This is a genomic window from Ruegeria sp. D4 (genome assembly GCF_056534475.1).
Map to the genome: position 1 here is coordinate 1 of NZ_JBQFPJ010000025.1, position 54,022 is coordinate 54,022.

Below are 54,022 nucleotides of genomic sequence, written 5' to 3' on the forward strand. Positions count from 1 at the left end.
TTAGATTTCCTGCTGCCGACTAAACCAGATTGAAATCATCAGAGAAGTAGATAGGAGGTCAAATGTACAAGAACATCCTGATCCCGGTTGCTCTGGACCAAGAATACGACACACAAGCGTCGTTTGAAGCCGCGCGCCAATTGGCTGATGCGGACGCTGTATTCACTGTGATACACGTCCAAGAGCCAATTCCGGCGTATGTAGGGTCTCAGATTCCCAGCGAAGTACTTGCCAATACGCGGCATGAAATCCTGGAAAACCTGCATCAAACAGCTTCTGAAATTCCAGGCGCGGAAACTCGGCTTATCTCTGGGCATGCGGGCAGGGCTATTGTCGACTTCGCAAATGAGAGCGACGCGGATTGCATCGTCTTGGCCTCGCACAAGCCTGGTTTTGAGGACATATTTCTAGGTTCCACTGCGAACAGAGTCGTGCATCACGCCAGGTGCTCGGTTCACGTAATTCGCTGAACCAAACCTTGCGGTGCGAGATCTTGATCGAATGACCGCGAATGTCGATACGGGCATGACATTGCATAAAGCCGATGCATCGCAGCCGGACGGCACTGTGTTCATCAATGTCCACAAGCAGCGTGAAGATGCCAAGGCTGCCTCATTGGCATTTCAGATACGAGGCTTTGAGGTTGGCAAAAATCGCCACGGCGAGACAACAACTGTCCCCTGGGCCGTCCCTTTTGAAGCGAGTAGCTCGCTGATCGAGCATACGCCCACTAAAGCTGCCAAGGCCAGGAAAGAGCCGGTTTCGGCTCAGCGTGCCAAGGATCTGTTCCGCGTGCTCTTAGAGCTTTGCAAGCAGGATGGCGATAAATGGCACAAGCCTAAGACCCTGGGCCAAATGTCTGGCGAGTCATTCAACGGTATTCGCGGCAACGCCGATACGATGCGAAAGAAGGTTCGTGAAGCCTTGGATACCCTCCTGGCAGAAGGCAAAATCGAAGAGTGCAGGGAAGGCGTGCGCCTGTGCGTTGCTGGCGAAATCTTGGTGGGCGCCGGAAAGGCTCCGCGTTTTATATCCCGGTAGAGGCTTGCAGGTGACCTGCTCAGCAGGAAGCAAACAGTTTTCTTGTCGATCAAACGATCATTGTGTGAGTGAGGAGTTTTCATCTTAGCTTTCCTTTTGGCAATACGGGAAAGCTAAATTGGCTGGCTGGCTCGAATCCGAAGTCAGAGTTTCGACTTTTTCAAGCTCCAGAATTTGGTCGTCATGAAACTGCCCCTGATGTGGTTCTCGTGTTCACATAAGCAGGATTCTCGTTGCAGCAACAAGAATGTTGTCCATGGTTCCCGAGATGCTAATCAGCGATGTTCCAGGAAGGCGTAGCCTTCACTCAGGCAACGGTTAAAAGAAAACTGTGAGGCAAAGAAGCGCCAGACTCCAATGGACATAGAGCCGGTCACTGAATAACCTTGTTGCAGTCCCGGTGCAGTCCCGGGCAATCAACCAATGAGGTGCAAAAACGGCTACTCCGTCAACACATTGCTTTTCTTGAAGAAAAGTGGTGCCCGGGGGCGGAATCGAACCACCGACACGAGGATTTTCAATCCACTGCTCTACCCCTGAGCTACCCGGGCACGGGAACGACTTTCGTCGTTGGGTGGAGGCCTTCTATGACTTGCACCACGCAGTGTCCAGAGGCTTTTTGAGATTTTTTCAATGCGGCCTTGGCGGCTCGGAATTCTCCCCGGAGACATCTGCCTCTTCGTCCTCTTCCCGCTGGGAAGCGACCGCATAGGAGCCGTTCAGCCACTTGGCCAGATCGATGTCGGCACAGCGCTTTGAACAGAAGGGACGGAACCTGGTCACGGTGTCTTCACCACAGATCGGACAGCTCATTTCAGCACCTCGGACAGGGGAATGCGTCCGCGTTTGCGTTGCAACTCATAGTGGCCCAGAGGCGTCCAGCCCGCCAGAGTGGTCTCGATGCCGTCGGCTTTGAATGCAGCGCGCAGAGCCCCTTCGAAGCCTCTGCGATCCTTCTTGGGCATGGGGGCGAGATCCAGCGTGATCTGCCCACCCAGACCGCGCACGCGCAATGCGCGCGCCAGTGTCTTGGCACAGGCGAAATTGGCTTTTGTTCCGGCTGCAAGCGACGTGTCGGCCCCGGTATTCACATCCACCGCCACCAACGCGCGTGTCGGTTGAATGTAAAGATGACCACCACCGGGAAGTGGTTCGGAAATACCGCGCGCTACATCCAGCGCGTCAAGCACACCATGGGTTTCGAAGCTTCCGGACTGGGTTACAACCTCGGCCGGATCAGTCCAGTCGCGCCATGCCAGAACGTGTGGGCTGTCGCCTTCCAGCAGCAACTCCGGCTCGGTCCCGGGGTCGTTCATGACCTGGTCGGCATTGGCCAGCATGGCGCTGATGTCTGCGGCGATTTCGTTGGCGTTCTCGCCCTGGCAACACGAGCGCAGGATGAGGCCGTAGTCACTGCCGTCCATGCTTTCATGCGCGATCTCCAGAAGCCGATCGCGCTCATCCTCGTCCCGGATCGAGCGCGAGATGTTCAAGCCCGGCGCATCGGGCGTGATGATCGCATAGCGGCTTTTGAACAGGACGCGGTCCGTAACCGGCAGCGCCTTACCCGGTTCCGCATACCCTGTGACCTGCACCAGCATCGATGTGCCGGGGGCCAGACCTTTGACCTGACGCAGAAACGCGGGGCCGTCGGGCGTGGTCAGGAACATTCCGCCCTGCCCTTTGACCGGGCGGTCGGCACGTGCGCGGTAAATCGTACCCGGCACGGGGGCGTCTGCGGCAATCAGGAAATCGTCCAGCTTGCCGTCTACCATCAGTGCGGCAGCCTCGCGGTCGTCGATGTGATCCAGAACGATGGTACGACCCTTCATGATACCTCACGATACAGGGGATAGCCGATGCCTTGCAAAAGAGCGGCGGTTTCGGAAAGGGGCAGGCCGACGATACCGGTGAAAGAGCCGGAAATCCACGGGATGAACGCCCCGGCAGGACCCTGAATGGCGTAAGCGCCAGCTTTGCCCTTCCAGTCTCCGGTCGCCAGATAGGCGTTGATTTCAATGTCAGACAAACGCTTGACCTTGACTTGGGAAACCACGTCACGCTGCAGGATCCGCTCTCCGCGCCGCACGGCGACCGAGGTGATCACGCGATGGCGCCGACCGGACAGGGCGTGCAGAAATTCAGCCGCCTGCCCCACATCCTCGGGTTTGCCCAGAATGCGGCGGCCCAGCGCCACGGTGGTGTCCGCGCACAGGGTGACGTCATCGCTATCCGATTGAACTGCCTGCACTTTTGCGCGAGTGATGCGGCTGCAATAGGGAATCGGCAATTCGCCCTTCAGGGGCGTTTCGTCGATATCGGGCGCGCGGATGGCATCGGGCTGCACGCCAAGCTGGGCCAACAGGTCCAGCCGTCTTGGGCTGCCCGATCCGAGAATAAACGCCATTGCGGCAGGCGTTATTTGAAGCGGTAGTTGATCCGACCCTTGGTCAGATCATAAGGGGTCATCTCGACCTGAACCTTGTCGCCGGCTAGAACACGGATGCGGTTCTTGCGCATCTTCCCTGCCGTATGTGCGATGATTTCATGGCCGTTTTCCAGCTCGACCCGAAACGTCGCATTAGGCAGGAGTTCCTTCACGACACCGGGAAATTCGAGCGTATCTTCCTTGGCCATGTTGTCTCCATCATTACGTTGCACCTGCAGAATCTACAGGGATGTGCGCTTAAATGAGCCTATTTCGGCCTTATTTCAAGGGCGGAATCATCTAAAGGCTGGATATTGTGACCGATTCGGCGCGGGGTGGCTGTTCGTCCCAGTGGGTTCTGTTCAGAACATGGCCATCGGCGCGAACCTCGGCAATGGCGGACAGATCGATATCCGCATAGGTCCAACCCGGTTGGTTCAGGGTGCCTTCGGCCAGCACTCCGGTCTGGGGAAAGCCCTTGTCGGGCGGGCCGAATATGCCACCTGTGCCGGTGTTCATGTCTACCGCCTCGGACCAATCGTTACGCCCAACCAGCGACGACATAACCGTAACACATTGATTTTCCAACGCTCTTGACATCGCACCGATGCGAACGCGCCAATATCCTGACAACGCCTCGGTGCAGGATGGCACCAGGATAAGATCGGCTTCGTTCAGGGCGCGACCCAGCAGGGGAAACTCGCTGTCATAGCAAATGAGGATACCGATTTTGCCAAGTGCGGTGTCGAAAAGCCTGAGCGGACCACCGGGGGCAATGTCCCAGATCTCACGCTCGAACCGGGTCATGATTTGCTTGTCCTGATGCGCGACACCACCGTCCGGCGCATAGAAAACGGCCCGGTTCACGGGGCGGCCCGAACCGTCAATCACCGGGGCCGATGCACCCAGAATGTATGTTTTGTACGTCTGCGCGAGGCGGGTGTGCAGGTTTTGTACGTCTTCCATCCGCCCGGACACCGCCTGGATCGAGCGTTCCAGATCACCGGCCACCCCGGCCCCGTCCAGCGTCGACAATTCCATCGCGCCGTATTCGGGAAAGACCAGCAGGTCGGCGCCCTGCCCAGTGGCCTCGGCGACCCAGCGGTCCAGCTTGTCCTCGTACTGGCTCCAACTGGCGAGCCAGTCGAGATCGTATGCGGCAGTTGCGACTTTCATCGATGTGTCCCCGGTTCAAAGTTGCTGGGACATTAGATGCGGAGGTGGCGGACTGTACAGCGCAATTCCTTCGAATTGTCGAACTACGCAACCACTTAGAGCCGAGACAGGAAGGCAACGATTAGCGGTCAGATCACCCGACCCCGCCATAGCGCGCTGTACTTAGGTGTCGGCCATCCCGAAAAGAACCCACTGGATGCCGGGTTCGGCCTCATGAGCTGGCGCGGCGTGGCAAATGAGACACTGGCTGCCTTCCTCGAAGGCATAGCGGCGATTTGGACGAGTAAGCTCAGCCTGAACAACTGCTCACTCACCGCGTTGACACGATGAATGGCTGTTTTGTCGGCAAGCGACCAAAACGGCCTACAAATCCCTGATCCAGAATTGCAAAGGCTTCTGGGTCTCGCCCTTTTCCCCGATATCCTTCCACGAAAACTGCGCGATGACGCCGGGAAGCGGTGCGTATCCGCGCGCGTGCCAGAAGGCGTCGAGCGGCCGGTATGTTTCGGGGCGCATCGGGTGGTCGGCAGGACGCTGGACGCCGCAGAACGCGCATTTAGAAAACCCGTGGCTGCGGGCGTGGGCTTCGCGCAGGTCGAAGAACTTGTGGCCAACGCCCTGCCCGCGATAGTCGGGTAACAACACGGATTCCGCACAATAGAAGATGTCACCCAGATCCAGCCCGGTTCCGTCGAACGCCGCCGCGAAATCGTCGGCGTGGTCGGTCAGCGGTGCGCCGGTCGATGCGCCGATCAGGCGGTCGCCGTCGAAGGCGCCGACCATTATGGCGCGGTCGCTGTCGCGGTAGGATTGCAGATACTTTCGTTCGTAATCCAGATCACCGTCATAGAGATAGGGCCAGGCGCGGAACACCTGGATCCGAAGGCGCGCCACATCATCCAGCGCGGCCTCCAGTGCCGCGCCGGTCAGGGTGCGGACCTCGCTCACCTCAGGCATTTGCGACCTGACGGGTCCAGTCGGCAAGATTGTAGAAGGTGGTAACCCGGGTGATTTTGCCGTCCTTGAGGTCAAAGAAGGACCCTGCGGGCAGGCGGTAGGTCTGGCCGTTGGCTCGCGGCAACCCTTCATCCGTTTCCAGATAGGTGCCGTTGACGATGAACTCGGCGGCGGCGCGGGTGCCACCCTCGGCCTCGAAAACCACGATATCGGTCAGGTTCTCGCGGTAGCAGCGGTTCATATGAGCACAGAAGGCTGCAAATTTTTCCTTGCCGACACGGATCTGGCCTTCGTTCACGTGATGGGCCACATCATCGGACAAACAGGCCAGCATGCCGTCCACGTCACCGGCGTTGAAGGCTTCGAAATAGGTTTTGACGGTCGCGTTCATGATCTCTCCGTTGGTTCGCCCCAGCGATCTTTCAGATGCTGAATGATCTGATCGCGGGTCTGACGGTAGTGATGTAGATTTTGTTCGCGTGTCTCGCCCAGTCCGGTAGGGTCCATTATTGGCCAATAATCGACATCGAGGTGAAAAACACGGGTCAGTTCCAGCGCCTTGCGTTGACTGGCAGGCGACAACGCCACCACCAGATCGAAGGAACTGAGGTCATCGCCCCATTCTTCCATCTCGTCGAACGACCGAGAGCGGTGGCGCGACAGTTCGACATCGATCTCCTGACAGGCGGCAATGCAGAACCCGTCGATTTCCAGATCGTTATGCACGCCGGCAGACTGAACATAGGTGCCGGTGCCATAGAACTTTTTCATGATCCCTTCGGCCATGGGAGACCGGACCGCGTTGTGGTCGCAACAAAACAGGACCGACTGCGGCAACGGCTTCACGCGTCAGCCTCCGAAATGCAACACGCAGATCAGCGTGAACAGGCGGCGGGCGGTATCGGTATCGATGTCGGCCTTCCCTTCCAGCCGTTCCTGCAGCACGCGGCTGCCTTCGTTGTGGATACCGCGCCGGGCCATGTCGATGGTTTCGATCTGGCTGGGCGGCAGGGTCTTCACGGCATCGAAATAGCTTTCGCAGATCTGGAAGTAATCCTTGACCACTTGCCGGAACGGACCCAGCGACAGGTGAAACTCGGCCGCCTTTTCGCTGGTCTCGGTTTCGATGTCGAAGACCAGCCGTTTGTCGCGGATCGACAATTGCAGGTGATACGGGCCGTCAGGCACGGTGCGACCGTCGCGCTGGGGCAGCGTGAAGGTGTTCTCTTCAAGCAGATCATAGATCGCGACCTTACGCTCCTGCTCGATCTCGGGGGTCGGCGGAGGCAGGTTTCGGTCGTCCAGTTCGATATGCGAAATACGGGTCATTGATCATTTGGTCCGTTCAGGTCTGGCCAGACTTATCGTAAGAGTTCTGAATGGGCAATGCGTGGGTTCGGATGCCGCGGGCCCTGTCACAAAGGGTGGTCCGAGGGGTCGATTCCGTGCTTGCGCAGCAGCGTGTCGACCAGTGATCCCGGATTGATCGGGCGCCCCGAGAAGATCCTGCGGAACCACGACCCAAAGAAATGGACCGACATCTGATGCTGCCAGTTCAGGGTGTCCAGTTTGGACAGGTCCGGCTCATTCCACAGCGACCGGTGGCGCAGCGGGATCGGGTAGAGCAGCGTACGGGGAACGCTCATCTCGTGTTCGGGTGTTTGGAAGATGTAGTGGAACAGCATGGGCGGGCCGAAGCTGAAGATGGGCAGGCTCCAATGCGTGGATTTGCCGTAGAGTTCCAGGTAGTTGGTCTTTTTCTGATCGCTCCACCAGGGCGGAACCAGATCGCTGTCGAAAGCGAAATCGCACATGTTCCGCAAGGCCGGGCTGTCGCCGGGCAAGGCCAGCACGCCATTCATGATGCGGCGGGTTTTGCGGTTGGCCTTGGGGAACAGGTAGCCGTTTTCGGTTTCAAACGGGCGCAGGGCGTAGGCGTCGGTGTCAGCCCAGATGTAATCTGTCTGCTCCAGCAGTTTCAGTCGGAACAGATCGGCATGCACGGCCGCCGACCGGGTGACAGGGTCGCGGATAATCTCGGGAGTGTCGAATATCTCACGCGCGTCGCGGGCTTCAATATAGTCCGGAATGTCCCGCAGATCGCCGTAATGGTAGACGATCGGCGTCTGATCCACGTCGGCGAAGGATTTCAGGCACAAATGTTCCAGAAAGCTGAACCGTTCTCCGATCCACAGGGTCGCCACACGTTCCAATAGACTGATCCTTGCTGGTCGGTGAACGGTTTAGCGGTCAATCGAGCGCCCCGAAACCCGTCCCCGGCCAGGGTCGGGTCGGCTGTGGCCCGCAGGCCATAGCTTTACCCGTTCAGCCGCCTGAGGCGGGCCGTGACGGACAGCCCGTGCGCCTCAAGGCTTTCCGATGTGGCCAATTGCTCGGCGGCGGGTCCGATCACGCGCAGGGCTTCGGGCGTCATGTGGCTGAGCGTGGTGCGCTTGAGGAAATCCATCACACTGAGACCCGAGGAAAACCGGGCGGAACGCGCAGTCGGCAGCACGTGGTTGGGGCCGCCGACATAATCGCCTATGGCCTCGGGCGTGTATTGGCCAAGGAAAATGGCACCCGCGTGAACGGTTTTGGCGCTCAGCGCCACCGGGTCGGCCACGCAAAGCTCAAGATGTTCGGGTGCGATGCGATTTGACAGCGCGGCGGCCTGTTCCAGATCGCGGACGGTAATGACGGCACCGAAATCGCGCCAACTGGCCCCGGCAATCGCGCGGCGCTGCAAGGTCTGGAGGCGCTTTTCGACCGCCTGCGCGACCGCCTGCCCGAATGCGGCGTCGTCAGTGATAAGGATCGACTGCGCGCTTTCGTCATGTTCGGCCTGGCTGAGGAGGTCCAGCGCGATCCAGTCGGGGTCATTGTCCTTGTCGGCGATCACCAGAATCTCGGACGGGCCCGCGATCATGTCGATGCCGACCTTGCCAAAGACCCGGCGCTTGGCCGCCGCGACAAAAGCATTGCCCGGACCGGTGATCTTGTCCACGGGCGCGATGGTCTTTGTCCCGTAGGCCAACGCGGCAATCGCCTGTGCACCGCCGATGCGATACACCTCGTCCACACCGGATAGTTGTGCGGCCAGCAGGACCAGCGGGTTCACCTGCCCGTCCGGTGTCGGCACCACGATGGCCAGACGTTCAACCCCGGCGACCTTGGCGGGGATGGCGTTCATCAGAACGGAAGAGGGATAGGACGCAAGCCCGCCCGGCACATAGAGCCCTGCTGCCGAAACCGCTGTCCAGCGCCAGCCCAGCGTCGCCCCGGCCTCATCAGTCCAATTTTCGTCCTGCGGCAGCTGTTTTTCGTGATAGGCACGGATGCGATCCGCCGCCAGTTCCAGCGCCGCGCGGTCGTCGGCCGAAACCTGTGCAACCGCTGCTGAGATTTCAGCCGCAGAAAAGGCCATGGTTTCCGGTGTCAGGTCCAGCCGGTCAAACCTTGAGGTCAGCTCGATCACCGCCGCATCGCCCCGGGTGCGCACATCGTCGATGATCTGCGCAACCACCGCATCCACATCCGGACTGTCCTCGCGTTTGGCGGACAACAGTGTCTGAAAGGCGCTTTCGAAGTCGGGCGCGGTCGTATCGAGGAAAACGGGCATGATCTGGCACTCCGGACGTTTGACGCGGGACATATCGCCGGGAGGGGCGGGCCTCAACCCTCAGTCGCCTGGGTGCAGCGATTTGCGCATGGCAAAGCAGGACAGATCCATGCGGTCGCAACACTGCCCGGTGGCCTGCCAGCCGCGGCGCAGATAGAAATCTTGCGCGGTTTGCGTTGCCTCAAGTCGGGCATCGGAACATCCCGCAGCGATCAGTTCCTGTTCCATGCGGTTCAACAATGCCGAACCAAGACCACAGCCGGTATGATCCGGATCGATGTAAAGCAGAGTGATCTCTCCGGTTTCAAACAAACCGCCGACAGCAGCCAACTGCCCGGCCCGCTCGGCCAGCCAGATCTGCGAACCGGGTTTGATCCAGCCCCGGATCGTGGCCGGGTCCTTGTTTTCCGTCCATTGCGCGATGGCCCGGGGGTCGTTCTGATGATCTGCCGTGCAAAGCTGGGTGATCGACCGGATCAGAACCCGGCTGATGTCGAACACGTCGAAAACGGTAGCGCGGCGCAGAATGACACCTTCAGGCGCGGCGGAAAACGCCTGAGATATGCCGCGCTTGTTCTGCATCTATTCGGGATGGTGCGGGGCATGCCCGGACGGGGCCCGGTAAGGGCGCGTGACGTCCTTGAGCGTGGCATCCAGCGCCTCGACCGTCAGCCGAATCGCACCGTCCCCGGCCAGCGTCAGCAACACCTGACCCGCGCCTTCTTCGCCCGGTTCAAAATCGACCGACAGCAGTGACATCACCGTATCCTTTTCGCTGCGGTCGACACCCTGGCTGGCAACAGACAGGACCGAGTCGAAAACCAGCACGGATTGCACGCGCTCAAACGGGCGGCCCCGGCGGTCGGCTGCGTCCTTGTCTTCCCAGCGGAAGCGGTTGAGCAGCAGGCCAAAGCGGCGCTGCGAAGGTTGCCATTTCATCTCGGTCGCAGGGAAAACCGCGTCCTGTGCAAGGGTCGAGATCACCTGCAAGTCATCGCCGTCCTCGGCCCCCAGATTCAGCGGCGCCTCGCGCCCGTCTTCGAAACTTGCGTCTGTCATTCGCCCTTGATCCGTTCAATCTTTGCGCCCACGCCTTCCAGCTTGCGCACCACATGTTCATATCCGCGGTCCAGATGATAGACCCGGCTGACCGTTGTTTCGCCTTCCGCCGCCATTCCGGCAAGGATCAGCGACACCGAGGCCCGCAGGTCCGTCGCCATGACCGGCGCCCCTTTGAGCTTTTCAACACCAGTGACGGTCGCCGTGCCGCCATGCACCTCGATATGCGCGCCCATGCGGACCAGTTCGGGGGCGTGCATGAAACGGTTCTCGAAAATCCGCTCTTCCAGGACAGAGGTACCTTCGGCCGTGCACATCAGCGCCATCATCTGCGCCTGCAGGTCGGTGGGAAAGCCCGGGAAAGGTTCCGTGACAACGTCCACGGCGCTGACGCGGCCATTCTTGCGCGCGACCTTCAAGCCCTTTTCGGTCTCACTCACGTTGATGCCGGCCGCATCCAGCTTGGCCGCGAAGGATTCGACCAGAGACATCCGGCCGCCCAGCAACTCAACCTCGCCACCGCAGATCGCGGGGGCCAACATGTAGGTGCCCAGTTCAATCCGGTCGGTCACCACCTGATGCGTCGCGCCATGCAGCCGGTCGACACCCTGAATTTCGATGGTCGACGTGCCCTCACCCGAGATTTGCGCGCCCATCTTGCGCAGGCATTCGACCAGATCGACGATTTCAGGCTCTCGGGCTGCGTTTTTCAGGACCGTGGTGCCCTTGGCCAGCGTCGCGGCCATGACGATGTTTTCAGTCGCCCCGACCGAGGCGAAGCGCATCTCGTGCACGGCGCCCTTCAGGCCGCCCGGCGCGCTGGCGTGCAGGTAACCGTCTTTCAGCGCGATCTCGGCGCCCAGCGCTTCTAGCCCTTCAACGTGCAGATCCATGGGCCGCGCACCGATCGCGCAGCCGCCGGGCAGCGACACGACCGCCTCGCCAAAGCGGGCCAGCAACGGGCCAAGCACTAGGTTCGAGGCGCGCATCTTACGCACGATATCGTAGTCGGCGACATGACTGGTCAGGGTGTGACTGGACATCGCGATCACCTGACCGTCCTGCAGCGCGGACACCTCGGCCCCCAGCGACTGCAGCAGCGTGGTCATGGTCTTGATGTCGCTCAACCGCGGTGCGTTGGTCAGCGTAAGCGGTTCTTCGCTCAGCAAGGTTGCGGGCATCAGCGTCAGACACGCGTTTTTGGCCCCCGCAATCGGTATCTGACCATTGAGAGGGCCGTTGCCCGTCACCAGAATCGAATCCATCTGCTCTTATCCCTCTTCCTTGTCGGCCTTGTCATCGGATGCCGCACGCGCCTTGGCCTGCGCCTTGCGCCGCGCCATATTCGCCTTGAGCGCCGCTTTCAGTCGCTCTTCCCGCGCGTCCCCGGAATTGCCGCGTTTTTTGGGTGATTTGTTGTCTGCCATGACCTTTCTCTACAGGAGGCGAAAAAAACCGTCCAGACACCCTTGCGTAGCGTTTCGTTTGAGTCTAATCACCCGCCCACAGCGCTGCTGTAGCTCAGAGGTAGAGCACTCCCTTGGTAAGGGAGAGGTCGAGAGTTCAATTCTCTCCAGCAGCACCATCTTTTCAATAACTTAGAAGATCGTGTCTCGGAAGTGTGTGGACTGTTCCCACCCCATTCCCACCCCGATCTCTCAGTTCGCTTCCATTTGACCAATGGATCGAAGCGCTCTTCTTCGGGCCAGTTCGATACTCGCGATCTGGTCGTCGGCGCTGTGGACCAGATGCAACAGTTGAGCGTCCGTCAACTGGGTGTGATCCTCAACAATCAAAGGGGGCGACATTGCTACTCGCATCGCCTGAACACCGGCCTGCTCTTCCAGTTGCTTTTGGGCGGGCAAGTCTTCGAATGGAACCAGCACGTCGGTCGGCAGATAGTGGAGTGTATCCCCACGCGACATTTCAATCGCCCACTCGTGTCGGACCTGAGCAGGCGACATCCGACCTTCGCACCGGATGAAAGTCGCAGCTAACTTCAGCGATACCCGCCACTGTCGTTCACTTACAACTCGGGGGTCATCGTCGATCTCAGCGCCACTTCCGACCGCATAGCAGGCCTTATTGTAGGCGTGTGCCGCTCGGTGGATTTGCTGGATGGCGGCAAGTTCGTCGCGCCTGCGCTGCAAGTCCGTTGGGTTCTGTTCGACAAAGGCTGCAATCACGGCATCCTGTTCAGCCTGCGGCGGGTCGATGATCTCTCGTTCGCTATCAGGCAGCTGCATTTGCTTTCTCCTTTTCGTCGTAAGTCTCAAGCAATCTCGAAAGCAACTCTTCTTCATCACTCGGTGCTTCAGTCTTGTTTTCGGTTTCGCTGGGAAGTTCACCGGCCCAGATGCGGTAGTACGAGGCGACCCGGTGAGTGGCGTAAGGCTCGGCCACTTCTAGCTTGAAGCTCTCGCCGTCGATCACCTCCCACATTAAGTCAATTACATACGGCGCTGGATATTGGTTTCCGGGCTCGGTTAGCCAGTGGGTCATAATTGGCCGCACGATCATGTCCGACTGCACCCACATACCGGGTTTGATGTCGTTGGGTATGGCGTCGGCGGGACGGTCCTGACCCCAAGTGATCGGTTCGCTCCAGCCGAGCGCTTTATTCAAGTCTGTCATAGTTGATTTCCTTTTCATCGATTGATGCGCATCCCGTCAGATCGATTGATCTACCGGCGACCACCCGTGGAGGCGGGTTGGTGGTCAGGCGGGTTGCCTGACGCTCAGGATGCATTGGGTTGGCAAGACCGGACTTCCTAACAGGGTCTCCGAAATAGGGCAAACGGATCGTTCTAGGCTCTGGACCTACAAACAGGTCACAGCGTCAACGGCTGCTTTGACCCAGGAGCAGACACTTGCAGAAAACACGACTATGACCGGGTCGCGGACAAAGCCGACATTACGAAAATCATTCAAATGCCTCTCAGTGGTCCAAAGTGGATCACCAAACCACAGTCTAGAAATCTCCGCTTAAAGTGTTTGTTTAAGCCAAGTAGCAAGTAAGCTTCGCAACTATTGAACTTCTAAATGTCCGGGCGGATGTAGTTCAAGATTGAGTTCATCCGAATGATGACCTTACGAATAACATGTGTGGCGGACGCGCTTTCTGTGTAAATCGCCGCGATTCCGGCGGCACCAGGCGGGATCTCATCTAGGATGTTTGGATCGTCGAGAACTATCCTTACAATGAACGGTTCGCTCGCGATCTGACCTGCCTGATACACCGTACCGGTCACCTGCGCTTGCCCTTGCGAGGCAATGTCGAGCACGGTTTCGACGGTACCTGTTATCAACACACCTGGCATTGTTTTGAAAGCCACTTCGACAGGCTGACCCACTTCGATGTGGCGGAGATAAATCTGATGGACTTCGGCGATCACAACTTTTTCGGCTGTGTCGACAAACACTCCCGCTGGAGCAAAGGGAAACGTAACCACGCGCTGACCTTCAGTAATCGCGAGATTGGTCAGGTATCCCTCTGATGGCGCACGGATAATCGTCTGTTCAAGATTCCATTCAGCCTGGTTAAGGGACGCTCTGGCCTCAGCCAGTTTCGCGACTTCACCGTCATCTGTGAGGGCACTGATTTCCACCTCGGCACGTGACACGGCAGATCGAGCTTGATCTACAGCGCCTTCCGCAGCTTCCAGGCTGGCTTCTGTTGATTCGAGTCGGCTTTGAGAGATCGTACCGCTGACGGCCAACCTGCTGTCATCTTCAAAACGTAGTTTTGCGAGGTCCCGTTGCGCAAGAGCCTGACGTAATTGGGCTTGTGCTGAGGCAAGCGCATCTTGGTCCTGACGAACCTGTGCCTCAACCCGCGCCAGGGTGGCTTCCGCCTGTCGAGCGGCTATCTCGAAGGGCTCCGGATCGAGGCGAAAAAGTACTTCACCTTCTTCCAGCGGAACGTTTGGTTTCGCTGCAACTTCGATCACCTGTCCCGCAACATTCGGAACAATCTGGGTGGCGCGTGTTAGGACCTTTATCGGTCCTGAAGGAGCGCCCCACTGCATTGGAATGAAAAGAAAGATCAACAGCACGACCATCCACACAATCGTTGAAAGCCATGTGGCCTTGGTGTTGGGTAGAACCTTCATCTTTACGAGAACGAACAAAACCGCGACATAAGCTAGGGTTAGAAAGACAATCATGCGGTCTCTCCTGAATCCGCACGTCTGCCCCCGCTCGATTCAATCTGTTTTGACAATGGCGACCTTGTGAAAGCCCATATCAAAGCGAGCGGCCAGAAAACCCCAAAAGTCAGAGCTCCGACCCAACCTGCGACATTGATCGCGTCCCGTTGTGGATGACTGCGCTCTGTGGCGATTTTGCCTGGCAACATGGCCAGGTAAATGAACCCGACCAGAAATGTGAGGATCAACACAATCAGCACGATCCACGCAAAAATATCCAATCCACTCATTTCGATTTTCTCCAGCAGCCCCAACCTCTTGTGTCGACCACCGGACCTTCAGCAAAGTATGGCGGACAGTTCGAGCGGTTACAGATTTTATGCGGATCAGTGTGGCCGATCCGCACGATCGACGGTCAATTAGCCTATGGCTAGGCTTGCGTACTCAATGCGGCGCGCAGCTCTTTTTCATCACTGACCGATAAGGATGTTTCGATCACTTCGCCCTTGAGGCCCTCGAGTTCGTTGAGCAGCTTTGTCGGACGGCTGGTCCAGCCGATCATTGCAAGCGCAGAGGTATCTGGCTTCAGTTTGGAACCGAGCATAGCCGCCAGACGGTCTTCGTCATCGGCCTGATCGAGGGCTCCGGCCAGTGTTCCCATCCCGGTTCCAGCAGCCGCCCCAAGTAGCAGGCCAGCCGCCGGATTGCCTGCCAGCGCACCAATCATTACGCCTGTCAGGCTACCCATCGCACCTCCGCCGAGCATACCAGTCGCGGTGAGCGTGTCAGAGTTCTTGATCCGGATGTCGCCAGCTTCATTCCGCGTAATCACTATGAACTCATTAATGTCGGCCTCCCATTCCTTCGACATTTTCGCGACGCGAAGTAGCGCCTCGTCCGCGGCATGACGGCCTTCAAAAAGTATGATGACAAGGTTGGACATTGGTTCTCTCCCTTTGAAATTTTGAAGCCAGTGAACGCGACGTCTTTGATAAACTTACCGTTTGCGTTGTGATCGGGAGTAAATCGAACGCCCCAATCGTATCCAAGCCGGGTTCATTTCACGGAGACATCGACGGTCTCGACACGGTGAATACTCGGCAACCGATAGGATCCATCATTGAACTCAGCATGCGCCCCTTAGGCTCGGACTTAAAGAAAACAGCTGCGACTTTGAGTGACGGCATGGTTGATTGACTAACATCAGAGTTGACCTTGCATGTTAAAAGAGCAGCAGGGGCGCAGGACGCCGCCCCCGCCTGACGGCGATCAGTCGCCGCTTACCAGCTCGAACTCACCGGGCCGCCAGGACTTGTCGAAGAACGCCTTCTCGGGGAAGTAGAGGCGCAAGAAGGTGAACCAGCCCTTTTTCGGATCGGTCTCGATCCAGTTGCCCCGCTCCACACCTTCCGGCTGTTCCGGCGCGAACCAAATGGTTGTCGAACCGTCCTCGTTTTCCACGGCTGCCGGGCTCGGGTAGGTCTGACTGCCCGCACGCGGATAGCGCTGCGATGTCTGCAGCATCCCGCGTGATTGGTTGTCGTAGACCGTCATCGACCAGAAGCGCGCCGCGGGAATGTCCGGCGGTAGATCCAGCTTGTAGGTCTTGGCGCCGTCGAACGGGTTACCATCGGAATCGACATTGGCAATCAGGTACTGCGAGCCGATGTTTTCGAGCCGCATGATCATCGCCGGTGTCACGCCAGTAGCGGTGTAGAACCACGACGTCCGCGAATGATACTTGCGCGCGCCTTTGTCCTCCAACGGCTTGATCTCTCCGTCTTCGACCACACCCGGCGGGTTCATGAAGTCATAGCCACCTGCCCAAAGACTTGCCCACCAGGCCGAGTCCTCATCGTAGTATCGGAAATGGTCCCTGGGATGTGCGCCCATGCCAAGGGTACGGGCCCCGGCGTTGCCGACCGCGACTGCCTCATCAAGGATCCGTCTCATCCGCTCATCCGGATTGAACTCTTCACCCTTCACGATGCCAATTGCAGCTGCTTGCCCTGCAAGCTCGACATCAAACGAAGAGGCAGGTTCCATCTGGATCACTTCGTGAAGCCACTCGTAATGGGTGAAATCGTTCGGTGGGATGGTGTTGAACGACACGCCAGTGCCGTTGACGAACCGAGGAGAAGGATGTTCCGTGGTTACACCGGCGATTGGCGCTTCGCCCAACAGAAATGACCCGATGCTCGTGCCCGTTCCACCCGGAACATAGGGGTAGATCTTGGTGTATTCTTTGACCGTGTCCATCGGTGGCTTTGGGTCATTGTCCTCAAGGAACGCACGCCCCAGCATGAAGACCCGGTTCGTGCGGGAATGGGCCACATAGTAGCCGCCTTCGGGCAGTACGCCGTCATATCCCGGGGGCACCAGCAAATACCGGCCGCCTTCACCGCGGTCAGGGCCGGGGAAGCCGAAATCGATGACCCAACGGAACCACATGTCATCGAAGATGCCCAGCACATTAGGCGGGGTCTCGACAACCATGGGGCCATCGTTCAGGTCGATGAATGACAGGAAATAGGGTGTGTCGGCATTCGCCGTGAGAAAGAGCGAATGCGCGTCCATCAGTTCTTCGAACAGCAGCACTTCGTTGTGCTGCACGCCGATGTCGAGAAAGCCTTTGTAGAAGCCGTGCATCGATACGACCTGGATCGTGTTCATGAAGGTCTCAATCCCGTGAAGGTAGTCGAGCTCATCCTGCACCTTCTGGGCTGTGTCTCCCGTCGGATAGCCGTCTTTGAACGTCAGAGTTCCGAGACGCGTCGATTCTACCTCGTCAGGCGTTGTGAGAAATTCTGGAATGGGTTCGTATTCGACCTCAGCGTAAGCCGGGCTCAATCCCGATACCGACAATGCCAGAATTATCGCGATGGATATGGTGGTTCTTCTTGTCATGAAGAGTGTTCTCCAGATTCGATTTGAGGGATAGCTGTTGATGTCTTCGTTGCGCAGACAGGGGCTGATGCCCCTGTCCACACCTGAACACCTCGGTTACCGCAACTTGACCTCGACCTTCTCCAGCGTGCCGGGGAAGTCGAAGGGCACGTGGTAGCTTTCGCTCACGGGTTCGCCCGCGTCGGAGCCGATGTCGAATGTCTCATCGAGCGAGATTCGGAAGCCCATGGTGCGCTCGACCCGACCCTCGCCAACGAGTTCATCGTTAACGAAAAGCTTGCCCATGCCGCCCTTGCCGACGCCGCCGCCATCATACTCGAACTCGTAGCGGATCGTGTGCTTGCCAGCCGACAGAGGGTCGCCCTCAATGTTGTAACGTTCAAGATTGGCAACATTGTAGGTGTAGACCGGCTTGCCATCGAGCACGTAGAGCGCCCAGCCGCCGAACCGGCCGCCCTGGGTGACGAGCATCCCGTCATTGTCCCCGTCAGCGATCTCGATATGCGCCGTGATGGTGTGCGACTTGTTTTTGAAGTCGGGCGCGGTGCCTTCGGGAATGCGTGTCATGTTGTCGTAGTAGGTGAACTCTGTACGACCCGCCGTCAGGCTGGGGCGCAGCGAGACATCCATGCGCTCCACCTTGCTGCTGACAATCGGCAGCACGTCATATTTTGCTGCCTCGCCGTAGAACAGAAGCTGCAACTCTGCCAGTTTCTCGGGGTTCTCCGCGGCAAGGTTGTTGGCCTGGGTGAAGTCCTCGGCAACGTTATAGAGTTCCCAATCCCACTCGGTGATTACATCGGTCGGCTTTACCACGCTGACCCAGGGGGCTTCCGGCGGTGTGGTGGTCGCCATCCAGCCGTCACTGTAGATCGCGCGGTTGCCCAGCATTTCGAAATACTGGGTCCGGCGGGTTGAGGGTGCCTCCGCGTTATCGAAGGCATACATCATGCTGGTGCCCTCGATCTCGGACTGGGCCACCCCGTTGATCGAGGTCGGTGCTGGCAGGCCAGCCGCTTCGAGGATTGTCGGCATGATATCGATAACGTGGTGGAACTGATCACGGACCTCCCCCCGCGCTTCAATGCCAGCGGGCCAGCGGATGATCATGCCGTTGCGGGTCCCGCCAAAATGGCTGGCCACCTGCTTTGTCCATTGGAACGGCGTGTTCATCGCGTGCGCCCAGGCCGAGGGAAAGTGGCCGAACGTATTCGGTCCGCCCAGCTCATCGATGCGCGCATACGTGTCCTCGAAGGGCACGGGGATGTTGTTGAAGAACGTCATCTCGTTTAGCAATCCATCCGGGCTGCCCTCAGCCGACGCGCCGTTGTCACCCATCAGGTAGATAATCAACGTGTTGTCGAGTTCGCCGGTTTCCTCGACCGCGTCGATGATGCGGTTGATCTGGTAGTCCATGTGCGACAGCGCCCCGGCATAGACCTCCATCATGCGGGCATAGAGCTCTTTCTGCTGATCATTCAGCGAATCCCAGGCACGAAGCTGTTCCGGACGCGGCGTAAGCACAGCATCCTGTGGAATGATGCCGCGCTCTTTCTGACGCGCGAAGGACTCTTCGCGTACGGCGTCCCAGCCCTGATCAAACTGGCCTTTGAACCTGTCGATCCACTCTTGCGGGGCGTGGTGCGGCGCGTGACTTGTGCCCGGCGCGTAGTAGACGAAGAAGGGCTTTTCCGGTGCGAGCGCGTGCTGTTCCCGGATGTAGTTGATGGCCCGGTCGGCCATGTCCTCATCCAGGTGGTAATCATCGGTGTTCGGCGGCTCAATCGGCTTGGTGCCGTCAAAGATCGCGGGCGTGAACTGGCTTGTGTCGCCACCGATGAAGCCAAAGAACTGCTCGAAACCAAGCCCCGTCGGCCACAGGTCGAACGGCCCGGCCTGGCTCGACTGCCAGTCCGGCACGTTGTGGTTCTTGCCATACCAAGCGGTGTTGTACCCGTTGCCTTTCAGGATCTCGGCAATGGTGCCGTTCTCTTTTGGCATCAGCGAGTTGTAGCCCGGGAAACCAGTGCCCAGCTCCATAATGACGCCGGTTGAGTTGGAATGGTGATTGCGCCCGGAAATCAGCGCCGATCGGGTCGGAGAGCAAAGTGCCGTCGTGTGCATCCGGGTGAACAGGAGGCCATCCTCGGCAAGCCGATCATAGGCTTCGGTTGGCACGGGACCACCAAAGGCAGTCGGCGCGCCAAAGCCCACATCGTCCGGCATGATCAAGAGAACATTGGGCGCACCCTCGGGTGCGGACACCTGCCGCGGAAAATCGAGACTCGAGTCCGAGGTGCGGAGCGCGATATGGCCACCAAACTCAGTCATTGGGACCGGCAAGACCGAGCGATCCCAGTCATCTTGGGCCACAGCTGGCGCGGCAGTCAGGGCGAGCGTTCCTGCCAAGAGCGCCATGGGCAACCTGGTCAGTTCAAAAAGTTTCACGGCTGTCTCCTCCTTTTGATTTGAACTGCGCGACGCACCTCGTTTTGTCAGACTGCTTCCATGTCGCGCGGCATGAAGCGCGAGCCAGAATGAAACCGCTACCTTTTGGCAGCGCTCTTCGTAGGACATGTCCGGGAGGCGCCGCGTCGAGTTCTTTTTGCTGCAGTGTTGTAGGCACAAATCGCTTAGTCTAAGAATCAACACTAGCGCCCAAGGAACCAGCTATTGTCTTCAAACACACGGGAAGATCGATCGTTTTGCCGTCCCGACGACTCGAGACAGGTCCGTGCGGGCCTGTTGCTGGGTTTGTTTAAGTGCCTGTCTGATCCCATGTTTGGTCTGGGGAAAGGTCTCTCCGCAGAGGTAGCGGGGCTCGATGTTCCGAATCAGGCGGAGCGTTGGATGCCCGACGGCACCTACCTAGAGGGCCTCGCCCGCATCGACCACCTCGATGATCTTGGCGGGATCATGCTGAGGGCAGGTATGGACCAAGAGTTCGCGGATATGGGGCTTTTCGGCAAAGCCGTCATTCATTCTGAGACTATCTGGGCCGCCCTCTGCATTCTGCGCGACACGGTTCCCTATATCGTTCCCGGGGTCAGTGTTGGCCTCCGAGTGCGAAGGGATCGTTGTCGGTTCACGTACGTTCACCCCTTCGGCGTGGGCCCGGAAGCCTCGCTCGATGTGCAATACACAATCGGACTGATCTGCAACCTTCTCGCCCAGCGCACGGGCACACGCAGCGCGCATATCCGGGTGAGCTATCCCGGAGCGCGCGCTCACCACACAACATTTCTCAGTGGCGTGAGCCAGGTTTCGGAGGGTGATATCGGAACAGTTGAGTTCGATGATCACCTCTTGCGGACGCCGCTCAAACACTCCAGGCCCGACCTGTCCGATCTCCTTCTTTTGGCCATGGCAGAGGCGCCCGAAGTGCCCAATGCGTCCTGTGAGATGTCCGACCTCGTAACTCATTTGCAATACGCGTCATTGCGCACCAACCAGCGCCCTCTTGCGCAAACCGAAGTCGCTAACCTTCTCGACAAACCGCTCAGAACCCTCCAGGATGCCCTAAAAAAAGAGGGCAGCCGTTTTGATCGCCTCCGCGATGGCCCGCGCCATGCCATCGCGCGAGAGGCTTTACGGCAAGGCCGCGAAATTGACGAGGTCGCTCAAAGCATTGGTTTTTCGCACCGGCAGAACTTTTCTACGGCCTTCTCAAAGTGGGAGGGGTGCTCTCCATCAGAGTTCCGGTCGCGCGGAGGCACCTGACCCTCTTCTCTGGCTAGCAAAAGGCATTGAGCAGTGGAGTTTATAGCCACGAGACAACCGACCAGAAGCATTCAACGTGTACGCGAAAGGCTTACTTTGAGACACCATTACTGCTAGATAGCAGTGGAGCGATTTCCGTTTCGCGCTTAGTTCTGCCTGTTGCCGCGTCGAGTTCGAAGGTCCGCTTTGGGCTCTGAGCAGTCGGTCAGCCAGGATTGCCCCAACGACAGCTTCCGAAATCCGAACGGCGGCTTTACTGCCCCGCCACGCCCAACAAAAGTTCGTCTGACAAGACCAGACGGAGGGCCCAAAAGTTGTTACGAATGGGAAACTCACATAGCTTTGGCCCGAGGGTAACTCAGTCAGGCTTTCCCCTGTCTATGGAATGGGCGATGAAATGCTCGGCACGGTTTTGATTATTGCACTCATCGCGTCAGAGGTCATTGCGATTGTTTTCGCGTGGCGCGCTATCCAGACGGCGCGTACTCCTCAAGGCGCGATCGGTTGGGCAATCTTTCTTGTAACAGCACCTTACCTTGGTGTGCCGCTTTATCTGTTTCTTGGACACCACAAATATCGTGGCTATGAAATAAGTCGTGCCTCAAGCGAACAGGTTCTTGAAGGTGTGGCGACTTATCGCGAACAACATAGGCCTAAGTCCAAACCCAAGAACGACACAACACTTTTTGAAAAGATCGCAGAACTACCCGGAGTAGACGGAAATGGTTTTCAGCTTCTCATAGATGGTGAGGAGACGTTCTCAGCGATTTTCAAGGCGATTGATACTGCAAAATCATACGTGCTTGTCCAATCCTATATCGTCAACGATGATGGCGTTGGCCGAGCCCTTTGCGATCACATGATCAATGCCGCTGAACGAGGGGTGTCGGTCCGCTTCATGGTCGATGCTGTAGGAAGCAAAAAGCTTCCTCCCACCTATTTTCAGCGCTTAAAGTCAGCAGGGGTAGAGTTCGTCGATCCGAAGTCGACAAGGGGGCCGAAGTACCGTTTTCAGCTCAATTTTCGCAATCACCGCAAAACAGTAGTTGTCGACGGTCATGTGGGCTTCACGGGTGGTTTGAATTTCGGAGACGAGTACAAAGGACTCGATCCACGTTTTGGTAATTGGCGCGACACACATGTTCAGATGACTGGCCCAGTAGTTTCCCAGCTTCAGTTGATTTTCGTGGAAGACTGGCACTGGGCAACAGACGAAATACTGATCGATGACCTGAATTGGAATGCCGATCGAGATAAAGCTGACATGACATCACTTTTGGTCGCTACTGGTCCGGGTGACGAACTGGAAACAGGGGCCATGTTCTTCATATCCTGCATCGCTGAAGCTAAGAAACGAGTGTGGATTGCATCTCCTTATTTTGTGCCAGATATCGATATTCTGACCGCGCTTAAACTAGCGGCGCTACGCGGCCTAGATGTGCGTATATTGGTCCCGGAGGTCATAGACCATACCGTTCCTTGGTTGGCTGCCTTCGCATACTTTGACGAGATCCGCGACGTAGGAGTCAAAGTGATGCGCTATGATGCGGGTTTCATGCATCAAAAGGTCGTACTTGTTGACGATACGCTTGCAGTTGTCGGAACCATGAACATGGATAACCGGTCGTTTCGATTGAACTTTGAAGCCATGGCGGTTTACTTTGATGATAGTGCTGCATCACAACTAGAAGCGATGTTTGAAGCTGATTTCGAACGTTCCTTCGAACTTTCGAAAAGGCTGTCGCAGCAACCAAAACGTATCAGAATTGGTGCTCCCTTGTCCCGACTAGTTTCGCCTTTGTTGTGATTGGTAGTTTGCACCTTCTTGTAGAGAGACTTCGCCGTCGTTGAAAAAAGCGGGCCAAGCAGAGTCGATTCCACAGCGCCAAACGGATAGGAGGCAATACGCCGCACATTTTCTTCCAGATGCTTTGCCTCACCCAGCCATTCCGACTATGCCGCCTTGATATCGTCCATTGCGAGATCGCGAAATTCAATGACAGGTTCCGGTTCTCGTTCAGCGCTCATTCGAGGCGCGACAAGCACCGGGACGACAGCAAGATCCAGGCTCAAACAGCAAGGATTCCGCCGCCCAGCGCTTTCCCGTAGTTATCGCCCAGACAGAAGAACAGGCAACGTTCCCAAAAAATAGGCCAATCACTGCAACAAGCATAGCAAAACCACTAAGCCAGATTGATAGCGTGCCACCGCAAGACGACGGCGCGCGATCTGATCGCCTGTCCCTTGCGGTTAAGAAATGAACAATCGTCGAGATGGCAATTTTGCAAGGACACTACGCGATTGAGACTATCTCGCTCAGAACACCTCAATTAAAATGACGTAGCCACGCCATACGTTTGAGTTTTTCAAAACTTTTCGCGTTTAGTGATCCTCGCTTGTTTCCGCAGACTAAACTGCTTTCTTCATACGTTCGTAGGCGGCCTTCATCTTCAGACCCAGCTCGCGGGCCGCTTCTCCGACTTCATCTTCGGACTTTTCGAACTGAGACTTACTCAAGAACGAGTCCCAGTCACGCATAAGGCTTTCCCATTCATCCTCTGCTTCTTTCGCACCAAGATGAAGTTGCAAACGAAGCTCGTCACGTGTTTGCTTGAGATCATCCATCCATTTCGCAATATCAGCCATGTCAATCTCTCCTATCGCTGCGGGCCAGAACTTATTTAATGATGTAAGTATTAGTTTAAATTCAAAGTTCTGTATACTCTCGCAGCGCTACAGTTTTGCTAATTTGGGATTGGAATTGAGATCCGAACCAAAAGCCAAACGCTTGACTGCGATACCCTCCAAACACTTTGCATGCACGGTTCAACCACTGTTTGCTGATCCATTACTCGCCGTCATCGCTGCAGCCACGTTCAATCGATTACAGGGGCAAATAATGGTGGCTTAAAAAATTTGACAACCTGGCCGCCGTTTTGACACTGGTAGAGAACTTCATCGATATAGTCGCGCCCCTGTTAAGCGTAGACTATTTATCTCTACTGTCGAAGTCTGCGCGAAGTTGCTCAATTTCCTCTTCAAACTCTTGGCGTTTTTTGGATTGGCCTATATGCGACAACACCGATTGATTATTCTTTTTTGAAGCAACAGTCTGCTCTTCCAGTAATTGACCATCCGCTGACAGAACTATTGCGATCCACCGTGTTGCGGGGATTTCTGCACAAAAAACCATAACGATTACCGTCATCGGTATCGCTAAAAACGCGCCGATCCCGCCCCAGACAGTGGCCCAGAAAGTAAGAGCGACCATTACCATGAACGTGCTGAGGTTCAGAGAGCGACCTTGCATTTTCGGCTGTATGACATTGGCGATGAACTGATCCGCAAGGCCATAGCCAATCAACACGATTAAAAACGGCCTCATAGTATCGAATTGGATCAGAGCAACGAGAGAGGGCAGCGCAATTGCGATGAACGCCCCAATGTTTGGAATGAAGCCGGCTACAAACACGGTCAGTGCAAGTAGTGGCGCAAAGTCCAAGCCAACCCACGAAAAAATGGCGAATGCAACAACGCCGCTCATGGCACTTGTTACTGCATTCACCCACATATACTGCTTCACGCCATTGGAAATTCTCGAAAGCACTTTCTTGGCGCGATGTGCCTCTTCCTCCCCAGAAGCCAAAAGTGGCAATTTAGTAGCCCAAGCTAGTCGTTCAGCAGTCAAGAAGATCAAATAGAGCGTTATAAGGCCAAGCATTGAAAGTGCTCCGCCCACTCCGCTCATTGCTGCAGTAAACCAACGCCCTACATCGGCTTGCTCCATGGCTTGTTGGATTGCGATCACGATCTTGGGTCCGAGAAAACCTTCCAGTTGTTCCGACAAAATTGAGAAGCGCTCCCGGTATCTTGGCAACGCGTCTTGAACATCATCCGCTGATGAAGCGGCAACAAGACCCAGAAGAACGACCGCTCCGACTATCAAAACCGTGCTCAGAAGTTGAGCTAACCAGCCGGGTGGCGACCAGCCAATCAAACTGGTGTGCTGAATCTTATCAACAAGCGCAGAGGTGAGAATATAAAGAAGACCCGTTACCGCAAGAGGAATGAGAAACCCGCGCCCGAACCACAGAGCGCAAATCACGAGAGCGATAGTGACCATCGTGAGGAACCAAATCGGCACTTTTGTATTGTCTTCGCGAGTTGGGTCCAAACAATTGAGTCCTATTGGTAAACTTGTCTCAAATTGAACACGTTATGCATACAAAATACAACATCGCTTAATCGGCTGGGGCACTTCGCGCAGTTTGGGGGCCACTGTCCGACCAGTCTGGCAACTCCGACGTCCAGACGCCAACAAATTCGGACGCGGATGAAATGACTGAAATAAGCACCCGTGCATTTTTGGAGGATGAGGTAGCGAAAGAACTAAATGAACCAAAGAGCGCAGAGACGAAGGTGTTCTGCAAAATGAAAATGGCTCGTTAGCCACCAGTTCGTTTGGCTTCAGCTTTTTCCTGCGTGCTCTGCCATATGTATCGTTTGGGTGGGGTAGGCTAGCGCGGTGCCTGCCCTTGCGACAGTCTCTAAAACTTCTAGGGCAAGGCGTTCACTTGTTTCCAGATAGTCTGAATAAGTACCAGACTTCGTCCAGGCATAGAACTGAATGTCGATGGAACTGTTGCTGATACCCGATACGTTAACGTACTTGGGAGCATCATCATCGAGTGAGAAGGCCCCACTGTTCTTCAAGAACTCACTCAAATCACGTCTAACTTTTTCAATTTGGTCACGGGACGACGAAAGAACAAGTGGAATTGAAATCAGGATACGCCTGTGCTGCATTCTTGAGTAATTTTTAACAACAGAATTTGACAGATCAGCATTCGGAACATGGCGGGGCACTTGGTCGAAGCCAACCACGAGTGTGGAACGCAGATCGATCTTTTTAACCGTCCCCAGAAACTTGCCATCAACTTCTATGGCGTCTCCGGTGACAAATCGAGCCTCGCTTTGGTTGGTCATTCCCGCGATCAAATTCCGTACTAAGTCCTGTGCAGCGATCGCAAGCCCTGCGCCCAAAACACCGACGCCAGTAAGAGCTCCACTAATGTCGACGTTCCAGACCTTCAATATCGCAGTAAGTCCAAAGATAAAAATGGCGAAGCGAGTAACTCTAGTGGTCCAGTCGGCCTCAAGGGTTACATCCTGAAACTCACCTGTTTTTAAGATTGAAACAAAGTTACCCGCTAGTTCATACCAAGTTGCAAACACAGCCACTATGGCAGCGGTCGCTAGAACGCTCCTAAAGAGGCCACCTGTAAACTCGGGAAGTTCCAGAGCTTCAGAGACAAGGAAAATCGATAGGGCTACAAGAAGTACTTGAGTAGCCGAAACGAGGCGTTCACGCGTCGCTTCACCAATCTCGGAAGATAAGTTTGACAGCAATGCATTGAGCGCTGAAACCACCACCATGGCCAGTGCACGACGAAAAACCAAAACCGCCGCACAAAACACGATCGCGGCAAGGGCCGCGGGATGATCTACTGAGCTCCACCACCGTGACAGAGCATCACCGTAAGTGGAAAGTGGCTCTCGAAAACTGTTTTCTTCCATAAATTCGATTTGTAACTCCAGCAAACGGCTGTGTCGAACCCGCTTTAGAATTTGGCGGGTTCGTTGGCCCGTTAGCCGAGTGCCTCACCTGCCAGCTTGGCTGCTTTGCTCAAAAGAGCTTTTCTGTGAGAGTATTCCTCTTGTATCTCTGCTTTTCTCTTTTGGAACCGAGCTTTCGAATTTTCTGTCGCCGAGTCGATTTGCTGGTCAATTGCATCCAACCTAGCATCGAACTCCGCGTCGATCTCCTCTAGCCGAGCGTCAATGCGGTCTATTTGCTTCTTTGACCTTTGATTTGGTCTTGTCGATACTTTCTTGGATGTCTGTCGCCATTTCTTCAGCGGCTTCGTCCAGTTCGTCTTCCATGGCAGTCAGCTCTTTGTCCAATGCAACCATTTCCGCCATCCTCAACTACATCCGTCCCGGCTTATAGCGATTGAAATGGCGCTGGACCGGAAGCTGAAGAGCCCTCCGTAACCTATTCGGCAGTCCTGTCAGAGACTTGAGCCGAAAACGTACTGGCAAGAGCTTTTTCCTGCAGCCGTGGTGTCGTTGTATGATGGCTAAACGATCATCGTTTTGATGAACACACCTGCGGATTATACTGACTTAAGAGCATCGTTGATCTGTTGCACGACATCGTCAGAGAAATCCGATATCAGCACCTCACCCTCAAAAGCAGACAGCTTTTCAAGAACCATTTCTGGGTTCTCGGTTCCACCCAATAGGAAAAGTATGGCACGACCATCTTCCAATGATCGTGCTGTTTTCTTCATAAAATCATCCGGAATGCCACGATCAGCGACCGATCCTCCAACGGCACCTGTGAGTGACCCAAACACACCGCTTGCAGCCAATAGCGCTGGATTCCCGCTCATCAGACCAATAGCGCCACCGATAACCACACCGACCCAAAGACCGCCCAGAGCCCCGAATTTCGTCATGTTGACGGTCTGATCAAGTTTGATTTCGCCATCTTCAGTGTAGACGACAACCGCGTCTTCTAACTGAACAAGCGCCTTTCTGGTTAATCCCGCAATTTTGCCACGCGCGGAGCGCGCCGCTTCAACATCTTTCATGAGAATTGCGACCAGGTTCATCGTTCGGTCTCCTTTGGTTCGGCCGCGGATCCTTCTGCGAGACCCATCGCATTATTGTTGGGCCCAAAGTTATGAAACTTCTGGCGGGCTGGCAGCCGGGTTTGAGGCCGCACTGAATCACCCAATAGCCTGCTTGATCAGGTTGCCTTTTTCATCTTGTCATACGCGGCCTTCATTTTGAGGCCGAGATCGCGTGCCGCTTCTCCAACTTCCTCAGCGGACTTTTCGAACTCGGCTTTTGTAAGAAACTTGTCCCATTCGGCCTGAAGCTCTGTCCATTCATCCTCAGCTTCTTTCGACGCAAGGTGCAGTTGCAGTTTCAACTCGTCGCGTCGTTGCTGCAGGTCTTTCATGAGTACAGTCAAGTCCATATGAATTGCCTTTATTTTGATTGAGAGCAGACGAATGTTGCCAGTGTCCGTCGTCAGGGGTTTTGGTACAGAAGGCGGCCATAGCTAAGAGAGGATCTGGCCCATCTGGTTTTTCCGATTATGCGGCGGATTTTCGGTGAAGCAAGCGCCTTGTTTCGATTGTCTTCCGTTTGATCCTTTCGCGTTGTTTCAGAATGGTCTGCCCGCGCCCGAAGTAGACATCAGCCGGCGTGAGGTTTTGTAGGCTTTCGTGGTAGCGACGGTGATTGTAATGCTCGACGAAGGCGTCGATCTGTTGTTGGAGGTCGCCGGGCAGATAATAGTTTTGCGATAAGATGCGGTTCTTGAGAGTTTGATGCCAGCGCTCGATCTTGCCTTGGGTCTGTGGGTGATATGGCGCACCTCGGATATGATCCATTTGTTGATCTTCCAGCCAGTCTGCAAGCTCACCAGAGATGTAACTGGACCCGTTGTCGCTGAGCAGACGCGGCTTGTGCAGCCCGGTTGCCTGATCACAACCTGAGGCCTGCAAAGCGAGGGCCAACGTACACGGCCCCCGATCCGGGCAACACGCGGACCCAATCCGGCTTTCCGCAGTCGGTAGAACGACGATCTGCTAAGACCAAAGACATGGCAGAATTCATCGATTGAATAAGTCTTCGCGTTCATGGCGAATTCCTTTCTAACGGCGGAGATACAACAGCACCTCGCCCCGGCTTCTGATTATTGGTGAATCCGCAGTGATCGATAGTGTCACATGCTGGTCTCGCAGTTTCCTGCGGTTATGGCCTTCGAGCCTGACCCGAGAGGCATCTCACACTTTGAAGTGCGGTGTCTTCATGGTGTATGATGTTTCATCCGATGTCAATATAAAAGTGTTGTGGGACAATGGCTTACACTGCATTACCGTGTCTGCCTCTACCGCGTATTGTGGTCCATTTTCTATCCAACATATCCAACTTGGAAGACATAAGTACGAAGTTGCGTAAGAGAATTACTACTCCATGGGAGGGATAGTTATCGGTCAATATCTTATTCAAGTTGGATAGGTTGGATATGTCGGATCATTAGCGGCCAAGCATGGCAATCATGCCGACTGATGATACCATTGCACCCAGTTGATCAGATCCAACCAGAGCCTTCGAAGGCAGGAGGCAAGATGCCAAGAACAGAGAGCGCCAGCGATACAGCGACAGGCCACGCGCCGAGTTCAGCCGGGCACTCAGGTGCTGCAATCGCTTCTGCCCCTACGCTAACCCAGATGATCCGATACGACGGCACCATCTACGCTCATGAATTCTGCCGGGTTACTGGGATTAAGCCAAACACACTTCGAATGTCTCGAGCGAGAGGTAAGGGACCGCCCGCAAAGCGCATCTCGAACAACCGAGTCATCATGTCCTTACGAGACGCAGCGGCGTGGTTACAGGCGACTGGACGTTACGGCGAAGCCATACGACTTGCGGAATGGCTGGATCAAAGGTGGCGAGAAGCCGCTCGCGAACACCGGCAGATGGACGTGCCCTCAGTTCAGTTGGCTACGCGACACTTAGATTGGCGGACTGTGTCTGGTTGAGTTGCGTGGTTGCTGCAACGAACACCCAAAACGACGCAGTAACGCCTTGGTGGCGCACGGTGACTCCTGTTCGTTTTCTGCGATTGACTGCTTCTGCCGAGTCCGGACGTTCGAGATAGTCCAGATATACGACCGTTCAGCGGACAAAGCCGTCGGTGGTGCTAAAGCATTTTCAGACGGTTTAGAACCTATCGCGCCCAAGTATTCGGTGCTCAGATGGCGAGACGCCAGTGGCGGTCTTAAATGCACGACTGAAGTTGTTGGCGGTCTCGTATCCCAGCGCAGTAGCAATATCGGCGATGGTGCCAGACTGCGATGAAAGTAACTCTTTCGCCCGGCTTACGCGAACATCGGTTACTATGCGACGGAATTGCGCGCCTTCTTCATCTAGCTTCCTTTGAAGAGTGCGAACACCAAGCCCGAGTGCGCGAGCTGTTGCGTCAACCGAGATTTCTTTGTGGTGGAGTTGCTGTCGGGCTATTGCGGCAACCTGACCAGCTATTGTTTCAGGTGGACCACCGACGCGTTCCCTCGCAACATCGTCAACCGTCACAAAACCGCGAACACGATATTGCCTTCTGTTCTCGACCAAAAACAATGAGCTTTCGAATTCCACACCTAACCTTGGTGCGTTCCAAACTATGGGACACCCATATGTGTCCTCGACTTCGACCGAGTTCGGTACTTTTGCAAAATCCAAGAGAACTGCGGTAGGCGTCCATCCCCTCCCTAAGTACTCGCGAAAAATACTCAGGAAAACGCCGATCGCGGAAAAAGCTATATCAGCATAAGCGGGGTGCTCCGGCATTCCGAATTTGTAGCAGTAGCGCGAGCGTCGGCCAGAGGCTTCCAGCCATGCGCGATCAACTGATGAGTGGAAAGGCATAACTGATGTTGCGCGACGTAGTGCGTTTCCCAACGTAGGCGCGGACAGGACATACTCTCCCCAAAGCCCGTAGTCTGCGACTGTTAGGTAAGGAGACCAAAGCAAGCCAATGTTTTGATGGCCCGCCGATCGAGCCGCCTGCTCGACGAATGTCGCCAATGAATGCTCAGAAATGTACCCCGACCGTTCTTCGATAAAGTGATGCGGAAGGTCAGCGGCCTCCATGGCCTTCTCTAATCGTTTTTCACCGGCGACCTCGTAGACAAACTGCGGCATCGCGCCGAGCGCCTTCGCTGAAATCATCGGTGGTAGCGTCATTGAGATCCCCAAAGAAACATCTGTCGTGAAATGATACGCATCTGCGTTCCGGATGTGCAAGTCTCCCAAAAATCTCAAGGGAGTAGTCACGAATGAAACAGATGGGCACATTGTTCACAAACTTATCGACCAAGTGTTTGGTTGCGGCCGTTTGCGTCGGCAGCGTCGCTGCTCAGGTCGAGGCGCAGGAATTTAACGACACAGGCGACATCCTCGCGCGCTCGGCGCAGGTCGAAGACATCGAATACAAAATTATGGTCCAGCGCGCGACACAAACCGCAATCTGGGGAATGCCCGCCGCTGGTATGATTGATTTCCTGAAAGGTATTCGCCGCGATCTGGGCGGAGACTACAACGACATTGTGTACCTTAATAAACCGTTCGACTCCAAACACGGGTTTCTGACGGCCAATGATGTGACAGCTTACGCATGGGCCTCGATGACGTCTGAGCCCGGGCCGTTGGTGATCGAGGTCCCGGCGGCAACCGACAAGGTTAATTACTTCGGTACGATTGTGAACGCTTGGGACGTGCCGATTGCCGATGTTGGTCCGGACGGGTTCGACAACGGAGAGGGTGGTAAATATCTCATGCTACCACCCGACTATGACGGTGACATGTCGATCGAGGAACTGACCGAAGCTGGGTATTTTCCGTTTGAGACTGACACCTATGAGTACGGATTTTCATTCCGTCCAAAGCTGACCAATGGGGGAACAGATGCAGATGCCGCGGAATATGCGCAGACAATCAAGGTCTATTACCTTTCGGAGGCCGATAACCCACCGCCAAACACCTATCACGAAGCGTCGGAAGTACCCTACGACTCGCTGCCTTATTACAACGAAACCTTCTTTCAGGACCTAAACGACTACGTCCAGAACAATCCGGTCCGCCCTCAAGATAAGGTCATGGTGAACCTTCTTAAGGACCTTGGCATTGAGAAAGGTAAGCCGTTCGAACCAACGGAACAGCAGCTACAGGCGATGGAAGAGGGGCTGTTGTTGGCCTATGCCTCGATGCAGAAGTACTTCGTAACACCCGGTAAGGCGATGATACCGCTTTGGGTGGATGAAAACGGGGATATGAAAAGCCAATGGCTGATCTGGGACTTCGCTGAGGGTCAACCTGAAGCAGGTTTCCCGTACGAAACCGAAACCGAGGTGCTTGTCGATGCCCGTGCGGGCGGAAGCTATTTCTGGATTACCTATTTGCCGAAAAAACTTGGCGGCGGGACGTTCTACTTAACTGGGCTGCGCGACAGCGAAGGTGAGATGTATGACCACAATCAGACTTACAAGCTGAACGTGCCAGCAGACACACCCGCCGAGGATTTCTGGTCAGTCATTGTCTATTCGATGGAGACCAAGAGTTTCATCCGCAACGTTGATCCTGTGGGACTTTCAGAGCGCGACACCGACACGATGCAAGCAAACGAAGATGGTTCTTACGACATCTACTTCGGGCCTGAAGCGCCAGAGGGCATGGAAAGCAACTGGATCCCAACCACCGAGCCCTACTTCCTCCTGTTCCGCCTCTACGGCCCTGAAGAGGGCTGGCTGGAAAGCGGCTGGATGCTCGGAGATCTCAAGAAGGTCGAGTAGCTGAACTTTTTGGCAATTGAATTCGGACACTGACCGGTATTGGCACCAACCAATTGGTCAGCAATTGGAGAGGCGGTGTATACCTCGGGACGCCGTCTCTCCAAAACAAACACTAAAGTGCCAAGTCGCGAAAAGCGCACAAAGGCAAAAATGGGAGAAGCAAAATGAGAAACGTAAAGACTTGTATGACAGCGATTGCGATTGCACTCGCAGTCACTACGGGACCACTTCATGCGCAACAATTTGGCCAAGAAAGAGCACGAGCGGTCGGTGAACTGACAGATGAAGCGGTTGTGTCCGCTTTGCGCGAAGATGGTCGCGTCTCAATGAGCGGCGGTTTTTTTGAGACCGACAGTGACGCGCTGACCGGCACGTCCCCAGAGGTGTTGTTCAAAGTTGCCAGCGCGATGGCGACGCTGCCTGAAATGCGACTGGCGATCGTGGGCCATACGGACTCGGTGGGTGACTTTGCTTACAACATTGACCTCGCTGAGCGCCGTGCGGCGGCCGTACGCAATGCACTGATGGGCGAACCCTACAACGTCGCAGCGGAACGTCTGGTCGCCATGGGCGCAGGTCCAATCGCGCCTGTCGCCTCGAACTTGTCCGAAGAAGGACGCGCGCTGAACCGGCGCGTGGAGTTCGTTTTGTTGAACGAAGACATGATACAACAGAATGAGGGTACAAACGAACAAGTCGCATTGCCTCCCCAATCCGACAGAGAGTTTGCTGCAATAGTACCTGAAAACGTTTTGACACCGGATAGAGTGGAAACAGAGACACTTGGCACACTTGAGTTTTTCGATGGCATGCCTTCACCAGCTACGGTTGAGAAAGTCTTCGACAATCTGGACTTGATGCGCGCAACTACTGCTTTTCTTGATGGCATGAAAATCGCGTCTCTGCGTGGAATGTTCCAAGGTTATGAAGATGTAGGCGCACAACCAAATGATGTCGTCATTGCAGAGAACTTATTGGATGCCAGATCAATCTGGCTGACGCCAAACACAACGACAATTTACGTTGGTTCCAACGTTGATATCTCCGAAGGCCCGATGGTCATCGAGGTGCCGGCAGGCATGTTGGGTCTGTTGGACGATGCCGGGTTCGACTACGTCGCCGATATTGGCGCGCTTGGTGCAGACAAAGGCGAAGGCGGGAAATACCTGTTGATGCATCACGACGATGAAACTGCAGTGCCAGAAGGGTATTTTGAACTTCGTACAAGAACAAATGAACACTGGTTGCTGCTGCGTCGTTCCCCCGGAGCAGATGGTGACACAACAGGACCAGTTGCAGAGATCAAGGCCGGATTGAATATCTATCCGCTCAGCGCAGCCGATAATCCGCCACCAGAGAATTTCATCAATATCTCCGGCGTTCAGCACAACACTGTCCATGCCAACAACGAAGACTTCTTCGAGGAGATTCATGTAGCTTTGGATAACAATCCGGTCGGCGCTTTTGATCCGGAAATTGTTGGGACATTTGCTTCCATTGGCATCAAGAAAGGCGAACCGTTCGAACCGGATGCCAGAATGAAGGGCATCTTCAAAGAAGCAGCCGCCATCGCAAACGCAACAGCGCGTGCCATCACATACGCCTCACGCGATCCGGGCGTGTATTTCTATGAAGATCGTCAATGGAATTCGCCGTTCCAGCGTCAAAGCTATTTGTTCCTAGAGGATGGCGCGCGTATTCTCGACGACCGGACGTACTTCTTCTACATGGCTACCGGTATCACACCTGCCATGACCGCCCCGCCAGTCGGCACTGGTTCAGTGTACGCGATGACGGCCCGCGACAAAGATGGTGAGTACCTCGATGGTTCAAAGACCTACAAGGTAACGCTTCCCGCGCCGGTTCCTGCCAAAAACTTTGCGTCGTTTATGCTCTATAGTGGGCAGACTCGTTCGATCTTGGAAACGGACCAACAAGCCGGAGGGATCGACTCCAACAGGCCCGGAATCAAGCCGAACGATGATGGTAGCTTCAGCATTTATTTCGGACCGGAAGCGCCTGAAGGTTGGGAAAACAACTGGGCGCAAACGGTCCCCGGACGAAGCTTCAATGTCATGATGCGTCTTTACGGCCCACTTGAACCGTGGTTCGACAAAAGCTGGCGGCCCGGTGACTTGGAACTCGTGGAGTAGTCTTGGAAGTTTAGACCAGACGAGCAAATGTCTTATGGCGCATATGGACGCTCCAAGAAATTGGGGCGTCTCGAGAACCGGCAGCTTTGGGCTCGAAGCAGACAGCCGACCGATCTTCTAGGATGTCTCCTACAATAAGATTGCCGGACGGTGGAAGCATGATCCAACCTATCCGACCTAGGCAACCTCGCTCTGAAGTTTGCTTTAAATAGGGCGGCCTAGTTCGTTACTAGCCGTGGTGCCTTCAAACAAAACTAAAGAGAAATGTTGGACAGGTTGGATAAGTGGGATCAGATAACAGCCATACAGGGGGACGCATGACATCACCCCTGCAGGGCCACCGCGCAGGGAACTGGGTTTTGGGTTTGGGCGGGGGAGTGTTGCTGAAGTCCAGCAAGGATTGATCACAGGTGCTCTGGTTCTTCCGCTGCACTTCCGCTGCACCGCACTGCACTTCTGACAATGTTTGGCACATCACATCGTGTGTTTGCCTTGCATGTCACGTGCACTGCTGAACATGCCGCATGTTGCACTTCATGGTACGGCATGCGACACTCAACCCACTGACAAAATGGGCACTTCTGCGTCATGCGTTGGGTGTTGGTGGTGGCGGTGGATCGCAGCTTGTGCGTCTTGCAAGTGATGTTGTGCTGGTGACGGATATGGTGTTGCACTCCCTTGGTAAGGGAGAGGTCGAGAGTTCAATTCTCTCCAGCAGCACCATAACTTCCTGATAATAATTAAAAATTAGGCTTCTCCCAAACAGTCAAACCGCAAGAAAGCACTGCAAAGTGCTGCATTCGCCGGCAAGATTGTTTCTGCAACGTGCAAAATGCGTGCAAATGCGGTGCAACCAATAAGCGTCATTTCGAGAGGGGAATCCGTAATTTGCGGCGCTTCCAGAAAATGGAGAGTGCTCAAGATAGCAGAAATCCTTTTAGCGGGCGTTTCGTTTACCGCTTTGCTTCAAACGGCGTGCGGGCTCTGGACCCATGAAACGATCAGAATAAGCCACCCGCCAATGGTGCTGCAACAACCAAGCTGACCTTCTTTGCTTCCGGCATTAGGGTTTATGTCGGCAAAGTCCGGTTAATCCACGGATTAGTCGGGGGTTAATCAGGAACGCATGGGCTGACGAGGTTTCTATTTCATGTTCAGGAAACAGCTTCACAGAAGCGATGGCAACAAAAGATCCGAGTGACTCATGGTTTTCTGGCTATAAGCCAGTAGGTTACGCCCAGCGCAAGACCGATTGCTGCGTAACCAAGAAAGTACTGAGGTTCCAAATTTTTGTCGTCTAGCGTGATGATTTTTCGAGCTACAGCCATCAAGGCTGTTGCGACAACAAGCTTGATGTGGATGACGTCGGCGGTCAAATATAGTGTAATATTTGTATAGATTTCTATCGCAATGAGAACGACCAGCACGGCGCTGAAAACCGTGAGAAGGTCACTGACTTCCAAGATGTAGACAGGCGGTTCCAGCAACTTTTGGTAGGTTGTGAAACCGGCGTCAATAATTGCCATCAGAATGATTCCGAGCATCAGCACCGACAATGCCCTGACACCGTGGCGGATCATGCGGTTGCACCACCGAACAATGGCATCTTCGTGATCGGGATCTAGTTCCACATGTGCTGGGATGGGTTTGTTCTCTTCACCACTCACTGTAGTCTCCAATTCCGACTTCATTCGCAAGCGTGAGAAATTTCATGGTGTTGCATCGCTCACTTCGGCTTGGACCGAGTTTTCCCATGAAACGCGTGTAGTCTTCCAGACCGATCTTTAGGTCTTCAAAGAACTCTGTTGGGCTCTGTGAGTTCATTTTCTAATCGGGGCAAATGCCTCTTTTCGGGATAAGCGGTCGACGAGCCTCGGTTCATTGACGGCGGTTCTCCATTGTCACCGCGTCTGGTTGGATTTTTGAGCCCTCTCACTGCTATTCACTGCCAAACTTTCGAACTGAGTGTGTACACCTACCACGGACTTGACTGAATCTTGCGTTCAAATCGCACATTGCGCCTGAGCGGCCGCTTCACTCAAGACTGTTTTTGTAGATCACACCATCCTTCATGATAACCGAGAAGTTGGCCTCTGGATCGACCATCAGATTGATATCCTCCACCGGGTTGCCATCCACCAGCACAAGATCGGCATAAGCCCCGGGTTCAATAACTCCGAGTTTGCCTTCGTGGTAAGGGTTTCGTGGCCCGGAGAGGGCAAGGAGTTCAGCGGTATTGAATGTCGCTTGCTGCAAAACTTTCGCTCCTGACCACCATCTTCCGCGACGCTCGAACTCCAGATTCTGCATAGCAAGAAGCGCCGGTGAGCCAAATAGGTCGACCCCAAAGGCAATCGGCAGGTCGTACTTCTGGATGAGCGAGACGAAGGTCTCCACATTGTCTCGGACTGGTGCGCCCTTGGCGATGGTGTCCGGGTCTCCTCCTGCCAGCATCTCATCGTCTGGTGTGAAGATCAGGAACTGTGGATTGAGGATAGCGCCCGCATCTCGAATTGCCGCGATGGTCGCTTCTTCCTTGATCAAATTGCCATGATCAATGCTTTTTACACCGCCGGCCAGCGCTCGCATAACCGACTCGTCTGAATATGCGTGCACCAGAACATAGGTATTCCAATCCTCGGCCGCATCCACCGCAGCACGGATCTCCTCGACTGAGTAATGCGTGGTATCAAGTGGGTCATAGGGGCTGGAGTTGCCACCTCCCAGGCTTAGTTTGATTTGGGTCGCCCCTAGCCGCAACGCCTCGCGGGTCATGGCACGAACTTCCGGCACACCGTCTGCGATGAATGACCACTGCGTCTCGAAAAAACTACGCTCGCCACGCTGCCTCGGGTGGGTTTCGTTGTACAAACGAAAGTCAAAATGCCCGGACGTCTGCCCTATGAAATGCCCGGAACAAAATATGCGCGGCCCAGGTATGATGCCTTCATCAATGGCCTGAGCAATACCGTAGCAAGGCCCTCCGGCGTCCCGCAGGGTCGTGAAGCCGCGCATCAGCATGGCCTCAGCCTCCCGCGTCGCCAACGCGCCGACATAGGTCCAATGCAGATTGTAGGCGAGTGCAATGGGACTGGCACCCAGCATGATGTGATTGTGCCCATCGATCAGACCGGGAACGAGCATGCGCCCGCCACCGTCAATTACAGTTGCGGCTTCGGGTGGCAACTCAGTGGTCGAAACCTCGGCGATAAAGTTGCCCGTGACCCGGACGTTAGCATTTTCGATCACAGTTGCATTTCGACTGTCAAAAACATCGACGTTTAAAAAAAGAGTCGAAGACTGAGGGGTTTGCCCGATCGCAGGCGAAAAAGCTGTCACCGCGGTAAGTAGGCTCAATACATTTGTAAGCTTAATCAGCATTATTTCCCTATTTTCCAGTTCACAGAGCGCGAATGTCTCCGTTCGCACACCATGATACACAGTTTTTCGATGAGCATTCAAAACTGGCCAGAAGTGCATCCGAAGAGGTGCTCCGCTTTCGTCAAAGTTTCAGACCTGATCCTCCTTATTGTTGATCAGCGTTTGTGGGATTGTTCATCAGCTCGGCGCAGTGCAACCTTTTCTGCTTTGCGGCGGTGAATATTCTCTAACTCGGCCCTGATCCATTCTTCGGCGCCCCACAAACTCTGGGCAGGAATATCCCGGCCAAAGAAATTGAACTTAAAGGCCAAATCTTCTTGCTCGTCCGAATTTTCCTTAGCCGATATAGCTGCAGTTGCCAGGCCTGTCAGAAATCTTGGTGGCAGGTTCCAATTCTCTCCCACTGGAAGCCGCTCATAACCACCCTCAAAACTAATGCGCTTACTGAACTCACCTTCGTGCACGATGGGGTTTCTAACCAATTTCCACATCGCTTCCGGCATCGTAAGGCCTTCAAATTTCGTGCCTATTACTCTGACACTGAAGGCAATCTCCCAAACGATTTCCTCTTGGTCTTCCAGCAGCTTTTTGAACCTATGACCTGATCCTTTTGACGGGTATCGCTTTTTCCCCGTCGCATCAAAAGCCTGGAAGATTGCTGTCACCGCGTTCTCGTAATCGCCAACGGCGATGTCCCTAACTGCTCTTTTCAAACGCCTACCAATTCCACTCATGATATATCCCTACTTCGGCCGTCGCGCGCTCGACCCGTTCGCCTTGATAACCTGATCGCTAACCAATGATCGGGCACCTCAGTGCCACGACTTCACGCACTTGCACCACAAAAGAGCTGCGCTTCGTTTCGGGAGATGGCCACAGCGAAACAATTGAAGCGACCTGCTGAAATCAAAAGCGAAATTTATCCGCCACACACAGGAACACCTAATTGAAAGCGTATGTCGCGCCGATCAGCAGGCCGGACTGGCTGAAGTCAAAGTCGTTACCATTCACTTCGTGATCAAACGAAATATGGCGGTATCCGCCTCTGATCATCCATCGGTCGTTTATGGCATAATCCGCCGTCAGCAAAATTTGCCAGGTCTCGCTGCCACTTCGGAACCCTCCGTAGTCCAGAAAGGCCGTACCGGACCAGCGATCAGAAATCGCATAGCGGGCGCGGAGACCTATGACAGGGTCTGTCCAACTGGCGTCTACGGTACTGGTCGTCCCAGGCAATGCCCCCGGGGACAGCGTGAATTCGGTTTCCGTGTTGAACCACCTGAACCCTCCTGCCAGATCCAGTTTCAAAGTTGGGTCTTCGTAGACGCGGTAACCAACGTAGCCGCTCAGGAACTGCGTCTTGAGGGACGTTTCCACGCCGGAGAACGCAGGCCCGGACAGGTCGTTGTCAATGGAAAGCTTGGTGTAGTTGTAATCAGTCAACAGACTCCACCGGCCGTTACTGGCCGCGAAGGCACCCATGAAGGCGAGGTCCAACTTGCTGAGCGCGTCCGAAAAACTCAGCGTTGCATCGATGTTGCCGTTCGGCGAATCCAGTGACGTTTTTGTCTCTGGCATGAACAGATAAATCGTGGCTTCGTAATTCCAGTCGCTCGACTGGGCTGCAACAGGCAGCGCTGGAACTGCCCAAGTGGCGAGAGCAGCTGTCCATGTGGGTAATCTTTTCATAAATTCCTCCTATCACATGCCGACTGCATGAACTTTCACAGCAGGGAGGGGCCAAAATCGCATTCTGGTATTCTTGTGTGAATGATGGCGATGGCGGTGATCCGAGTCAAAAGGATTATCTGATCGGGCGTCGTTCAATCAGCATTTCAACCAATGGCTTATCTGGCGGGCTACTCTTGAACCTACATATCTGAGCGGACCCACGGTTGTGCTGAAGAAACGGAGAACCAAGAGGGACGTCTATTGCCCGGAAAGATTCTCTCTGAGCGCTGAGGTTGAAGCTTCGAAAGTGTCCAGGATGTTTCGATCGGGCGCAACCTGCAACCGGATGTCCGATGCCTGTCATATACACTTTGGTTTTGGGAAAGGGTTGAGGGGCTGGCATGAGTGAGGGGGTCTATTCGGCCAGCCCCCCGTGTAGTGTTGGACGGAGGTGTGTGTGTGGTTGCTCCGTTATCTGATAACTAACAAATCGAGCGGGGCTGCGGTATTGGGGGTTCCCCGTAGTTAGGCAAATTAATCCTCCCGACATAATTCAGACAGAGCGCGGGGCTAATCGGCAGATGTGGCGCGTTCTGGTGTGTTCTGCGATTGCTGATGGGTACGAGTTTGGCGCGTCACACCACAGCACCCAGGGCGACATGACACTGCGTGGCAAATTCGCGCGGAAGCCGGAACAGGTCAGCTCTTGGGCGGCGTTGGGCGGGTCGATGCAGGTTGTGGTATTCTGAAGGCATCCACCGGCGGCATTGTATTGAAACCGCTTGGGGTCCGTTCTTGTTTCGGAGTGTCCTATGAAATTTATCAATTCTTCCACACTCATCCTTTGCGCCGCCGTATTGCCGACATCTTGCAGCACCATTTTTCACGCGGATTTCGAGAGCGGGACGCCCGGACAGTCGCCACTGTCCAACCCGCCAGGGCCACCCGCCGGCGACAGTATCAGTGTCGGATCAGAAGAGTTCTTCTTCGTATCCGCCGAAGACGCCATTGCCGGCGATCTTTCCCTGAGTATCCGTGAGCGGCCACCTGCAACAGAGACGTCCGGCGACCATATCACTTTCCGGACGTCACCGATCAGCGACGAAACCGCGCCGATCTACATCACGTGGCAGGGGCAGATTCTGGATGATGGCGGAATGATCTTAGATAGCGGTGTCGTGGGGCGGTATGTCGGCCGGGTCGTTTTCAACAATGGCCAGATTTCCATGTTTGATACACCGGTGGGCAGCTACAGCATCGGCGACAGGCACACGGTTCTGATCTCGATGTTTCCGGACGACATGGTTTATCGCCTCACAGTCTTTGGTGACGCTTCATTGGAGGCGCCATTTGCCGAGGCGAACCTGCGCGACCTTGACGGCACCCCTGACAACGAAGGGTTCGTCGATGTTTCCGTCAGCGCCTCGGCAGATCAGAACAGGTTCTATGTCATGGATGACGTGACAGTGTCGCTGCGTGATCCAGGCGATTGATTAGGGGCATTCAACATTTTGCAGCGCCGGCGGCGGTGGATGGCCGGTCGCGGTTATTGCGCCGGATGAGAAGGCAAGTTGGGCATGGGCACCCAGCCCGGCAGATCATCCGGTGAAACCGACACGTGCAGATGTTCCGAGCGGTCCCGACCGACTTTGCGATGCTTGCGCAGAAGGAAGATCTTGCCCCAGCCCCTCCATGTCCCGACTGATCTGGCGGACGCATCGACCGGGAAACGCTCGCGCCAACCGTCCGGCAAGGGCAGACCATGCAGTTCTGCCTTGTCCAGCATCCAGATCAGGGAGATGTTGCTGAGTGGGCGCGCATCTTCAAAGCCGTTCAGTTGCCCGCCGACATCGCCATGGGTGCCGCGGAACCAGACCTGTTCGACATGGCCGCGGAACTCGGGCGTACATTTCCACAGGACCGGTTCGAACACTTCGCGCGTCTCATCCAGCGCCAGAGCGTGATAGCCGTGGCGGGTCGAGGGACCAAGCTTGTGGTGGTGAAACGCGTGCCGATCCTCGGCCCAGCGCCACAGCATGGGCAGGCGCAGGCCCAGCGCCTTGACCGTATCCCAGACGCCAACCATTTCTATCGCAATTTCGTCATGGCAGAACTTGCGCCGGAAATCACCTGCCGCTGCTCCACCTGGATTGCATTCATAATGGCGATAAGCCTGTTTGATGTTGCGTTCGGTGGCATGCTCGGCCTTGAGCAGGCCAATCATGTCGATGACACCGGCAAGACTGCGCACACCGTACGCGCCACGGGAATATCCGATGAAGTAGATCCGGTCGCCGGGCTTGTACCGCGAGGCAAGATAGCCGTAGGCACGCCTGATCTGGCGATTGATGCCGCGCCCCATCATCACATCCAGCGAGGACTTCCAGCTTTCCCATTGCACACCGGATTCGTAAAAGACCGAGACTTGGCTGCCCATTTCCCGACACAGGCGATAGGTCTGACCGGCATGTGTCTCAAGGCCCGGCTCCAGCGTGGACATGGTGCCGTCCAGAATGATGACATGGCTGATTGGCTCGCGGTGCAGCGCCTCGGCCGAGTGCTCGGAGCGAAGCGGCCGTCCTAGCCATCCCAGAACCTTTCTACTCAGCCGCGACAGAACCATGTGTCAGCATCTCCCATACTCTGTGAGGTGTGAAAGGCATGTCCGCCTGCCGTACCCCATGATCCCAGAGCGCATCCTGAACCGCGTTTGCAACAGCGGCCAGCGCGCCCACGGTCCCGGCCTCACCGCATCCTTTCATCCCCATCGGGTTGGAAGTTGACGGAACCGGCGCCGAGGTAAACTTAATCATGGGTATCCCGGCGGCACGGGGCAAGGCGTAATCCATCAACGAAGCCGTGAGCAGTTGCCCCTGCGCATCATGCACCACTCGTTCGTTCAGTGCCTGGCCAATGCCCTGCACCACCCCGCCATGCACCTGCCCCTCGGCCAGCATCGGATTGATAAGGTTTCCGAAATCATCAACCACTGTATAGCGGTCGACCCAGGTTTCCCCGGTGAAAGAATCGATCACGACTTCGGCAACATGTGCGCCGTTGGGATAGCTGCGCGCCTCCAGATCGGCGCGTGCCGTGTGTTGCAACAGGTCGGTACGGCCATCGGCGCGGGCCATCTCGGCGGCCTCGGTCAGGGTGGGTGTCAGGTTGGACCCCGGCGCCCGAAAGGTTTCGTGGTCAAAAATCACTTGGTTTTCCTCGACCCCCATCTTACCGGCCAGATAAGGCGTGAATGCGGCGATCATGACGTCGATTGTGGCCAGCGTTGCCGTGTTTTGCACCGTCACCGAGCGGGATCCGCCCGTCCCACCGCCATGCGCCAGACGGTCGGTATCGCCCTGGACCACCACGATCCGGTCCATTGGTATCCCGGCCTGATCCGACAGGAAGTGAGTGTAGGCCGTCTCGTGTCCCTGCCCATTCGATTGAGTGCCAACGCACATGTTCACCATTCCATCCTCGCGGAACTCGATCTTCGCGTTTTCGGAAGGGTCGCCCAGAATGCTTTCGATATAGTAACAAAGCCCCTGCCCCCGGATCAGGCCGCGTTCAGCATCGGCGGCCTTTCGGGCGGCAAAGCCTCGGGTCTGCTCGCCAGCGCGGCTGAGAACCATGTCGAAATCGCCGACGTCATAGGTTTCCCCTGTTGCGGTTTTGTAGGGGAAGTCCGCAGGTTTGATGAAGTTCCTGCGCCGCAGTTCCCACGGATCGACACCCAGTTCGCGCGCGGCGCGGTCCATGACCCGTTCGAGGACATAGATCGCCTCGGGCCGGCCCGCGCCGCGATAGGCGTCGACCTGCGTGGTGTTGGTGTAGAACCCTTCGACCCGCAGATATGTGGTCTGAACATCATAGACACCCATCAGCACCTTGCTGAACAGGCTGGTCTGGATGGCCTGCCCGAAATGACTGTTATGGGCGCCAAGGTTAACCTTGCTGTGGACCCGGTAAGCCGTGATCCTGAGATTGTCGTCGAAAGCCAGTTCGGCCAAAGACGTCAGATCGCGACCATGATGATCGGACAGCATCGCTTCGGACCGGTCGGACATCCAGTGCACGGGTTGCCCCAGTTTCATGGCGGCAACGCAGACACAGAAATATTCGGGATAGGGCATCACCTTCATGCCAAACCCGCCACCCACATCCGGCGTGGTGACACGGATCGCCTCGGTTTCAAGCTTCAGTTTCTGCGCCAGTTGCCCCCGCATCGCCCAGACACCCTGACCGCCGTAGGCGAAGTGCAGCCGGCCGTCCGACCATCTGGCCTGACAGCCGCGCGGCTCGATCGAGTTGATGATGACCCGGTTGTCCGCCACATTCAGCGCCACGGTATGGGCGGCGGACTGAAAGGCGGCTTCGGTCGCGGTTTCATCGCCAAGCCCCCAGTCAAAGGCGCGGTTATCCGGGGCTTCGGGATGCAGCGGCTCTCCGCCCGCATCCACATCCAGCTTGGCGGGCAGGTCATCGGTCTCCATCAAGATCAGCTCGACCGCGTCCTGCGCCTGAAGCTGCGTCTCGGCAATCACTGCAACGACGGGCTCACCCACAAAGCGCACACGGTCTTTGGCAAGCATTTGCCGCTGTGGCGCCGCGCCTTGCGAGCCATCCCGGTTGGGCATGATCGCCGCGTTCATTACAGTGTCGATCCCGGTCGCGGCCAGATCGTCCAGCGTCATGACCAGGCGGACCCCATCCACCTGCCGCGCAGCATCCAGATCCAGCGCTATGATCCGCGCATGCGCAACCGGGCTGCGGAAGAAGGCCGCATACAGGGCATTGTCCGGCACGGCATCGTCCATGTAGCGCCCCTGCCCGGTCAGAAAGCGGTGATCTTCGGTCCGTTTGACCGGCTGGCTTTTGCCGAACTTTTCCATTGCTGTCCCTTTCAGGCTGCTGTGGCTGCGAGGTTAGCCCCCGCATATGCGATGTCCAGTCGATCGCGAAGAAATTCGATTTCCAGCAGCATCCCAATGGTATAGCGTCGGCGCCATGACCTGGACACATGACGCCGTATTCCCGTTCACCGCCCCTATCAGCACCGGCACAGAAGCCACGCATGACGTTTACGTCGGGGGCGAAGGTCCACCGATCATGATCCTGCAGGAACTGCCGGGGATCGGGCCGGAAACGCTGGAACTGGCGCAGCGGCTGAACAACTCGGGGTTCCGGGTGTATCTTCCGCACCTGTTCGGTACGTTCGGCAAAACTCAGACGGGCAGGAATTTTGCCCGGCTGTTCTGCGTCCGGCGCGAGATCAACATGTTCGCGAAAGGCCGCCAAAGCCCGGTTGCGGGCTGGATGCGGGCGCTGGCGGGTCATATCCGGGATCAGGAAGGCAGCGCGGGCGTTGGTGTCATCGGCATGTGCCTGACCGGCAGCTTTGCTCTGACCTTGATGGCCGACGACGCGGTTCTTGGCGGCGTGGCCAGCCAACCCGCATTGCCGATCTTTGGCGGCGACAAGCTGCATATGAGCTCGCAGGATATCCTAGACGCGCGCGCGGGCATGGCACAAAAAGGCCCCGGTCTGGCGATGCGGTACGCCAAAGACAACCTGTCGCCCCAAAAACTGATGCGGTCGCTGGAAAGCGCCTTTGGCGAGAACCTCGAAACGATTGAGTATGCGGGCAAGGACCATTCGCTGCTGACGCTGGATTTCCACGATCCAGCCTATCAGCGCGTTGATACCTATTTCAAAGACCGATTTGGGATGGCCGGTTAGCACAGACGCCCTTCCCCTTCCTGCGTGCATTCGCTATTGCAAGCGCTGACCCGATTTTGTTGACGCAGGACGCATCCCATGGCGATGGAAAAGACATTCAACGCGGCCGAGGCCGAGGCCCGCATCTACAAGGCCTGGGAACAGGCCGGAGCCTTCAAGGCAGGCGCTAACCGCTCGCGCGACGAAAGCTTTACCATCATGATCCCGCCGCCCAATGTCACCGGCGCGCTGCATGTGGGCCATGCGTTCAACAACACCCTTCAAGATATTCTGACCCGCTGGCACCGGATGCGTGGCTTTGACACGCTGTGGCAGCCCGGTCAGGACCACGCCGGCATCGCCACGCAGATGCAGGTGGAAAAGATGCTGGCCGCCACCCAGCAGCCGGGGCGCCGCGAGCTGGGGCGTGAAGCATTTCTGGACAAGGTCTGGGAATGGAAGGGCGAATACGGGGGCACGATCATCGAGCAGCTAAAGCGCCTGGGATCATCCTGCGACTGGTCGCGCAATGCCTTCACCATGGCAGGCGCGCCGCGCGACCCGCGCACGGGGCACGAAAACTCTGCGAATTTTCACGACGCGGTGATCAAAGTCTTTGTCGACATGTACGAAAAGGGCCTGATCTATCGCGGCAAGCGGCTGGTCAACTGGGACCCGCATTTCGAGACCGCGATCTCGGACCTTGAGGTCGAGAACATCGAGGTCGCGGGTCATATGTGGCACTTCAAATACCCGCTCGCCGGTGGCGAGACATATGAGTATTTGGAAAAAGATGAAGATGGGAATGTGATCCTCCGCGAGGAGCGGGATTACATTTCAATCGCGACAACCCGGCCCGAGACTATGTTGGGCGATGGTGCGGTTGCGGTTCACCCCTCGGACGAGCGGTATGCACCCATCGTTGGCAAGCTATGCGAAATCCCGGTTGGCCCGAAAGAGCACCGCCGCCAGATCCCGATCATCACCGATGACTACCCGGACCCCGATTTCGGCTCGGGAGCGGTGAAGATCACCGGTGCGCATGACTTCAACGACAACATGGTCGCTAAGCGCGGCGGCATTCCGATGTACCGTCTGATGGACACCAAAGGCGCGATGCGGGCCGATGGGGCTCCCTACGCCGAAGAGGCCGACAAGGCGCAGGAATATGCGCGCGGGCGTGAGTTTACCGAGAACGAGATCGACGCGATCAACCTGATACCCGATCACCTGCGCGGGCTCGACCGGTTCGAGGCGCGCGCGAAAGTGGTGGAAGAGATCACCAACGACGGTCTGGCCGTCATGTGCCGCGCGGATGACCCGCGTCTGGGCTCGACGGCGCTGAAGCCCGAGCACGAAGGCGCGGACAAGCTGGTCCCGCTGGTCGAGCGCAAACCGATCATGCAGCCCTTCGGCGACCGCTCGAAAGTGGTGATTGAGCCGATGTTCACCGACCAGTGGTTCGTGGACGCCGAAAAGGTCGTCGGCCCCGCGCTGGATGCGGTCAAGGACGGCACGGTGAAGATCATCCCCGAGTCGGGCGAGAAGACTTATTATCACTGGCTGGAAAACATCGAGCCTTGGTGCATCTCGCGCCAGCTGTGGTGGGGGCATCAGATTCCGGTTTGGTATGGTCTCGACCTGTCTGCCGAAGACTTCATCGACGACGAGAACGACGGCAACCTTGATCTGGTCGAGATGGGCCGATTGCTGAACGAAGGCGGCATGCTGCATCGTGGCAACGTTATGGAATGTGCATCCAGCCTTGAAGCGGTAACCGAGAAATTCTTGGACGACAATGCCAACATTCCCAGCCCGCTAAGCCACGCGACGGTTATCGAAGTCGCCGACAAGCAGGAGGCGATTCATCAATTCGCCGAAAGCCTTGCACAATATGCAGTCGAACAGGACCCGACCAAGCTGGTTTACCCGGTTTGGCGCGATCCCGATGTCCTCGACACGTGGTTCTCCTCCGGCCTCTGGCCCATCGGCACTCTGGGCTGGCCCGAACAGACCGAGGAACTGGAACGCTACTTCCCGACGGACGTTCTGATCACCGGCTTCGACATCCTGTTCTTCTGGGTCGCCCGGATGATGATGATGCAACTGGCCGTGGTAAACAAAATTCCGTTCCACACCGTCTACCTGCACCAGCTCGTCCGCGACGAGAAGGGCAAGAAGATGTCCAAGACCACCGGCAACGTCATCGACCCGCTGGAAATCGTGGACGAATTCGGCGCCGACGCGCTGCGCTTTACCAACGCCTCGATGGCGGCCATCGGCGGTGTGCTGAAACTGTCCCGCGAACGCATCACCGGTTACCGCAACTTCGGCACCAAGCTGTGGAACGCCGTCCGCTTTGCCGAGATGAACGAGGTCTTTACCGACGCCGTTCCGCAACTGGACGTGTCCGACCTGAAGCCCAAGGCCGCCGTGAACCGCTGGATCATCGGCGAAACCGCCCGCGTGCGCGAAGAGGTTGACGCGGCGCTGGAAAGCTACCGCTTCAACGACGCTGCCAATGGACTTTATGCCTTTGTCTGGGGCAAGGTCTGCGACTGGTACGTGGAGCTGTCCAAACCGCTGCTGCAAGGCGATGATGCCGAAGCGCAGGCCGAAACCCGCGCCACCATGCGCTGGGTTCTGGATCAGTGCATGGTTCTGCTGCACCCGATCATGCCCTTCATCACCGAGGAACTCTGGGGCCTGACCGGCAACCGCGCCAAGATGGTGGTCCACGCCGACTGGCCGACCTATTCTGCGGCCGACCTGATCGACGCGGATGCGGATCGTGAGATGAACTGGGTGATCTCGGTGATCGAAAACACCCGCTCAGCCCGTGCTCAGATGCGGGTGCCTGCTGGTCTGTACGTGCCGATGCTGGTGACCGAGATCGACGCCAACGGCCAGGCCGCATGGGACCGCAACGAGGCGCTGATCAAGCGCCTTGCGCGGATCGACAGCCTGACCAACGCAGAAGATCTACCCAAAGGCACAATCTCGATTGCCGCACCCGGCGCGTCCTTCGGCCTGCCGCTGGCGGATATCATAGATATCGGCGCGGAAAAGGAACGACTTGAGAAAGCCAAGGCCAAGCTGGCCAAAGAACTGGGCGGCCTGCGTGGGCGCCTGAACAACCCCAAATTCGTGGCTTCGGCCCCGGAAGAAGTGGTTGAGGAAGCCAAAGCCAACCTCGCCGCCCGCGAAGAAGAAGAAGCAAAGCTGAACGAGGCCCTTGCCCGTTTGGCAGAAATCGCCTGATCTTCATCTTTTCCCAAATACTCAAATCCCGAACCCCGCCACCTGTCGGCGGGGTTTTCTTTTGGTGACACGGCTTTCCCCTTGTTCCCGACTGCTTGCAATTGTTAGCAATTTGCCCAAACAACCCCGAGGCAGAAATGGCGCATTCCCATCCCCCCGTGCAGACGATTTCGACCGGCCTGGTGGTGGCGGTGGTTGGGTTTTTCAGCTCATTCCCGATTGTTTTACAGGGCCTTGCCGCCATGGGTGCCTCGGCAACTGAGGCTGCGTCCGGCCTGATGATGGCTGCGGTTGCAATGGGGCTGGCAGCCATAGTCCTCAGCCTCTGGTATCGGCAGCCGATAAGCGTGGCCTGGTCAACACCCGGCGCTGCTTTGCTGGCGGTTTCTGCCACCCCTGCCGCCGGTTTTTCAGGGGCTGTCGGCGCGTTTCTGTGCGCCGGAGCGCTGACCGTTCTGGCAGGCCTGTGGCGTCCTTTGGGGCGGTTGGCGGCTGCGATCCCGACAACGCTGGCTCAGGCCATGCTGGGCGGGGTTCTGCTGCCGCTGTGTATTGTGCCATTCAAGGCGGCGGTTGAGCTGCCCTGGCAGGCATTGCCGGTCATCGTAACGTGGTTTGTCGCCGGCCGGATCAATCGGTTGATCGCGGTGCCGGCCGCGGTTGCGGCGGCGGCCCTCGTCGTCCTGAATGCCGGAGACAGCCCGGTTCGACCTGAACATCTGGTCGCCGCGCCGGTCTGGACAATGCCGACATTCTCGGTGGCCTCTGCCATAGGCATCGGGCTTCCGCTGTTCATCGTGACCATGGCCACGCAGAATATCCCCGGCATCGCGGTGATGCGCAGTTTTGGTTATGCACCCGAAGCTAGCAGGCTGTTCTCGGCCGTCGGCGGGGCCAGCATTCTGTCCGCGCCATTCGGAGCCCCTGCCACCTGTCTGGCCGCCATCACCGCCGCCATGTGTTCGAACGAGGACAGCCATCCAGACCGGGACCTGCGCTACTGGTCCGCGGTCATGGCAGGCTTATTCTACTGTCTGTTCGGCATTTTTGCCGTGGCGATCACCGGGTTTGCCGCCCATGCCGACCCGTTGCTGATGGGAACATTGACCGGGATAGCGTTGATCGGTGTCATGGCAAACGCGACCTCTGCGGCGCTGGAAGTTCCTGCCGAACGGGAAGCGGCGATCCTGACATTTGCAATCACTGCTTCCGGTATCACCGTGTTCGGCTTGGGCGCGGCGGTCTGGGGACTGGCGGCAGGCGGCATTGCTTATCTGGTTACGAAACGGACCCGGTGAACGCTTTCGTCTGCATCAATGGTCGCGTATAATCCTGCGATGCTTGGATCACTTGGAAAACTGGTGGAACGCCAGATCAAAAAGGCGCAGGCGGAAGGTCAGCTAGAGGGGCTGAACGGCGAAGGTCAGCCCTTGCCCGATCGTTCGACCGAGGCCCAGAGCGATCCGGCCATTGCGGCCGGGCACCGGATCATGGCGCAGGCCGGTGTGCTGCCCGAAGAATTCAGCCTCAGGAAAGAACTGGACGCGGCCCGACAGGTCTATGCCGGTCTGACCGATGCCGCAGACCGAAAAGCGGCCATGGCGCGCATCGCCGATCTTGAGATGCGTTACAACATGGCCCGTGATGCGCGCCGGGCGTTCATGCGGTGATCACTTGAACTCGGGCTTGCGGCCCTGCATCTGGGCCGAGATGACCTCGATCTGATCCGGTTTGCCGATCAGTTCCACCTGTTCCGCCGATTCCTCCATCAGCACCTCTGCGCGGGCCTTGCATTCGGCCACTTCGATCAGTCGCTTGGCGGCACGGATGGCCGAGGGGCTTTTGCCCGCGATATTTTCGGCCAGAGCCAGCGCCTCGGTCATTGGATCATCCGACAGTCTGGTAACAAGCCCCCAATCGGCGGCTTGCTGGGCACCGATGGGGCGGGCTGTATAGGTCAGCAGGCGCAACACGTCCGAGCGGACAAGTTGCGGCAACAGGACCATCCCGCCCATGTCGGGGATAATGCCCCATTTCATCTCCATCACGGCCAGCTTGCTTTCGGGATGGGCGATACGGATATCCGCGCCCAGAGCGATTTGCAGACCGCCGCCATAGGCCACGCCCTGAATGGCGCAGATCACCGGCACCGGCACCCGCCGCCAGATCAGCGCAAGCTCCTGCATCTCGTTGGCGTCATGGTGGCTGCGCGTCATCAGCCATTCGGTCGGGTCCATATGGGCCATCTTGGCAAAGCTTGCCATGTCGAGACCTGCACAGAAGCTTTTGCCTTCGCCCGACAGAACAACGGCCCTTGCGTCCGAGGCCGCGACTTCCTGACCGGCGGCCAGGATGGCTTTAATCATCGCATCGTCCAGCGCGTTCATCTTGTCGCCCCGGGTCAGCGTGACGTGGGCAATGTGGTCTTTATATTCGACGGATACGCGCGCCATGCGAGGCCTCCCAGATCCTGTTTCGCCGATCATGCCCTGAAAGGCATGGCCAGTTCCACCACGACGTGAGGGCAGATCATCTGACCTGATGCTTGCCCAACCCGCCGCCCTGCGCTTATCTGCGCATATGACTGATCCGCGCTACACCCCGCTTGCCCGATCCCTGCCCGCCACCGTCCCGTTTGTCGGGCCCGAAACGCAGGAGCGTGACCGCGGTGCGCCGTTCGTGGCCCGACTGGGCGCGAATGAGAGCGTGTTTGGTCCCTCGCCCCGCGCCATTGAGGCGATGCAACGCGCCGCGAGCGAGATCTGGATGTATAGCGATCCCGAAAACCACGATCTGCGCCATGCCCTCGCCGATCATCATGCCGTGTCCGTGAAGAATGTCGTGGTGGGTGAAGGGATCGACGGGCTATTGGGCTATCTGGTTCGGCTGCTTGTCGAGCCCGGGGATGCGGTTGTGACCTCGGACGGGGCCTATCCGACCTTCAATTACCATGTCGCAGGCTTTGGCGGCGTGCTTCACAAGGTGCCTTATGCAAAGGATCAAGAAGATCCGGTGGCGCTGTTTGCCAAGGCGGCAGAAGTGGATGCCAAGCTGGTCTACCTGGCCAATCCCGACAATCCGATGGGAAGCTGGCATGCGGGTGCCGATATCGTGACCGCGCTGGACGAATTGCCCAATGGCTGCCTGCTGGTGCTTGACGAGGCCTATGTCGAATGCGCACCGGAAGCAACGGCAGCGCCGGTCGCGGCGGATGATCCGCGCGTGATCCGGATGCGGACTTTTTCCAAGGGGTATGGAATGGCCGGGGCACGGGTCGGGTACGCCATTGCAGCACCAGGGCTGATTGCAGCCTTCAACAAGGTGCGCAATCATTTCGGAATGAACCGGGCGGCGCAAGCCGGGGCGCTGGCGGCGTTGCGGGACGACGCATGGCTGTTCAACGTTCAGGGGCGGATTGCCGAGGCGCGCGACAGGATTGGCGCGATCGCGCGGGAGAACGGGTTGGTGCCCCTGCCATCGGCCACCAATTTTGTTGCCATCGATTGCGGGCGGGATGGGGTTTTTGCCAAAGCGGTTCTGGATGCGCTGGTGGCGCAGGGTATCTTTGTGCGGATGCCCTTTGCCGCACCACAGAACCGTTGCATTCGCATTAGTTGCGGTGCGAAGGCCGATCTGGACGCCTTTGCGGCCGCGCTGCCCGGGGCGCTTGCAGCGGCAAGGGCGGAACCCGGCTGAAACGCTGTGCCCGGGGCGCGATTCCCCCCGGGGATATTGTCAGCCAATTGAAAAGACGGTTCTTTTCGGACTAGCCCGCCAGCGTTGCTGCCGCAGCTTCGAGCGCCCCTTTGCCGCGCGGGATATTCAGGGCGGCCATGGCGGTTTCCATTCCGCCCAGCATCGCCATAACCATCTGAGCGTTCACATGGCCCATGTGGCCAAGCCGGAAACAGCCGTCCCAGTCCTCCATCCCCAGACCGATTCCCAAGGTCAAACCCAGCTCTCGCTCGGTAAAGCTGCGCAGCGTCGTGCCCTGACCGTCGGTCAGGCGCAGGGCCGTGACGGCGTGGCTGCGAAAGGCGCGGTCGGCGACATTGAGCTGCAGCGCACCGCCCTGCGCCCAAATCTCACAAGCGCTCCAGATCGCCTGTGAAAGGCGTTCGTGGCGGACCCACACCTGGTCGAGCCCTTCGGCATGGATCAGGTCCAGCGCGGCGCGCAGGCCGTAAAGGTGATGCGTCGGCGCAGTGCCGTTGAAATACTGGTAGAACAGGTCGGGATTGGCGCGCGGCTGCCAGTCCCAGTATTGCGACACGCGAGGCATGGCTGCGCGTTTGGCCTGTGCTTTGTCATTGAAGAAAACAAAGCCCGTACCGGCGGGGGTCATCAGGCCCTTCTGGCAGGCCGTGACCATGACATCGACCCCCCAGTGATCCATCTCGAACCGTTCGCAGCCCAGCGAGGCGATGCAATCGGCCATAAGCAGCGCGGGGTGGTCAAGTTCGTCCAGCAGAGCGCGAAGGGCCGGGATGTCGTTGCGCACCGAACTGGAGGTATCGACATGAACCGCCAGCACCGCCTTGTAGCGGTGTTCTTTATCGGTGTGTAGAGCTTCGGCGATGCGGTCAAAATCCCACGACGAGGCGGTTCCGAAATCGATCAGGTCGACCTGCGCTCCGATGCCCTCGGCCATTTCGGCCCAGCCATGGGTAAACCGGCCCGACGCAGGGGCCAGAACGGTTTCTCCCGGTGCGATCACATTGGACAGTGCGGCCTCCCACGTGCCGTGGCCGTTGGCGATATAGATGGCCACGTCATGCTGCGTGCGCGCGACGCGGCGCAGGTCGGCGGTCAGCGCCGGCATCATGTCGATCAGTTCGCCGTCGTAGATATTGGGCGATGGGCGATGCATGGCCTGCAGCACCGCATCGGGCATGACCGAGGGGCCGGGAATGGCCAGATATTCGCGCCCCCGCGCGAGGGAAACTTGCTGTGTCATGGGTCGCCTTGCCTGAATTGGCGCCTAACCTAACGCAGGTTGCGGCCGCGTCAATCCACCAGTTGCGAGGCCTCGCGCGCAAGTGACTCGATACCTGCCCAGTCGCCATTCAGCACCATTTGCTTTGGCGCAACCCAACTGCCGCCGGCGCAGACAACGTTGGACAGCGACAGGTAATCGCGCGCATTTGCGGGCGAGACGCCACCGGTCGGGCAGAAGCTGATCTGCGGCAGGGGCGCACCGATGGCCTTCAGCGCAGGCGCGCCGCCCGAGGCCTCGGCCGGGAAGAATTTCAGCATGTCGTAGCCCTGTTCCAGCAGGCGCATCGCTTCGCTGGCGGTGGCAGCGCCGGGCAGCAGGGGCAGGCCCTCGTCCTCGCAGGCGGCAATCAGGG

Annotated in this window: 51 protein-coding genes, 3 tRNA genes and 1 pseudogene; 15 read left to right on the forward strand and 40 right to left on the reverse strand. The window is 56.8% G+C overall.

Annotated features, from left to right (window positions below):
• The first annotated feature begins 62 nt into the window (after nucleotides 1-62).
• Together ACR0MI_RS21875 and ACR0MI_RS21880 are read left to right on the forward strand one after the other, a co-directional pair.
• Entirely contained in the window at nucleotides 63-470 is a 408-nt protein-coding gene (locus ACR0MI_RS21875) for a universal stress protein (RefSeq protein ID WP_170617637.1), read from the forward strand.
• 31 nt (nucleotides 471-501) lie between these two features.
• Nucleotides 502-1,041: a hypothetical protein gene (locus ACR0MI_RS21880; RefSeq protein ID WP_480855589.1), complete on the forward strand. Its 540-nt coding sequence runs from the start codon at nucleotides 502-504 to the stop codon at nucleotides 1,039-1,041.
• 476 nt (nucleotides 1,042-1,517) lie between these two features.
• Here ACR0MI_RS21880 and ACR0MI_RS21885 read toward each other — a convergent pair.
• From ACR0MI_RS21885 to ACR0MI_RS21960, 16 genes are all read right to left on the reverse strand, one after another.
• A tRNA-Phe gene (locus ACR0MI_RS21885) sits at nucleotides 1,518-1,592 on the reverse strand.
• A gap of 79 nt (nucleotides 1,593-1,671) precedes the next feature.
• A complete protein-coding gene (locus ACR0MI_RS21890; RefSeq protein ID WP_170612412.1) occupies nucleotides 1,672-1,854 on the reverse strand; it encodes a DNA gyrase inhibitor YacG in 183 nt (60 codons plus the stop codon).
• A complete protein-coding gene (locus tag ACR0MI_RS21895; RefSeq protein WP_170612410.1) occupies nucleotides 1,851-2,873 on the reverse strand; it encodes a ribonuclease E/G in 1,023 nt (340 codons plus the stop codon). The genes ACR0MI_RS21890 and ACR0MI_RS21895 overlap by 4 nt, the downstream gene beginning before the upstream one ends.
• Nucleotides 2,870-3,448, reverse strand: coding sequence for a Maf family protein (locus ACR0MI_RS21900; RefSeq protein ID WP_170619885.1), 579 nt, complete (start codon nucleotides 3,446-3,448; stop codon nucleotides 2,870-2,872). Before ACR0MI_RS21900 ends, ACR0MI_RS21895 begins: the two co-directional genes overlap by 4 nt.
• 11 nt (nucleotides 3,449-3,459) lie before the next feature.
• Nucleotides 3,460-3,678 carry a translation initiation factor IF-1 gene (gene infA, locus ACR0MI_RS21905; RefSeq protein WP_005978431.1) on the reverse strand — a complete coding sequence of 73 codons (219 nt, stop codon included), beginning with the start codon at nucleotides 3,676-3,678 and terminating at the stop codon, nucleotides 3,460-3,462.
• Between the two features lie 91 nt (nucleotides 3,679-3,769).
• Nucleotides 3,770-4,645 carry a carbon-nitrogen hydrolase family protein gene (locus ACR0MI_RS21910; protein WP_170612406.1) on the reverse strand — a complete coding sequence of 292 codons (876 nt, stop codon included), beginning with the start codon at nucleotides 4,643-4,645 and terminating at the stop codon, nucleotides 3,770-3,772.
• Nucleotides 4,646-5,008: 363 nt separating this feature from the next.
• Complete coding sequence (locus ACR0MI_RS21915; protein WP_170612404.1) at nucleotides 5,009-5,602, reverse strand: GNAT family N-acetyltransferase; 594 nt, start codon at nucleotides 5,600-5,602, stop codon at nucleotides 5,009-5,011.
• Nucleotides 5,595-5,993, reverse strand: coding sequence for a ketosteroid isomerase-related protein (locus tag ACR0MI_RS21920; RefSeq protein ID WP_170612402.1), 399 nt, complete (start codon nucleotides 5,991-5,993; stop codon nucleotides 5,595-5,597). Before ACR0MI_RS21920 ends, ACR0MI_RS21915 begins: the two co-directional genes overlap by 8 nt.
• A complete protein-coding gene (locus tag ACR0MI_RS21925) occupies nucleotides 5,990-6,448 on the reverse strand; it encodes an arsenate-mycothiol transferase ArsC (protein WP_170816815.1) in 459 nt (152 codons plus the stop codon). Before ACR0MI_RS21925 ends, ACR0MI_RS21920 begins: the two co-directional genes overlap by 4 nt.
• A 3-nt stretch (nucleotides 6,449-6,451) precedes the next feature.
• Nucleotides 6,452-6,931, reverse strand: a complete 480-nt coding sequence (locus ACR0MI_RS21930) for a UPF0262 family protein (RefSeq protein WP_170612399.1) — start codon at nucleotides 6,929-6,931, stop codon at nucleotides 6,452-6,454.
• Nucleotides 6,932-7,017: 86 nt separating this feature from the next.
• Complete coding sequence (locus tag ACR0MI_RS21935) at nucleotides 7,018-7,815, reverse strand: hypothetical protein (RefSeq protein WP_170816814.1); 798 nt, start codon at nucleotides 7,813-7,815, stop codon at nucleotides 7,018-7,020.
• Nucleotides 7,816-7,919: 104 nt separating this feature from the next.
• Nucleotides 7,920-9,221: a histidinol dehydrogenase gene (hisD, locus tag ACR0MI_RS21940; RefSeq protein ID WP_170816813.1), complete on the reverse strand. Its 1,302-nt coding sequence runs from the start codon at nucleotides 9,219-9,221 to the stop codon at nucleotides 7,920-7,922.
• 60 nt (nucleotides 9,222-9,281) lie between these two features.
• The gene (locus ACR0MI_RS21945; protein ID WP_170612393.1) at nucleotides 9,282-9,803 is read right to left on the reverse strand and encodes a GNAT family N-acetyltransferase; all 522 of its coding nucleotides are present in this window, start codon (nucleotides 9,801-9,803) and stop codon (nucleotides 9,282-9,284) included.
• The gene (locus ACR0MI_RS21950; protein ID WP_170612391.1) at nucleotides 9,804-10,280 is read right to left on the reverse strand and encodes a DUF2948 family protein; all 477 of its coding nucleotides are present in this window, start codon (nucleotides 10,278-10,280) and stop codon (nucleotides 9,804-9,806) included.
• Nucleotides 10,277-11,545 carry a UDP-N-acetylglucosamine 1-carboxyvinyltransferase gene (gene murA / locus ACR0MI_RS21955; RefSeq protein ID WP_170612389.1) on the reverse strand — a complete coding sequence of 423 codons (1,269 nt, stop codon included), beginning with the start codon at nucleotides 11,543-11,545 and terminating at the stop codon, nucleotides 10,277-10,279. The genes ACR0MI_RS21950 and murA overlap by 4 nt, the downstream gene beginning before the upstream one ends.
• A gap of 6 nt (nucleotides 11,546-11,551) precedes the next feature.
• On the reverse strand, nucleotides 11,552-11,707 hold the full coding sequence (locus tag ACR0MI_RS21960) for a hypothetical protein (RefSeq protein ID WP_170612387.1): 156 nt from the start codon (nucleotides 11,705-11,707) through the stop codon (nucleotides 11,552-11,554).
• Between the two features lie 83 nt (nucleotides 11,708-11,790).
• Between ACR0MI_RS21960 and ACR0MI_RS21965 the strand changes: the two genes are divergently transcribed.
• A tRNA-Thr gene (locus ACR0MI_RS21965) sits at nucleotides 11,791-11,865 on the forward strand.
• 73 nt (nucleotides 11,866-11,938) lie between these two features.
• Here the strand turns inward: ACR0MI_RS21965 and ACR0MI_RS21970 are convergent.
• From ACR0MI_RS21970 to ACR0MI_RS22000, 7 genes are all read right to left on the reverse strand, one after another.
• Entirely contained in the window at nucleotides 11,939-12,526 is a 588-nt protein-coding gene (locus tag ACR0MI_RS21970; RefSeq protein WP_170567912.1) for a hypothetical protein, read from the reverse strand.
• Nucleotides 12,513-12,914 (reverse strand): hypothetical protein, encoded by a 402-nt coding sequence (locus ACR0MI_RS21975; protein WP_170567911.1) that lies wholly within the window; start codon nucleotides 12,912-12,914, stop codon nucleotides 12,513-12,515. Before ACR0MI_RS21975 ends, ACR0MI_RS21970 begins: the two co-directional genes overlap by 14 nt.
• A 404-nt stretch (nucleotides 12,915-13,318) precedes the next feature.
• A complete protein-coding gene (locus ACR0MI_RS21980) occupies nucleotides 13,319-14,446 on the reverse strand; it encodes an HlyD family secretion protein (protein ID WP_170422152.1) in 1,128 nt (375 codons plus the stop codon).
• Nucleotides 14,443-14,742 (reverse strand): DUF3302 domain-containing protein, encoded by a 300-nt coding sequence (locus ACR0MI_RS21985; protein ID WP_209509495.1) that lies wholly within the window; start codon nucleotides 14,740-14,742, stop codon nucleotides 14,443-14,445. Before ACR0MI_RS21985 ends, ACR0MI_RS21980 begins: the two co-directional genes overlap by 4 nt.
• Before the next feature lie 116 nt (nucleotides 14,743-14,858).
• The gene (locus ACR0MI_RS21990) at nucleotides 14,859-15,371 is read right to left on the reverse strand and encodes a DUF1269 domain-containing protein (protein WP_170422155.1); all 513 of its coding nucleotides are present in this window, start codon (nucleotides 15,369-15,371) and stop codon (nucleotides 14,859-14,861) included.
• 326 nt (nucleotides 15,372-15,697) lie between these two features.
• Nucleotides 15,698-17,335, reverse strand: coding sequence for a DUF1254 domain-containing protein (locus ACR0MI_RS21995; protein ID WP_170612385.1), 1,638 nt, complete (start codon nucleotides 17,333-17,335; stop codon nucleotides 15,698-15,700).
• A gap of 96 nt (nucleotides 17,336-17,431) precedes the next feature.
• Entirely contained in the window at nucleotides 17,432-19,783 is a 2,352-nt protein-coding gene (locus ACR0MI_RS22000; RefSeq protein WP_348540085.1) for an arylsulfatase, read from the reverse strand.
• A gap of 402 nt (nucleotides 19,784-20,185) precedes the next feature.
• Here ACR0MI_RS22000 and ACR0MI_RS22005 point away from each other — a divergent pair, with 402 nt between their 5' ends.
• Nucleotides 20,186-21,055: a helix-turn-helix transcriptional regulator gene (locus ACR0MI_RS22005; RefSeq protein ID WP_170422160.1), complete on the forward strand. Its 870-nt coding sequence runs from the start codon at nucleotides 20,186-20,188 to the stop codon at nucleotides 21,053-21,055.
• A 385-nt stretch (nucleotides 21,056-21,440) separates the two neighbouring features.
• Nucleotides 21,441-22,862 carry a cardiolipin synthase gene (gene cls / locus ACR0MI_RS22010; protein WP_245223189.1) on the forward strand — a complete coding sequence of 474 codons (1,422 nt, stop codon included), beginning with the start codon at nucleotides 21,441-21,443 and terminating at the stop codon, nucleotides 22,860-22,862.
• A 602-nt stretch (nucleotides 22,863-23,464) separates the two neighbouring features.
• Here cls and ACR0MI_RS22015 read toward each other — a convergent pair.
• From ACR0MI_RS22015 to ACR0MI_RS22050, 8 genes and pseudogenes are all read right to left on the reverse strand, one after another.
• Nucleotides 23,465-23,701, reverse strand: a complete 237-nt coding sequence (locus tag ACR0MI_RS22015) for a hypothetical protein (RefSeq protein WP_170422163.1) — start codon at nucleotides 23,699-23,701, stop codon at nucleotides 23,465-23,467.
• Between the two features lie 343 nt (nucleotides 23,702-24,044).
• Entirely contained in the window at nucleotides 24,045-25,199 is a 1,155-nt protein-coding gene (locus ACR0MI_RS22020; protein WP_170816811.1) for an AI-2E family transporter, read from the reverse strand.
• Between the two features lie 323 nt (nucleotides 25,200-25,522).
• Entirely contained in the window at nucleotides 25,523-26,632 is a 1,110-nt protein-coding gene (locus tag ACR0MI_RS22025; protein ID WP_170422168.1) for a mechanosensitive ion channel family protein, read from the reverse strand.
• A gap of 261 nt (nucleotides 26,633-26,893) precedes the next feature.
• Nucleotides 26,894-27,028 (reverse strand): hypothetical protein, encoded by a 135-nt coding sequence (locus tag ACR0MI_RS22030; RefSeq protein ID WP_256368552.1) that lies wholly within the window; start codon nucleotides 27,026-27,028, stop codon nucleotides 26,894-26,896.
• A 203-nt stretch (nucleotides 27,029-27,231) separates the two neighbouring features.
• Nucleotides 27,232-27,732, reverse strand: coding sequence for a DUF1269 domain-containing protein (locus tag ACR0MI_RS22035; RefSeq protein ID WP_170422174.1), 501 nt, complete (start codon nucleotides 27,730-27,732; stop codon nucleotides 27,232-27,234).
• A 137-nt stretch (nucleotides 27,733-27,869) separates the two neighbouring features.
• Entirely contained in the window at nucleotides 27,870-28,085 is a 216-nt protein-coding gene (locus ACR0MI_RS22040; protein WP_170422177.1) for a hypothetical protein, read from the reverse strand.
• Nucleotides 28,086-28,221: 136 nt separating this feature from the next.
• Nucleotides 28,222-28,650: pseudogene (locus ACR0MI_RS22045) on the reverse strand (integrase core domain-containing protein); the annotation flags it as partial.
• A gap of 1,210 nt (nucleotides 28,651-29,860) precedes the next feature.
• Nucleotides 29,861-30,883, reverse strand: coding sequence for an AraC family transcriptional regulator (locus ACR0MI_RS22050; protein WP_170816810.1), 1,023 nt, complete (start codon nucleotides 30,881-30,883; stop codon nucleotides 29,861-29,863).
• A 92-nt stretch (nucleotides 30,884-30,975) separates the two neighbouring features.
• Between ACR0MI_RS22050 and ACR0MI_RS22055 the strand changes: the two genes are divergently transcribed.
• The 3 genes from ACR0MI_RS22055 to ACR0MI_RS22065 all read left to right on the forward strand — a co-directional run bounded on the left by ACR0MI_RS22055 (nucleotide 30,976) and on the right by ACR0MI_RS22065 (nucleotide 35,363).
• Nucleotides 30,976-32,487, forward strand: a complete 1,512-nt coding sequence (locus ACR0MI_RS22055) for a DUF1214 domain-containing protein (RefSeq protein WP_480855599.1) — start codon at nucleotides 30,976-30,978, stop codon at nucleotides 32,485-32,487.
• A 164-nt stretch (nucleotides 32,488-32,651) separates the two neighbouring features.
• Nucleotides 32,652-34,640, forward strand: coding sequence for a DUF1214 domain-containing protein (locus ACR0MI_RS22060; protein ID WP_170816809.1), 1,989 nt, complete (start codon nucleotides 32,652-32,654; stop codon nucleotides 34,638-34,640).
• A gap of 649 nt (nucleotides 34,641-35,289) precedes the next feature.
• Nucleotides 35,290-35,363, forward strand: a tRNA-Thr gene (locus ACR0MI_RS22065).
• A gap of 479 nt (nucleotides 35,364-35,842) precedes the next feature.
• Here the strand turns inward: ACR0MI_RS22065 and ACR0MI_RS22070 are convergent.
• From ACR0MI_RS22070 to ACR0MI_RS22085, 4 genes are all read right to left on the reverse strand, one after another.
• Entirely contained in the window at nucleotides 35,843-36,307 is a 465-nt protein-coding gene (locus ACR0MI_RS22070; protein WP_321251590.1) for a phosphate-starvation-inducible PsiE family protein, read from the reverse strand.
• Nucleotides 36,308-36,674: 367 nt separating this feature from the next.
• On the reverse strand, nucleotides 36,675-38,021 hold the full coding sequence (locus ACR0MI_RS22075; RefSeq protein ID WP_170619409.1) for an amidohydrolase family protein: 1,347 nt from the start codon (nucleotides 38,019-38,021) through the stop codon (nucleotides 36,675-36,677).
• Nucleotides 38,022-38,176: 155 nt separating this feature from the next.
• Complete coding sequence (locus tag ACR0MI_RS22080; protein ID WP_170613173.1) at nucleotides 38,177-38,755, reverse strand: hypothetical protein; 579 nt, start codon at nucleotides 38,753-38,755, stop codon at nucleotides 38,177-38,179.
• A gap of 208 nt (nucleotides 38,756-38,963) precedes the next feature.
• Nucleotides 38,964-39,710 carry an outer membrane beta-barrel protein gene (locus tag ACR0MI_RS22085; RefSeq protein ID WP_480440756.1) on the reverse strand — a complete coding sequence of 249 codons (747 nt, stop codon included), beginning with the start codon at nucleotides 39,708-39,710 and terminating at the stop codon, nucleotides 38,964-38,966.
• Nucleotides 39,711-40,273: 563 nt separating this feature from the next.
• On the opposite strand from ACR0MI_RS22085, the gene ACR0MI_RS22090 reads away from it, so the two are divergent.
• Nucleotides 40,274-40,441, forward strand: coding sequence for a hypothetical protein (locus tag ACR0MI_RS22090; RefSeq protein ID WP_170613177.1), 168 nt, complete (start codon nucleotides 40,274-40,276; stop codon nucleotides 40,439-40,441).
• 63 nt (nucleotides 40,442-40,504) lie between these two features.
• The gene (locus ACR0MI_RS22095; protein ID WP_170816805.1) at nucleotides 40,505-41,185 is read left to right on the forward strand and encodes a hypothetical protein; all 681 of its coding nucleotides are present in this window, start codon (nucleotides 40,505-40,507) and stop codon (nucleotides 41,183-41,185) included.
• Nucleotides 41,186-41,238: 53 nt separating this feature from the next.
• On the opposite strand, the gene ACR0MI_RS22100 is transcribed toward ACR0MI_RS22095, so the two are convergent.
• Nucleotides 41,239-42,315, reverse strand: coding sequence for a T6SS phospholipase effector Tle1-like catalytic domain-containing protein (locus ACR0MI_RS22100; protein ID WP_170816804.1), 1,077 nt, complete (start codon nucleotides 42,313-42,315; stop codon nucleotides 41,239-41,241).
• Nucleotides 42,293-44,584, reverse strand: a complete 2,292-nt coding sequence (locus ACR0MI_RS22105; RefSeq protein ID WP_170613183.1) for a xanthine dehydrogenase family protein molybdopterin-binding subunit — start codon at nucleotides 44,582-44,584, stop codon at nucleotides 42,293-42,295. Before ACR0MI_RS22105 ends, ACR0MI_RS22100 begins: the two co-directional genes overlap by 23 nt.
• Nucleotides 44,585-44,699: 115 nt before the next feature.
• Here ACR0MI_RS22105 and ACR0MI_RS22110 point away from each other — a divergent pair, with 115 nt between their 5' ends.
• From ACR0MI_RS22110 to ACR0MI_RS22125, 4 genes are all read left to right on the forward strand, one after another.
• Entirely contained in the window at nucleotides 44,700-45,431 is a 732-nt protein-coding gene (locus ACR0MI_RS22110) for a dienelactone hydrolase family protein (RefSeq protein ID WP_170613185.1), read from the forward strand.
• Nucleotides 45,432-45,509: 78 nt separating this feature from the next.
• Nucleotides 45,510-48,671, forward strand: coding sequence for a valine--tRNA ligase (locus ACR0MI_RS22115; RefSeq protein WP_170816803.1), 3,162 nt, complete (start codon nucleotides 45,510-45,512; stop codon nucleotides 48,669-48,671).
• 137 nt (nucleotides 48,672-48,808) lie between these two features.
• Nucleotides 48,809-49,969, forward strand: a complete 1,161-nt coding sequence (locus tag ACR0MI_RS22120) for a benzoate/H(+) symporter BenE family transporter (RefSeq protein WP_170613189.1) — start codon at nucleotides 48,809-48,811, stop codon at nucleotides 49,967-49,969.
• 39 nt (nucleotides 49,970-50,008) lie between these two features.
• Nucleotides 50,009-50,341, forward strand: a complete 333-nt coding sequence (locus ACR0MI_RS22125) for a DnaJ family domain-containing protein (RefSeq protein ID WP_170816801.1) — start codon at nucleotides 50,009-50,011, stop codon at nucleotides 50,339-50,341.
• Here ACR0MI_RS22125 and ACR0MI_RS22130 read toward each other — a convergent pair whose 3' ends face one another.
• Nucleotides 50,342-51,124: a crotonase/enoyl-CoA hydratase family protein gene (locus ACR0MI_RS22130; protein ID WP_170613193.1), complete on the reverse strand. Its 783-nt coding sequence runs from the start codon at nucleotides 51,122-51,124 to the stop codon at nucleotides 50,342-50,344. It abuts the gene before it with no gap.
• A 127-nt stretch (nucleotides 51,125-51,251) separates the two neighbouring features.
• Between ACR0MI_RS22130 and ACR0MI_RS22135 the strand changes: the two genes are divergently transcribed.
• A complete protein-coding gene (locus ACR0MI_RS22135; protein WP_170613772.1) occupies nucleotides 51,252-52,367 on the forward strand; it encodes a pyridoxal phosphate-dependent aminotransferase in 1,116 nt (371 codons plus the stop codon).
• Between the two features lie 70 nt (nucleotides 52,368-52,437).
• Here the strand turns inward: ACR0MI_RS22135 and ACR0MI_RS22140 are convergent, their stop codons facing one another.
• Both ACR0MI_RS22140 and ACR0MI_RS22145 read right to left on the reverse strand, forming a co-directional pair.
• Nucleotides 52,438-53,628: an aminotransferase class V-fold PLP-dependent enzyme gene (locus tag ACR0MI_RS22140; RefSeq protein ID WP_170816800.1), complete on the reverse strand. Its 1,191-nt coding sequence runs from the start codon at nucleotides 53,626-53,628 to the stop codon at nucleotides 52,438-52,440.
• 50 nt (nucleotides 53,629-53,678) lie between these two features.
• Nucleotides 53,679-54,022 (reverse strand): beta/alpha barrel domain-containing protein (locus ACR0MI_RS22145; RefSeq protein ID WP_480855606.1); only part of this gene is annotated, 344 nt, incomplete at its 5' end.

What these genes read in the sequence shown, in the direction of transcription:
- ACR0MI_RS21875 (WP_170617637.1), top strand. Translation starts at nt 63, where the DNA reads ATGTACAAGAACATCCTGATCCCGGTTGCTCTGGACCAAGAATACGAC.
- ACR0MI_RS21880 (WP_480855589.1), top strand. Translation starts at nt 502, where the DNA reads ATGACCGCGAATGTCGATACGGGCATGACATTGCATAAAGCCGATGCA.
- ACR0MI_RS21890 (WP_170612412.1), bottom strand. Translation starts at nt 1,854, where the DNA reads ATGAGCTGTCCGATCTGTGGTGAAGACACCGTGACCAGGTTCCGTCCC.
- ACR0MI_RS21895 (WP_170612410.1), bottom strand. Translation starts at nt 2,873, where the DNA reads ATGAAGGGTCGTACCATCGTTCTGGATCACATCGACGACCGCGAGGCT.
- ACR0MI_RS21900 (WP_170619885.1), bottom strand. Translation starts at nt 3,448, where the DNA reads ATGGCGTTTATTCTCGGATCGGGCAGCCCAAGACGGCTGGACCTGTTG.
- infA (WP_005978431.1), bottom strand. Translation starts at nt 3,678, where the DNA reads ATGGCCAAGGAAGATACGCTCGAATTTCCCGGTGTCGTGAAGGAACTC.
- ACR0MI_RS21910 (WP_170612406.1), bottom strand. Translation starts at nt 4,645, where the DNA reads ATGAAAGTCGCAACTGCCGCATACGATCTCGACTGGCTCGCCAGTTGG.
- ACR0MI_RS21915 (WP_170612404.1), bottom strand. Translation starts at nt 5,602, where the DNA reads ATGCCTGAGGTGAGCGAGGTCCGCACCCTGACCGGCGCGGCACTGGAG.
- ACR0MI_RS21920 (WP_170612402.1), bottom strand. Translation starts at nt 5,993, where the DNA reads ATGAACGCGACCGTCAAAACCTATTTCGAAGCCTTCAACGCCGGTGAC.
- ACR0MI_RS21930 (WP_170612399.1), bottom strand. Translation starts at nt 6,931, where the DNA reads ATGACCCGTATTTCGCATATCGAACTGGACGACCGAAACCTGCCTCCG.
- hisD (WP_170816813.1), bottom strand. Translation starts at nt 9,221, where the DNA reads ATGCCCGTTTTCCTCGATACGACCGCGCCCGACTTCGAAAGCGCCTTT.
- ACR0MI_RS21945 (WP_170612393.1), bottom strand. Translation starts at nt 9,803, where the DNA reads ATGCAGAACAAGCGCGGCATATCTCAGGCGTTTTCCGCCGCGCCTGAA.
- ACR0MI_RS21950 (WP_170612391.1), bottom strand. Translation starts at nt 10,280, where the DNA reads ATGACAGACGCAAGTTTCGAAGACGGGCGCGAGGCGCCGCTGAATCTG.
- murA (WP_170612389.1), bottom strand. Translation starts at nt 11,545, where the DNA reads ATGGATTCGATTCTGGTGACGGGCAACGGCCCTCTCAATGGTCAGATA.
- ACR0MI_RS21960 (WP_170612387.1), bottom strand. Translation starts at nt 11,707, where the DNA reads ATGGCAGACAACAAATCACCCAAAAAACGCGGCAATTCCGGGGACGCG.
- ACR0MI_RS21970 (WP_170567912.1), bottom strand. Translation starts at nt 12,526, where the DNA reads ATGCAGCTGCCTGATAGCGAACGAGAGATCATCGACCCGCCGCAGGCT.
- ACR0MI_RS21975 (WP_170567911.1), bottom strand. Translation starts at nt 12,914, where the DNA reads ATGACAGACTTGAATAAAGCGCTCGGCTGGAGCGAACCGATCACTTGG.
- ACR0MI_RS21980 (WP_170422152.1), bottom strand. Translation starts at nt 14,446, where the DNA reads ATGATTGTCTTTCTAACCCTAGCTTATGTCGCGGTTTTGTTCGTTCTC.
- ACR0MI_RS21990 (WP_170422155.1), bottom strand. Translation starts at nt 15,371, where the DNA reads ATGTCCAACCTTGTCATCATACTTTTTGAAGGCCGTCATGCCGCGGAC.
- ACR0MI_RS21995 (WP_170612385.1), bottom strand. Translation starts at nt 17,335, where the DNA reads ATGACAAGAAGAACCACCATATCCATCGCGATAATTCTGGCATTGTCG.
- ACR0MI_RS22005 (WP_170422160.1), top strand. Translation starts at nt 20,186, where the DNA reads ATGCCCGACGGCACCTACCTAGAGGGCCTCGCCCGCATCGACCACCTC.
- cls (WP_245223189.1), top strand. Translation starts at nt 21,441, where the DNA reads ATGGGCGATGAAATGCTCGGCACGGTTTTGATTATTGCACTCATCGCG.
- ACR0MI_RS22015 (WP_170422163.1), bottom strand. Translation starts at nt 23,701, where the DNA reads ATGGCTGATATTGCGAAATGGATGGATGATCTCAAGCAAACACGTGAC.
- ACR0MI_RS22025 (WP_170422168.1), bottom strand. Translation starts at nt 26,632, where the DNA reads ATGGAAGAAAACAGTTTTCGAGAGCCACTTTCCACTTACGGTGATGCT.
- ACR0MI_RS22030 (WP_256368552.1), bottom strand. Translation starts at nt 27,028, where the DNA reads ATGGTTGCATTGGACAAAGAGCTGACTGCCATGGAAGACGAACTGGAC.
- ACR0MI_RS22035 (WP_170422174.1), bottom strand. Translation starts at nt 27,732, where the DNA reads ATGAACCTGGTCGCAATTCTCATGAAAGATGTTGAAGCGGCGCGCTCC.
- ACR0MI_RS22040 (WP_170422177.1), bottom strand. Translation starts at nt 28,085, where the DNA reads ATGAAAGACCTGCAGCAACGACGCGACGAGTTGAAACTGCAACTGCAC.
- ACR0MI_RS22050 (WP_170816810.1), bottom strand. Translation starts at nt 30,883, where the DNA reads ATGACGCTACCACCGATGATTTCAGCGAAGGCGCTCGGCGCGATGCCG.
- ACR0MI_RS22055 (WP_480855599.1), top strand. Translation starts at nt 30,976, where the DNA reads ATGAAACAGATGGGCACATTGTTCACAAACTTATCGACCAAGTGTTTG.
- ACR0MI_RS22060 (WP_170816809.1), top strand. Translation starts at nt 32,652, where the DNA reads ATGAGAAACGTAAAGACTTGTATGACAGCGATTGCGATTGCACTCGCA.
- ACR0MI_RS22075 (WP_170619409.1), bottom strand. Translation starts at nt 38,021, where the DNA reads ATGCTGATTAAGCTTACAAATGTATTGAGCCTACTTACCGCGGTGACA.
- ACR0MI_RS22080 (WP_170613173.1), bottom strand. Translation starts at nt 38,755, where the DNA reads ATGAGTGGAATTGGTAGGCGTTTGAAAAGAGCAGTTAGGGACATCGCC.
- ACR0MI_RS22085 (WP_480440756.1), bottom strand. Translation starts at nt 39,710, where the DNA reads ATGAAAAGATTACCCACATGGACAGCTGCTCTCGCCACTTGGGCAGTT.
- ACR0MI_RS22090 (WP_170613177.1), top strand. Translation starts at nt 40,274, where the DNA reads ATGTGGCGCGTTCTGGTGTGTTCTGCGATTGCTGATGGGTACGAGTTT.
- ACR0MI_RS22095 (WP_170816805.1), top strand. Translation starts at nt 40,505, where the DNA reads ATGAAATTTATCAATTCTTCCACACTCATCCTTTGCGCCGCCGTATTG.
- ACR0MI_RS22100 (WP_170816804.1), bottom strand. Translation starts at nt 42,315, where the DNA reads ATGGTTCTGTCGCGGCTGAGTAGAAAGGTTCTGGGATGGCTAGGACGG.
- ACR0MI_RS22105 (WP_170613183.1), bottom strand. Translation starts at nt 44,584, where the DNA reads ATGGAAAAGTTCGGCAAAAGCCAGCCGGTCAAACGGACCGAAGATCAC.
- ACR0MI_RS22110 (WP_170613185.1), top strand. Translation starts at nt 44,700, where the DNA reads ATGACCTGGACACATGACGCCGTATTCCCGTTCACCGCCCCTATCAGC.
- ACR0MI_RS22115 (WP_170816803.1), top strand. Translation starts at nt 45,510, where the DNA reads ATGGCGATGGAAAAGACATTCAACGCGGCCGAGGCCGAGGCCCGCATC.
- ACR0MI_RS22120 (WP_170613189.1), top strand. Translation starts at nt 48,809, where the DNA reads ATGGCGCATTCCCATCCCCCCGTGCAGACGATTTCGACCGGCCTGGTG.
- ACR0MI_RS22125 (WP_170816801.1), top strand. Translation starts at nt 50,009, where the DNA reads ATGCTTGGATCACTTGGAAAACTGGTGGAACGCCAGATCAAAAAGGCG.
- ACR0MI_RS22130 (WP_170613193.1), bottom strand. Translation starts at nt 51,124, where the DNA reads ATGGCGCGCGTATCCGTCGAATATAAAGACCACATTGCCCACGTCACG.
- ACR0MI_RS22135 (WP_170613772.1), top strand. Translation starts at nt 51,252, where the DNA reads ATGACTGATCCGCGCTACACCCCGCTTGCCCGATCCCTGCCCGCCACC.
- ACR0MI_RS22140 (WP_170816800.1), bottom strand. Translation starts at nt 53,628, where the DNA reads ATGACACAGCAAGTTTCCCTCGCGCGGGGGCGCGAATATCTGGCCATT.